The organism is uncultured Thiothrix sp. (assembly GCF_937876535.1).
GTDB lineage: Bacteria > Pseudomonadota > Gammaproteobacteria > Thiotrichales > Thiotrichaceae > Thiolinea.
The window spans coordinates 229,369-284,805 of record NZ_CALFHZ010000019.1 but is presented as its reverse complement, the minus strand read 5'-3'; the positions used below and the strand labels follow the sequence as shown (position 1 = coordinate 284,805).

The following is a 55,437-nucleotide window of genomic DNA, read 5'->3' as shown; positions in this document are numbered from 1 at the left end:
ATTTGCCAGAAACGGGCGCGAAGATTGAAGACATTAGTTTAGCGATTCAAGCCAGCCAAGCTGATCAGATGAATATCACAGGCTCTTTGCGTGCAGGGCAGGGGGTACTGAAAGCGAATGGGGTTCTGCGTTTGGTAAATCTTCCTAATTGGAGTGCTGATTTACGCTTGCAGGGTAATAATTTGCTGCTCATGAATACGTATGAAGTTCAAGGGCAAGTTTCTCCTGATCTGAATATTCAAGCCACGCCTAAGTCGGTAATTATTACTGGCGCTTTACGAGTACCCGAGGCTTCTATCAATATCCAAGCCTTACCAACGGGAGCCAGTGTGCGCTCGGATGATATTGTTTTTGTAGGCCGTAATCAGCCAACGACTTTACGTAAAAAGTTAAGAACCCCTCAAGATGGATCCGCGATTGATATTCAGCCCAATATTTTGGTTGAGGTCGGGGATCGGGTGCGTATGAATGCCTTTGGGCTGGAGGCACGCTTAAATGGCAAAATGCGCATTTTGCGTAATAAGCAGGATATTATCGCTGAAGGTGCCTTGGGAGTTGTGGAGGGTTTTTATAAAGCCTATGGCCAAGATTTGAAAATTGAACGTGGTCGCTTGATTTTTAATGGGCCAATGACTAATCCAGGTTTAGATGTACGAGCTACGCGCCAAGTAGAAAATGACATTACAGTAGGAATTAGCTTAGGTGGCACAGTTAAACAACCTGAATCAACCTTGTTCTCTTCACCACAGCAAACGCAAAGTGACACTTTAAGCTATTTATTAACAGGTCGTGCCTTGGCGGGCGTATCAGGAGGGGATACTGCGGTCTTGACACGTGCTATTACTAGTTTGGGCTTAGCTGGTGGGGAAAGTTTGGCTCAAAGTATCGGTGGAAATTTAGGCTTGGATGATGTTGGGATCAATTCCAATGGTGGTGATTATAAACAAAGTGAACTAGCCCTAGGGAAAAAGCTTGGTTCTAAATTGTATGTGAAGTATATTGTTGGCCTGTTTGATTCGCTGCAAAAAGTCGCAGTGACTTATCAGGTAAATAAGCGTTTACAAGTAGAAGCTACGAGTGGCGCTAACCAGAGTATTGGTTTAATTTATAAGCTTGAAACCGATACAGGGCCATTTGGTAAGTGAAAGTTAGGGCGAATAGATTTTAAACGTTTTCTGTGAAATTTCTGAAAAAAAGCTCAAGTCTTGAGTTGACAAAAGAAAGCGGTTAAATCACACTATGCGCCTTTCCAGTCGGAGGGGTTCCCGAGCGGTCAAAGGGGACAGACTGTAAATTTGTTGGCTCTGCCTTCGAAGGTTCGAATCCTTCCCCCTCCACCATATTTTTTGATTTGGTGCGCACGTTTAACGTTTCGTGCTAATGCGAAATAAATTAAGCGGGTGTAGTTCAATGGTAGAACCTCAGCCTTCCAAGCTGATGGCGTGGGTTCGATTCCCATCACCCGCTCCAACTAGTGTGGCTGAGTCGTTTAAAAATTTACGCTCTTGTAGCTCAGATGGTAGAGCGCATCCTTGGTAAGGATGAGGTCGGCAGTTCGATTCTGCCCAAGAGCACCAAGTTATTGATCCTTCTTAGGGGTTTTCGAGATGGCAAAGAGTAAATTTGAGCGCACAAAGCCGCACGTGAACGTCGGAACGATAGGACACGTAGACCACGGCAAGACGACCTTGACCGCGGCTTTGACAGTGGTTCAATCCCGTAAATTTGGTGGCGAAGCGAAAGCGTATGACCAAATTGACGCGGCTCCAGAAGAGAAAGCACGGGGTATTACCATTTCTACGGCACACGTAGAATATGAATCAGAAAACCGCCACTATGCCCACGTCGACTGCCCCGGCCATGCGGACTATGTTAAAAACATGATCACGGGTGCTGCACAAATGGACGGCGCGATTCTGGTGTGTTCCGCAGCAGACGGCCCCATGCCACAAACACGTGAGCACATCCTATTATCTCGCCAAGTCGGTGTTCCTTACATCGTGGTCTACATGAACAAATGTGACCTAGTGGACGATGAAGAGCTGTTAGAACTGGTTGAGATGGAACTGCGTGAGCTGTTATCCAGCTATGAATTCCCAGGCGATGACACCCCGATTATCAAAGGTTCAGCGCGTGCCGCCTTAGAAGGTGACACCTCACCGATTGGCGAACCGTCTATCGCTGAACTGATCAATGCCTTAGATACTTATATCCCAGAACCTGAGCGTGCGATTGACGGTGCTTTCTTGATGCCGGTTGAAGACGTCTTCTCCATCTCAGGTCGTGGTACGGTTGTGACCGGTCGTATCGAGCGCGGCGTGATCAAAGTGGGTGAAACCGTAGAAATCGTGGGTATTCGTGCTACCACCTCTACAACTGTTACGGGCGTTGAAATGTTCCGTAAACTGCTAGACCAAGGTCAAGCGGGCGATAACGTTGGTCTGTTATTACGTGGTACTAAGCGTGATGACGTTGAACGTGGTCAAGTTCTGTGCAAACCAGGCACTATTAAGCCCCACAACAAATTCGAAGCTGAAGTGTACGTCTTGTCTAAGGAAGAAGGTGGACGTCATACTCCCTTCTTCAATGGCTATCGTCCACAATTCTATTTCCGTACCACGGATGTGACTGGTGCTTGCGAATTACCTGAAGGCGTTGAGATGGTCATGCCTGGTGATAACGTGAAGATGGTAATCACACTGATTAATCCGATTGCGATGGAAGATGGTTTACGTTTTGCGATCCGTGAAGGCGGTCGTACTGTAGGCGCTGGTGTCGTCGCTAAAATTGTTGAGTAAGCTAACAATACTCAATTAATTAGTTGCAGAATATGGCGGGAGTATGTAAACTCCCGTCCTCTCGTTTGTTAGGCCAATAGCTCAATTGGCAGAGCGGCGGTCTCCAAAACCGCAGGTTGGGGGTTCGATTCCCTCTTGGCCTGCCATCTTTTAGCAAGATGGCTTTCTACAAATTCTAGCTTATCTTTGTGCAAGTCTTTGTATAAAGTCATTTAGGCTGTTTAGGTTGTATCAAAAAATTATGTCTTTAAAAGCTGAACAACAAACGTCCTCACTCGATACAGTAAAACTTATTTTAGCTTTTGTTTTACTGTTAGTGGGCATCGGTGGCTTCTACTATTTCGCAACTTGGAAAGGTGAGGCAGTTTCAGTTTTAGTTCGTGTTTTAGGTTTATTGGCGTTTGTTGCAGTAGCAGTCGGTATTGCAGCAACGACTGAAAAAGGGCGTGGCTTAATTACCTTCTTGAAAGATAGCCGGATGGAAGTCCGCAAGATGGTATGGCCAACTCGCGCTGAAACCATGCAGACAACCTTGATGGTGATGGTAATTGTCCTATTGCTTTCTCTCTTCCTCTGGCTGGTAGATATGCTTCTAGGCTGGGGTGTGAAAACCTTGCTAGGAGGTGGTTGATGGCTAAGCGTTGGTATGTGGTTCAGGCCTTTTCTGGATTTGAAGGGCAAGTACAACGTTCTTTGAAAGAGCGTGTAGTGCGTTTCGGCATGGAAGAGCAGTTCGGTGAGATTTTAGTCCCTACCGAAGAAGTTGTTGAAATGCGTGAAGGCCAAAAGCGTCGCAGTGAGCGTAAATTCTTTCCAGGCTATGTATTAGTCCAAATGGAAATGAATGATGAAACTTGGCATATGGTCAAAAATACCGCGCGTGTTTTAGGTTTTATTGGTGGTTCTGGGGATAAACCCGCACCGATTACTCAAAAAGAAGTCGACAATATTCTGCGTCGGGTAGAAGAAGGTGTCGATAAACCTAAACCTAAAGTTTTATTTGATGCAGGCGAAGTTGTTCGTGTCAATGATGGTCCATTTAAGGATTTTAATGGCGTAGTTGAAGAAGTTAACTACGAAAAAAGCCGCCTGTTAGTCGCAGTACAAATTTTTGGTCGCTCAACGCCTGTTGAGCTGGAGTTCTATCAGGTCGAGAAAACCTGATTGCACAACGGGGAGCCGTGAGGCGTTTGTACCCATTCATAGGTAAATCAAAATGGCAAAAAAAGTAACCGGCTATATTAAGCTGCAAGTTGCTGCTGGTAAAGCTAATCCGAGTCCACCGGTTGGTCCTGCATTGGGTCAAAAAGGTGTGAATATTATGGAATTCTGTAAAGCCTTCAATGCTGCTACTCAAGGCATGGAAGTCGGTATGCCAATTCCAGTCGTTATCACTGTCTATAGCGATAAAAGCTTTACCTTTATTACTAAAACTCCACCCGCTTCAGTATTGTTGAAAAAAGCGATGGGCTTGAAATCAGGTAGCGCTCGTCCAAACAGCGATAAGGTTGGTAAGATCAGCCGTGCACAATTAGAAGAAATTGCTAAGACTAAAGAGCCAGACTTAACAGCTGCTGATTTAGATGCTGCCGTCCGTACCATTGCGGGTACTGCACGTAGTATGGGCTTAGAAGTAGAGGGCGTATAAATGGCAAAGCTAACTAAGCGTCAAAAAGCAATTAACGAAAAAGTAGACAGCACTAAAGTTTACGCAGTAACTGAGGCCTTAGATTTATTAAAGTCTTTGCCACCTGCTAAGTTCACTGAAAGCGTTGATGTTGCTATCAATTTAGGTGTTGATCCGCGTAAATCTGATCAAGTGGTACGTGGTTCTACTGTATTACCAAATGGCAATGGCAAGACCGTGCGTGTCGCAGTCTTTACTCAAGGCCCTAATGCAGAAGCAGCGAAAGCAGCTGGTGCAGATATCGTCGGTTTCGATGATTTAGCGGCTGAAGTTAAAGCAGGCAAAATGGATTTCGATGTGGTTATCGCTAGTCCAGATGCAATGCGTGTTGTTGGTCAATTAGGCCAGATTTTAGGTCCACGTGGCTTAATGCCTAACCCTAAAGTAGGGACAGTAACTCCAAACGTCGCTGAAGCAGTGAAAAATGCTAAGTCAGGTCAGGTTCGTTATCGTACTGATAAAGCAGGTATCATCCATTGTGGTATCGGCAATACTAGTTTCGGTACTGAAGCCTTAGCACAAAACTTAGCAGCTTTAGTCACTGACTTAGTCAAAATGAAGCCATCTACCTCTAAAGGTATTTATCTGAAAGGTATCGCTTTGTCCACGACTATGGGGCCGGGCTTAAAAGTAGATCAAGCGAGCGTTACCGCTCAATAAAGATTTTGAGTTCGAGAACTCAAACCATACTTACAAGGAAGTAAGTAGCTGAAAAGCATTGAGATATACAAGGCTGTATGTCGTCAAAGACCGCAGGCGTTTCAATAACTTAATAGTTCTGCATTTTATGTAGAGAACCTGCGCAGATGGCGTTTCCCGAGTCAGTAACTGGTTTGGGGCGCTGTTTCCTTCTTAACTTAAGCTTTTAAGTTGAGATTGATAACTGGTGGATTAACCACCAAACCAGGAGTAGATAACGTGGCATTAACACTGGAAGAGAAAAAAGAGATTGTCTCTGAAGTGGCCGCAGTTGCTGCAAGTGCTCATTCTGCGGTTGCTGCTGAGTACCGTGGATTGACCGTGTCACAACTCACCACACTGCGCAAAAACGCACGTAAAGGTGGAGTTTATCTAAGTGTAGTGAAGAATAATCTGGCGCGTATTGCTGTTAAAGGTACTGCTTTTGAGTGTATCCAAGACGGTTTGAAAGGCCCACTGATTCTGGCATTTTCTCAAGAAGATCCAGGTTCTGCGGCGCGTCTGGTTAAAGACTTCCTGAAAGACAAAGCCAACGACAAGTTAGCAGTTCAATTCGTCGCTATCGACGGAAAAATGCTGCCAGCTGCTGAGTTGGAGCGTCTGGCGAAATTGCCGACTCGCTCACAAGCAATCGCTACTTTGGCGGCTGCGATTCGTGCGCCTCTCGACAAGTTTGCTCGCACACTTGCTGCAGTGCGTGACCAAAAAGCTGAAGCCACTGGCGTTAGCGTAGAGTAATTACTGACAAAGGTTTTGGAGATTTACATGGCCTGTACAAAAGACGATATGTTGGAAGCAATTGCCAACATGACTGTAACTGAAATCGTTGATTTGATTTCAGCTATCGAAGAAAAATTCGGTGTAACTGCTGCAGTTGCAGTAGCTGCTGGCCCTGCTGGTGGTGGCGAAGCGGCTGCTCCAGTAGAAGAGCAAACTGAATTTAACGTTATCATGAAGAGCTTTGGCGCTAACAAGATCAACGTTATTAAAGCTATCCGTGGTATTACCGGTCTAGGCTTAAAAGAAGCGAAAGACATGGTTGAAGGTGTTCCTTCTACTGTTAAAGAAGGCGCTTCTAAAGAAGATGCTGCCAAGATTAAGAAAGAGCTGGAAGAAGCAGGTGCTGAGGTCGAACTCAAGTAATCTTGAGGTTAGGATGATTTTAAGCAACTTCTAATAGTTCAAAAAATCCCAAGGCTGGCAGTGTTTTGCACTGTCGGCCTTTTGTCGCTTGTCAGACATTAAATGACAGATAAGATTTTGATTCCAGTTGAGGAAGCACAATGGGACTAAGTTACACTGAGAAAAAACGGATCCGCAAAGACTTTGGTAAACGTGAGCAGATTCTGGAAGTACCCGACCTGTTAACTATTCAGTTGGAGTCCTATCGGCAGTTTTTGCAACTGGATCGGCCTGTACAAGAGCGTTCTGCTACAGGCCTGCACGCTGCCTTTTCTTCAGTCTTTCCGATTGTAAGTTACAATAACTATATCACACTTGAATATGTGGATTATCGGTTAGCTGAACCTGTTTTCGACGTTTATGAATGTCAGTTACGTGGCTTAACTTATGCTGCTTCTTTGCGCGTCAAATTGCGCTTGGTGATTCATGATAAAGAAGCACCAGTTGAAGCTAAAGTCGTTAAGTCGATTAAAGAACAAGATGTTTATTTAGGCGAATTGCCACTGATGACTGATAAAGGTACCTTTATTATTAATGGTACTGAGCGGGTTATCGTATCGCAATTACACCGTTCACCCGGTGTGTTCTTTGAGCACGATAAAGGTAAATCGAACACGGCAGGCAAGTTATTGCACAGTGCTCGTGTTATTCCTTACCGTGGTTCCTGGTTAGATTTCGAATTTGATCCTAAAGACAGTATTTATGTGCGGATTGACCGTCGACGCAAATTAGCTTCGACTATTCTGTTGCGCGCTTTAGGGATGGAAAATGAACAAGTTCTTGATTACTTCTTCGAGAATGTAAAAGTTCATTTGCTGGATAAAGGTGTAGAAATTGATCTAGTACCTGAGCGTTTGCGTGGTGAATTAGCTGCTTTTGATATTCTATTAGATGGGAATGTGATTGTTGAAACAGGTCGTCGTATTACGGCCAAACACATTCGTCAATTAGAAAAAAGTGGTATCAGCAAATTAGCGGTACCTGAAGAATATATGTACGGCAAAGTGCTGGCACATAATATTATTGATACAGCAACGGGTGAGCTAGTGGCAGAGGCTAACTCTGAGCTAACCGAAGAGTTGGTCAATAAGCTCCGTGATAATGGTGTTGCTGAGTTTGATATTCTCTATACCAATGACTTGGATCGTGGTCCTTTCATTTCTAATACCTTGAATATTGATCCGACTCGTACCAAATTAGAGGCGCAGATTGAAATCTATCGGATGATGCGTCCTGGTGAACCACCTACGAAAGAATCGGCTGAGAGCCTATTCAATAATCTGTTCTTTACCGATGAGCGTTATGACTTATCTGCGGTAGGCCGGATGAAATTCAATCGTCGCTTAGGTCGTGAGGAATCGACCGGCAGCGGCGTATTGGATCAAGCAGATATTTTAGCAGTTCTGAAAAAGCTGATTGATATTCGCGACGGTCGCGATGATGTGGACGATATTGATCATTTAGGCAATCGTCGTATTCGTAGCGTGGGCGAGATGGCTGAGAATGCCTTCCGTGTAGGTTTAGTGCGGGTTGAGCGTGCGGTTAAAGAACGTTTAACCATGGCAGAAAGCGAAGGTTTAATGCCGCAAGAATTGGTGAATTCAAAGCCAGTGTCTGCTGCGATTAAAGAATTCTTCGGCTCAAGCCAGTTATCGCAGTTCATGGATCAAAACAATCCATTATCTGAAGTGACTCACAAGCGCCGTATTTCAGCCTTAGGCCCTGGCGGTTTGACCCGTGAGCGTGCAGGTTTCGAGGTGCGCGACGTTCATCCAACGCACTATGGTCGTGTCTGCCCGATTGAAACGCCTGAAGGTCCAAACATTGGTTTGATCAATTCATTGTCAGTCTATGCACGTACGAATGAGTATGGCTTCTTAGAAACGCCGTATCGTCGTGTCGTTGATGGCAAAGTAACGCGTGAAATCGATTATTTGTCAGCGATTGAAGAGTCTCAGTATGTAATCGCACAGGCGAATGCGGACTTAGATGAAAAGGGTGCTTTCCTGGAAGAATTCATTAATTGCCGTTATCGGAATGAATTCACCACCATGACATCTGATCGTATGCAGTACATGGACGTTTCACCGAAGCAGATCGTATCAGTAGCGGCGTCCTTGATTCCGTTCTTGGAACATGACGACGCGAACCGCGCCCTGATGGGTTCAAACATGCAACGTCAGGCTGTGCCTTGCTTACGCGCTGAAACAGCTATCGTCGGTACGGGTATGGAGCGTGCGGTTGCGGTTGACTCTGGTTCAACAGTCGCAGCCCGCCGCGGTGGGGTAATTGATTCGGTTGACGCTGGTCGTGTAGTGGTACGCGTCCATGATGATGAAGCGGATGAGCGTGGTGGGGTTGATATTTACAACCTGATTAAATATACCCGTTCGAACCAGAACACTTGTATTAATCAGCGTCCAATTGTGAAAGTAGGCGACGTAGTTGCCCGTGGTGATGTCTTAGCGGATGGTTCTTCGACCGATCTAGGCGAGTTGGCTTTAGGTCAGAATATGTTCATCGCTTTCATGCCGTGGAATGGTTACAACTTCGAAGACTCGATTTTGTTATCTGAGCGCGTGGTCGATGAAGATCGTTATACGACGATCCATATTGAAGAAATGTCTTGTCTAGCGCGTGACACTAAATTAGGGCCTGAAGAAATTACTGCGGATATTCCAAATGTCAGCGAAAGCTTATTAGCCAAGTTAGATGAATGCGGGATTATTCATGTCGGTGCTGAAGTAAAGCCTAACGATATTTTGGTAGGTAAGGTGACACCTAAAGGTGAAAGCCAATTAACTCCAGAAGAAAAGTTATTACGCGCTATCTTCGGCGAAAAAGCGTCTGATGTTAAGGATAGCTCCCTGCGCGTACCTACGGGTATGACAGGTACAGTGATTGATGTGCGTGTCTTTACTCGTGATGGAGTAGAACGGGACGCACGGGCTTTAGCTATCCAAGAAGAGGACTTGAAAAAGGTTCGTAAAGACTTATTGGATGAATTGCGGATCTATGAAGGCGACGTATTTGCGCGGGTTTCTAAAATGGTGGTCGGTCAAGTCGCTGATGGCGGTTTGAAGGGCTTGAAAGCAGGCACTCTCGTTACGCAAGAGCAGTTAGCTGCTGTACCACGTCATGAGTGGTTCTCTTTGCGTATGCAAGATGACAACTTAAATATTCAGCTTGAGACTCTAGCTACTCAGATGTCTGAGAAGAAGAAAGAGTATGAAATTCGCTTACAGAAACAACGTGATAAGTTGACTGCAGGTGATGATTTAGCACCAGGTGTCTTGAAAATGGTGAAAGTGTATGTCGCTGTGAAGCGCCGTATGCAACCGGGTGACAAGATGGCGGGTCGTCATGGTAATAAGGGTGTGGTGTCACGCATTGTTCCCGTCGAAGATATGCCTTATTTAGAAAACGGCCAGACTGTCGATATCGTTCTCAATCCGTTGGGTGTTCCTTCGCGGATGAACGTAGGTCAGGTCTTGGAAACCCATTTAGGTTGGGCTGCGAAAGGCTTGGGGCATAAAATTGGCCGGATGATAGATGCGAAAGCCAAAGTCGATGAAGTGCGCAAGTTCCTCACCGAAATCTACGAAACGGGTGGTAATCCACGTCAAGGTGATTTGTCTGAAATGACAGATACCGAAGTTCTAGAAATGGCAGGTAATCTGCGTAAAGGCGTGCCGATGGCTACACAAGTCTTTGATGGTGCAGATGAAGCTGAAATCAAAGCGATGTTGAAGTTGGCTGATTTACCAGAAAGTGGTCAAGCGCGTTTATATGATGGTCGTACCGGCGATGCCTTCGAACGTACTGTGACTGTGGGTTACATGCATATGCTGAAATTGAATCACTTGGTTGATGATAAAATGCATGCGCGCTCTACTGGTCCTTACAGCTTGGTGACTCAGCAACCTCTGGGTGGTAAAGCACAGTTCGGTGGTCAGCGCTTTGGTGAGATGGAAGTGTGGGCACTGGAAGCTTATGGTGCCGCTTATACCTTGCAAGAAATGCTTACCGTGAAATCAGACGACGTGAATGGCCGGAATAAGATGTATAAGAACATCGTGGATGGCGACCACTATATGGAAGCCAGCATGCCGGAGTCCTTTAATGTCTTGATGAAAGAAATCCGTTCTCTCGGTTTAAATATCGAGCTGGAAAGAGAGTAATTTGACCGAATACAGCAGGCGGAAAAATAGCGATGAAAGATTTATTAAACCTTTATAAGCAACAGCAGGAAATTCAAGAGTTCGATGCGATTCGTATCGGCCTCGCTTCCCCTGAAGTGATTCGTTCATGGTCTTATGGCGAAGTTAAAAAGCCAGAAACCATTAACTACCGTACGTTTAAACCAGAGCGGGATGGTCTGTTCTGCGCAAAAATCTTTGGCCCGGTGAAAGATTTTGAATGCTTGTGCGGTAAGTACAAGCGTTTGAAACATCGGGGTGTGGTTTGCGAAAAGTGCGGTGTTGAAGTTACTCAAACTAAAGTCCGTCGTGACCGCATGGGGCATATCGATTTAGCCAGCCCCGTTGCACATATTTGGTTCTTAAAGTCCTTACCGTCTCGTATCGGTTTGATGCTGGATATGACTTTACGTGACATTGAACGCATTCTCTATTTTGAGATCTTCGTGGTCACTGAACCAGGCATGACGACTTTAGAGCGCGGCTCCTTGCTCACAGACGAGGCTTATTTAGAGGCGGTTGAAGAGTTTGGCGACGAATTTGAGGCGAAAATGGGTGCTGAAGCGATCCAAGGCTTGTTGTCAAGCATTGATCTTAAGCATGAAATCGCCAAGATGCGTGAAGAGATCAATGAAACTGGCTCTGAAACTAAGCTGAAGCGTTTAGGCAAACGCTTAAAAGTCATGGAGTCCTTCGTGTCTTCTGGTAATCGTCCTGAGTGGATGATTATGAATGTGCTGCCTGTATTACCACCGGATTTACGCCCATTAGTACCTTTGGATGGCGGTCGTTTTGCAACTTCAGATTTGAATGATCTGTACCGCCGCGTGATCAATCGTAACAACCGTTTGAAGCGTCTGTTAGAGCTGAACGCACCTGATATTATCGTGCGTAACGAAAAGCGGATGTTACAAGAGTCTGTGGATGCGCTCTTAGATAATGGTCGTCGTGGTCGCGCAATTACCGGCTCTAACAAACGTCCATTGAAATCCTTATCTGACATGATTAAGGGTAAGCAAGGCCGTTTCCGTCAGAACTTGTTAGGTAAGCGGGTTGATTATTCGGGGCGTTCGGTCATCGTGGTTGGCCCAACTTTGCGTCTGCATCAATGCGGTCTGCCAAAGAAAATGGCTTTGGAATTATTCAAGCCGTTCATTTTCGGTAAATTACAGCGCCGTGGTTTAGCCACTACGATTAAAGCCGCAAAGAAGTTAGTTGAGCGTGAAACGGCAGAGGTTTGGGATATCCTCGCTGAAGTCATTCGTGAGCACCCAGTCTTACTGAACCGTGCACCTACGCTCCACCGCTTGGGTATTCAAGCTTTTGAACCCGTCTTGATTGAAGGTAAAGCGATTCAGTTGCACCCTTTAGTCTGTTCAGCATTCAATGCAGACTTTGACGGTGACCAAATGGCGGTACACGTACCTTTGTCATTGGAAGCCCAGCTCGAAGCGCGCAGTTTGATGATGTCGACCAATAACGTGTTGTCACCTGCGAATGGTGCGCCAATTATTGTGCCATCTCAGGATATCGTTCTTGGCTTGTACTATATGTCACGCGAAGCGATTGGGGCGAAAGGCGAAGGTATGGTCTTTGCTGATCCACAAGAAGCGCAACGTGCATATGAAACCGGTAACGCCTCTTTACATGCGAAAGTGAAAGTCCGGATTACCGATTACGTTAAAGAAGAAAATGGTGAGTTCACTAAGCGTACACGTTTAATTGATACTACAGTCGGTCGCTCAATTCTGACTACGATCATGCCGAAAGGCTTGCCGTTCGAAATCTTCAATACGGTATTGAAGAAGAAGGCAATTTCACGCCTATTGGATGAGTCCTATCGCCATGTGGGGATGAAAGAGGCAGTTATTTTCGCTGACCAATTGATGTATACCGGTTATCGTTATGCAACCCGCTCAGGCGTTTCTTTCTGCTCTGATGATATGATCATTCCTGAGAAGAAAGTGCATCTGCTAGCGGAGGCCGATGATGCAGTCAAGGAAATTGAATTGCAATTCGCAGGCGGTCTGGTTACTCAAGGTGAGCGCTATAACAAGGTTGTTGACATCTGGGCGAGTACCAATGAAAAAGTCGCCAAAGCGATGATGGAGAAAATTGGTAACGAGTCCGTGGTTGATGCAGAAGGGAAGACAGTGACTCAACCTTCCTTTAACTCGATCTTTATGATGGCTGATTCTGGTGCGCGGGGTTCTGCAGCGCAGATTCGCCAGTTAGCTGGGATGCGTGGGCTGATGGCCAAGCCAGACGGCTCGATCATTGAAACACCGATTACTTCTAACTTCCGCGAAGGTTTGACGGTATTACAATACTTCATCTCAACGCATGGTGCGCGGAAAGGTTTGGCGGATACTGCTCTTAAAACAGCAAACTCTGGTTACTTAACACGTCGCTTGGTAGATGTTGCTCAGGACATGGCAGTCATCATGGATGACTGTGGCACTACCAAAGGTATGTTAATGCGCCCCATCATTGAAGGTGGCGATGTGGTTGAGGGTTTGGCAGAGCGCGTCTTAGGCCGTGTAGTGGCTCAAGATGTTGTGCGTAACGATGAGGCTGTCTTACCAGCAGGTACGTTAATCGATGAAGAGTGGGTCGAGAAAATTGACCAGCTCGGTATCGACGAAATTATAGTGCGCTCTGGTATCACTTGCGAATCGCGTTATGGGGTTTGCCGTCAATGCTATGGTCGTGATCTTGCCCGCGGTATTCTGGTTGGTAAAGGTGAGTCTGTTGGGGTTATTGCAGCACAGTCCATCGGTGAGCCAGGTACACAGTTGACCATGCGTACCTTCCACATTGGTGGTGCTGCCAGTAGAGCCGCTGCTGAAAGTGGTATTGCAGTGAAGTCAGCCGGTAAAGTCCATCTGATCAACGTTAAAACAGTACGGAATGAACAAGGTAACTTAGTTGCGGTATCGCGTTCAGGTGAACTGGGTATTGTTGACGATAACGGTCGTGACAAAGAGCGTTATAAACTGCCTTATGGTGCTACTTTGAAGGTACGCGAAGGCGATACCGTTACTGCAGGTCAAACAGTCGCGCAGTGGGATCCACATACGCATCCGATTATCTCTGAGGTTTCAGGGCGTATCGACTTTATCGAATTCTTGGACAATATCACGGTACAAACCAAGGTTGACGAAATCACTGGTTTGTCTTCGATTGAGATCATGGATCCAAAAAGCCGTCCAAGTAGTGGTCGTGACTTACGTCCTACGGTACGTCTATTGGATGAGCATGGTGATAGTATTTTCTTCGAAGGTACTAAGATTCCAGTGCAGTATCCATTACCAGCAGGCACGATTGTTACTACCACGAATGGTGCTAACGTAAAGGTCGGTGAGGTGGTAGCGCGTTTGCCACAAGCCTCTTCGAAAACTCGCGATATTACAGGCGGTTTGCCACGGGTTGCGGACTTATTTGAAGCGCGTCGTCCAAAAGATGGTGCGATTCTGGCGGAAAAGACTGGGACTATTTCCTTCGGTAAAGAAACCAAAGGTAAACAGCGGATTATCATCACCGATGAGGATGGTGAGCAATACGAAGAGTTGATTCCAAAATGGCGTAACCTTGACGTGTTCGAGGGTGAAAAAGTCAAGCGTGGGGAAATTATCGCTGATGGTGAGCCGAACCCGCATGACATTTTACGCTTATTAGGCGCAACCTCTCTGGCTGAATACCTCGTGAAAGAGATCCAAGACGTTTATCGCCTGCAAGGTGTAAAAATCAATGATAAACACATTGAAGTCATCATTCGGCAAATGATGCGCAAGGTCGATGTAATTGATCCAGGTGATAGCGACTTCTTACGTGGTGAGCAGACTGACTACTGGCGTGTCGTAGAGGCGAATAAAAAGTTACTGGAAGAAGCCAAATTACCTATCAAGTTCGATCGCGTCTTGATGGGTATTACTAAGGCTTCCTTGGTTACTGACTCTTTCGTCTCTGCAGCGTCATTCCAAGAAACTACGCGCGTTCTGACAGATGCGGCTGTTCGTGGCGCACGTGATGAATTACGTGGCTTGAAAGAAAACGTCATTGTTGGTCGCTTGATTCCAGCCGGTACTGGTTTAGCCTATCATGAAGCTCGTCGTCGCCAACGTGATCCGTTCGCTTTGGAAGATGCCTTTGCAGTGCGTCATGAAAGTTTTAGTCCGTCTGCGGACGAGTCTTATGAAGCTGAATAACTCAGTTTCGCTGTAAAACTACTGACTCCTATTCGGAAGTAAGGCCGAGTAGGAGGTTTAATTACAGGGTTTGGTAATCTTGCCTTGACAGATGCTTGAGCCATCCCTAAAATCTTGCGACCTTAGACAGACCGGATATTCGGTCTGTTGTTTTTATGGGGTATCGCAAGCAAAGCATATCCTCATGTGGGTTAGGAGAAATTTTTTTAATGGCAACGATTAACCAGTTGGTGCGCAAACCGCGCAAAAGCATAGTTGATAAAAGCAACGTGCCTGCTCTTGAAGCATGCCCGCAGCGTCGTGGTGTTTGCACTCGCGTGTATACCACTACCCCGAAAAAGCCGAATTCGGCATTACGTAAAGTAGCGCGTGTACGCTTAACCAATGGTTTTGAAGTCACTAGCTATATCGGTGGTGAAGGCCACAATCTGCAAGAGCACTCTGTGGTATTGATTCGCGGCGGACGTGTTAAAGATTTACCCGGTGTGCGTTATCACACTGTCCGTGGCAGTCTTGATACCCAAGGTGTTAAAGACCGCAAGCAAGGCCGCTCTAAATACGGCACTAAGCGTCCTAAGAAGTAATTGAATAGAGATCCTAGAAATGCCTAGAAGAAGAGAAGTCCCCAAACGCGAAGTGTTGCCAGATCCAAAATTCGGCAGTGAAATGCTCAGCAAATTTATGAATGCTGTGATGAAAGACGGCAAGAAAGCAGTAGCTGAAAAAATCATTTATGGTGCTTTAGACGAAATCGCTCAGAAAAAGGGCGGTGACGGTATGAATGTCCTAAGTGATGCTTTAGACAATGCACGTCCTGCTGTGGAAGTAAAAGCTCGCCGCGTCGGTGGTGCTACTTATCAAGTGCCTGTTGAGGTGCGTCCTTCTCGTCAAAATGCATTAGCGATGCGTTGGTTAATTGAAGCTGCGCGCAAGCGTGGTGAAAAATCAATGGCGCGCAAATTAGCAGGCGAGTTGATGGATGCTGCTGAAAAGCGTGGCTCTGCAGTGAAAAAGCGTGAAGATACTCACCGTATGGCTGAAGCCAATAAAGCTTTCGCTCACTTCCGCTGGAACTAACTTGGAACTTAGCCTGTGTCTCGTAAAACACCCATAGAACGCTATCGTAATATCGGCATCATGGCTCACATTGATGCGGGTAAAACGACGACGACTGAACGTGTTTTGTTCTACACAGGCGTCTCGCATAAGATTGGCGAAGTTCATGATGGCGCAGCTACCATGGACTGGATGGAGCAAGAACAAGAGCGTGGAATTACCATTACTTCTGCGGCGACTACTTGCTTCTGGTCGGGTATGGATCAACAGTTTGATCAGCATCGTATCAATATCATCGATACACCCGGCCACGTTGATTTTACGATTGAAGTAGAGCGCTCACTGCGCGTTCTAGATGGTGCAGTTGCAGTGTTTTGCGCGGTTGGTGGTGTCGAACCCCAGTCAGAGACAGTTTGGCGTCAAGCGAATAAATACCATGTGCCCCGTGTTGCGTTCGTCAATAAGATGGACCGTGCTGGTGCTAATTTCTTACGTGTTGTCGAGCAAATCAAAACTCGCCTAGGTTCTACGGCAGTGCCTGTTCAGTTGCCGATCGGGGCTGAAGAGAATTTCACAGGTGTAGTTGATTTAGCACGTATGGAGGCGATCTACTGGAATGAAGCGGATATGGGTATGAGCTATACCGCTAAAGCTATTCCAGATGAGATGAAAGCTGCTTGCCAGGAATGGCGTGAGCACATGGTTGAAGCGGCGGCTGAAGCTGATGAAGCGCTAATGGATCAGTATTTAGAGTCGGGTGAATTATCGCTTGAAGATATTCATCGTGGCTTACGCCTACGTACGTTATCGGGTGAGATTGTGCCAGTTTTATGCGGCTCTGCCTTTAAAAATAAAGGGGTGCAAGCCGTTTTAGATGCAGTGGTGCGCTATCTGCCAGCTCCAGTCGACGTGCCTGCTATTAAAGGCATTACTGACGATGCTAAGGAAACTCCAGCTGAGCGTCATGCATCAGATACTGAGCCTTTTGCTGCTTTAGCTTTCAAAATTGCGACTGACCCCTTTGTAGGTTCGTTGACCTTTTTCCGTGTTTACTCAGGTGTATTAAAAACGGGCGACGTCATTTTCAATCCTACTAAAAGTAAACGCGAGCGTATTGGTCGTATTATGCAAATGCATGCCAATTCGCGTGAAGAAATTAAAGAAGTTTACGCGGGTGATATTGCTGCTGCGGTGGGCTTAAAAGATGTCACGACCGGTGAAACTTTAAGTGATCTGACGCATGTGATCACTCTAGAAAAAATGGATTTTCCTGAACCGGTGATTTCGGTCGCGGTTGAGCCAAAATCTCAAGCGGATCAAGAAAAAATGGGCTTAGCCCTAAGCCGTTTGGCACAAGAAGACCCTTCCTTCCGTGTGCATACAGATCAAGATTCAGGACAGACAATTATTTCCGGTATGGGTGAATTACACCTCGACATTATTGTTGATCGTATGAAACGCGAATTCAAAGTCGAGTGTAATGTGGGTGCTCCCCAGGTTGCTTACCGTGAGACTATTCGGAAAGTGGTAGAAGCCGAAGGTAAGTTCGTGCGTCAATCGGGTGGCCGTGGGCAATATGGACATATTTGGTTGCGCTTAGAGCCTTTGGCTGAAGGTGAAGGTTATAAGTTCGAGAATGCTATTGTGGGTGGTGTAGTTCCTAAAGAATTCGTACCTGCGGTCGATAAAGGTGTTCGTGAACAGATGGGTAATGGCGTAATGGTCGGTTACCCCTTAGTAGACATGAAAGTGACTGCTTTTGATGGCTCTTATCACGATGTTGATTCAAGTGAGTTGGCTTTCAAAATTGCAGGCTCTATGGCTTTGCGTAGCGGTGTCCTCGACGCTGATCCAGCCTTGTTAGAGCCAATTATGAAAGTCGAAGTAGTGACTCCAGAAGATTATATGGGCGATGTCATGGGCGATTTAAATCGCCGTCGTGGTGTCGTTCAAGGGATGGATGATTCTCCATCTGGCAAGATTATACGTGCGGAAGTGCCGTTGAGTGAAATGTTTGGTTATGCCACTGATGTGCGTTCAGCAACACAGGGACGTGCCAGTTACTCAATGGAGTTCGCGAAATACGCAGAAGCGCCTGCCCATGTTGTTCAGGCAGTGTTGAAAAAAAGGTGAAATAAATGGCAAAGAGTAAATTTGAGCGCACAAAGCCGCACGTGAACGTCGGAACGATAGGACACGTAGACCACGGCAAGACGACCTTGACCGCGGCTTTGACAGTGGTTCAATCCCGTAAATTTGGTGGCGAAGCGAAAGCGTATGACCAAATTGACGCGGCTCCAGAAGAGAAAGCACGGGGTATTACCATTTCTACGGCACACGTAGAATATGAATCAGAAAACCGCCACTATGCCCACGTCGACTGCCCCGGCCATGCGGACTATGTTAAAAACATGATCACGGGTGCTGCACAAATGGACGGCGCGATTCTGGTGTGTTCCGCAGCAGACGGCCCCATGCCACAAACACGTGAGCACATCCTATTATCTCGCCAAGTCGGTGTTCCTTACATCGTGGTCTACATGAACAAATGTGACCTAGTGGACGATGAAGAGCTGTTAGAACTGGTTGAGATGGAACTGCGTGAGCTGTTATCCAGCTATGAATTCCCAGGCGATGACACCCCGATTATCAAAGGTTCAGCGCGTGCCGCCTTAGAAGGTGACACCTCACCGATTGGCGAACCGTCTATCGCTGAACTGATCAATGCCTTAGATACTTATATCCCAGAACCTGAGCGTGCGATTGACGGTGCTTTCTTGATGCCGGTTGAAGACGTCTTCTCCATCTCAGGTCGTGGTACGGTTGTGACCGGTCGTATCGAGCGCGGCGTGATCAAAGTGGGTGAAACCGTAGAAATCGTGGGTATTCGTGCTACCACCTCTACAACTGTTACGGGCGTTGAAATGTTCCGTAAACTGCTAGACCAAGGTCAAGCGGGCGATAACGTTGGTCTGTTATTACGTGGTACTAAGCGTGATGACGTTGAACGTGGTCAAGTTCTGTGCAAACCAGGCACTATTAAGCCCCACAACAAATTCGAAGCTGAAGTGTACGTCTTGTCTAAGGAAGAAGGTGGACGTCATACTCCCTTCTTCAATGGCTATCGTCCACAATTCTATTTCCGTACCACGGATGTGACTGGTGCTTGCGAATTACCTGAAGGCGTTGAGATGGTCATGCCTGGTGATAACGTGAAGATGGTAATCACACTGATTAATCCGATTGCGATGGAAGATGGTTTACGTTTTGCGATCCGTGAAGGCGGTCGTACTGTAGGCGCTGGTGTCGTCGCTAAAATTGTTGAGTAAAACATATGTCTGACCAAAGAATTCGTATTCGTCTGAAAGCATTTGATCATCGTTTGATTGATCGTTCAGCAATGGAAATTGTTGAAACTGCAAAGCGTACTGGTGCACGTGTAAAGGGACCAATCCCATTACCAACTCGTATTGAGCGTCACACTATCCTGATTTCTCCACACGTGAATAAGGATGCTCGTGATCAATATGAGATCCGTACTCACAAGCGTTTGATGGATATTATTGATCCAACCGACAAAACCGTTGATGCACTGATGAAGCTGGATTTAGCGGCAGGCGTTGATGTTCAGATTAAATTGAATTGATTTGAAATAAATACTTAACGTGCGTTAATTTTCCGTATATAATGCGCGGCTTTCTTCGGCTCGACATCTTGTCGAGCCGAGTTTTTCTAAAGACAAGAATTAGCAGAAGTGCTCGTCAGAGTAGTGAAGAGGTAAGCAAATGGCTATCAGTCTATTGGGTCGCAAAATCGGTATGACCCGTATTTTCGGTGAATCTGGGGATGCGGTTCCTGTCACCGTCTTAGAGATTGCGCCAAACCGTGTGTCTCAAGTCAAAACTAAAGAAAGCGATGGCTATGAAGCTATTCAGTTATCTGTAGGTGAGAAAAAAGCTTCACGTGTTAATAAAGCTCTGATTGGGCATTTTGCCAAGTCTGGTGTTCCAGTTGGAACGCAAGTGCAAGAGTCTCGAGTTGATGCAGCTGCTGAATACCAAGCAGGCGCTGAGTTAACCGTTAGCATGTTTGAGCAAGGCCAGTATGTGGATGTCGCTGGTGTTAGTAAAGGTAAAGGCTATGCCGGTACCATTAAACGCCACAACTTCCGTGGTCAAGATGCCACTCACGGTAACTCTCGTTCTCACCGTGTACCAGGTTCTACTGGTCAAAACCAAACTCCAGGTCGTGTTTTCCCCGGTAAGAAAATGGCTGGTCGTTTAGGTGGTGTAAACACTAGCGTGCAGAGCTTAGAAGTTATCCGTGTTGACGCTGAGCGCAACCTGTTATTAGTGAAGGGTGCAGTTCCTGGTGCTACTGGTGGTAGTGTCTCCGTGAAGCACTCAGTAAAGGCATAAGGATCTAGGTATGGAATTGCAAGTAGCAAACGGCGGCACCCTTACCGTAAATGAAGTGGTGTTTAACCGCGAATTTAATGAAGGTTTAGTGCATCAAGCAGTAGTTGCTTATATGGCAGCAGGTCGCTCTGGCACTAAAGCTCAAAAGAATCGTTCTGATGTGAGCGGTGGTGGTCTAAAGCCTTTCCGCCAAAAAGGTACAGGTCGTGCACGTGCAGGTACTACCCGTGGTCCTTTATGGCGTACTGGTGGTGTGACTTTTGCTGCTCGCCCACGTAGCTTTGAACAAAAACTCAATAAAAAAATGTACCGTGCAGCTATGCGTGCCATTTTATCTGAGTTAGTACGCCAAGAACGCTTTGTGATCGTTGATTCAATTAGCTTAGAAGAATCTAAGACTAAGTTGATGATCGCAAAACTAAAAGATTATGGTACTAACGACGTGTTGTTAGTATCTGAAGTGGCCGATGTTAATGTATTGCTGGCAGCTCGCAATATTCCTTATTGCGAAGTTACTTCGGTAACTGAATTGAACCCAGTGAGCTTAGTTGGCCATGAGAAAGTTGTGATGACTCGCTCAGCGGTAGAAAAGATTCAGGAGTGGTTGGCATGAGCCAAGAACGTTTGTACAAAGTATTGTTGGCTCCACGCATGACCGAAAAGAGCGTCGCTGCAACTGAGTCAGCAAATCAATATGTGTTCAAAGTTGCTAAAAATGCAACTAAAGAAGACATTAAAGAGGCAGTTCAATTGTTGTTTGAGGTCGCGGTTGACCAAGTGCGGACTGTCAATGTTAAAGGTAAGCAGAAGAACTTCGGTCGCCGTGCCGGTCAACGTAGTGACTGGAAAAAAGCGTATGTACGCTTGGCTGAAGGTCAATCTCTCGATGCTTCCGCTGAATAAGGTTAAGGATTAGTCATGGCAGTCGTTAAGGCAAAACCAACATCTCCAGGGCGTCGCTTCCAGGTCCATGTTGTTAATAAGGAGTTGCACAAAGGTGCACCTTGCAAAAGCCTACTGGAGCGGAAAACCAAAAGCGGTGGGCGGAATAATCGCGGTCGGATGACTGTGCGCCACATCGGTGGTGGCCATCGTCAACATTATCGCTTGGTAGATTTCAAGCGTCGTAAAGATGAAATTCCAGGTCACGTTGAGCATTTAGAGTATGATCCTAATCGTAGTGCAAATATTGCATTAGTGCTTTACGCGGATGGTGAGCGTCGTTATATTATTGCCCCGAAAAACCTATCTGCGGGTGATTCAGTTATCTCTGGTCAACACGCTCCGATTGCAGTGGGTAATTCTCTGCCCTTGCGTAATATCCCAGTTGGTTCGGTAGTTCACTGTGTAGAAATGCGTCCAGGCAAAGGTGCTCAGTTAGCACGTAGCGCTGGTGCTTCTGTGCAGTTAGTGGCTAAAGAAGGTAACTACGCAACCTTGCGTTTACGTTCTGGTGAAATGCGTAAAGTATTATCTGAGTGCCGTGCCACCATCGGTGAAGTCGGTAACTCTGAGCATGGTTTGACCAAATTGGGTAAAGCAGGTGCGAAACGTTGGCGTGGTGTACGTCCAACCGTGCGCGGTGTTGCGATGAACCCGGTTGACCATCCACATGGTGGTGGTGAAGGTCGTACCTCTGGTGGTCGTCATCCAGTAACGCCTTGGGGTGTTCCAACCAAGGGTTATAAGACTCGTAGTAATAAGCGTACTGATAAGATGATCGTACGTCGCCGGAACAAAAAGTAAGGGGATTAAGTCGTGCCACGTTCACTAAAGAAAGGTCCATTCGTTGACCATCATTTGATGAGTAAGGTTGAAGCTGCGGTTGCCAAAAATGATCGCAAGCCGATTAAGACTTGGTCTCGCCGCTCAATGATCCTACCAGATATGGTTGGTTTGACGATTGCTGTACATAACGGCAAACAACACGTACCTGTGTTGGTTAATGAAAATATGGTTGGCCACAAGTTGGGTGAGTTTGCAGCCACTCGTTCTTATCGTGGCCATGCTGCTGACAAAAAATCGAAGAAGTAAGGGGTATAAATATGGAAGTTGCAGCTCGCTTGCGCTTTGCGCGTATTTCGCCTCAGAAAGGTCGATTAGTTGCTGATCAAATTCGTGGTCTGCCAGTTGGCAAAGCTTTAGAAATCTTAGCATTCAGCCCGAAAAAAGGCGCTGAGATCATTAAGAAAGTTCTCGAGTCGGCGATTGCTAATGCTGAGCATAACAATGGCGCGGATGTGGATGAGCTTTCTGTAAAAACGATTTTTGTCGATCAGGGGCCGATCATGAAACGGATGATGCCTCGTGCCAAAGGTCGTGGAAATCGCATTTTGAAACGTACCAGTCACATCACTGTCGCTGTTGGCGATTGAGGTCAGAGGTTAAATATGGGTCAAAAAGTACATCCAACTGGCATCCGTCTTGGCATCGCATCTGATTGGCGTTCAAAATGGTATGCAGAAGGTAAAGACTATGCAGAATTTCTACATAAAGATTTAGAAGTTCGTGCATTCTTAAAGAAAAAACTGAAAGAAGCTTCAGTCAGTCGCATTCAAATTGAGCGTCCTGCTAAGTCTGCTTTTATCACTATCCACACAGCTCGCCCTGGTATGGTTATCGGCAAGAAAGGTGAGGATATTGAGAAATTACGTGCTGATGTTGCTGGTATCATGGGTTTACATGTCAACAATGTAAAATTGAACATTGAAGAAATTCGTAAGCCTGAATTAGATGCTCAATTGGTTGCAGAAAGCATTACTAGCCAGCTCGAGCGTCGGATTATGTTCCGTCGTGCCATGAAGCGGGCAGTAAGTAATGCCATGCGTTTAGGTGCACTGGGCATTAAAGTTAGCGTTGCAGGCCGTTTGAATGGTGCAGAGATCGCACGTACTGAATGGTATCGTGAAGGTCGTGTTCCATTACATACACTACGTGCCGACATCGACTATGCAACTGCTGAAGCCTTAACGACTTATGGCATCATCGGTGTGAAAGTTTGGATTTTCAAGGGTGAGGTCTTTGACCTTGAACAGAAACAATCTAACTCTGGGAATGCAAATAACCAGCAGGCTAGAAAGAAGAAGTGATAGAGGTTTGAGATGTTACAGCCCAAAAGAACCAAATTCCGTAAAATGCACAAAGGCCGTAATCGCGGCTTAGCTCAAGCAGGTAATGCTGTTAGCTTCGGCGAATACGGATTGAAAGCATTAGAGCGTGGTCGTATGACTGCTCGTCAAATTGAATCAGCACGTCGTGCCATTAATCGTCACGTGCGTCGTGGTGGTAAGTTGTGGATTCGCGTGTTCCCTGACAAACCAATTAGTAAAAAGCCTTTAGAAGTCCGTATGGGTAAAGGTAAAGGTAATGTTGAATACTGGGTAGCCCTAGTACAACCTGGCCTAGTCCTGTATGAGATGCAAGGTGTGAGTGAAGAAATGGCGCGTGAAGCTTTCCGCTTAGCATCAGCCAAATTACCGTTTAAAACAGCATTCGTTTCCCGTCAGGTGATGTGATGAAAGCAGTAGAATTACGTCAAAAGTCCGTTGATGAGCTCAAGTCTGAACTGACTGAAAACCTGAAAGAGCAATTTAAATTGCGTATGCAACAGGCAGCTGGCCAGTTGTCACGTCCTTCAGAAATGAAACGTGTGCGTCTCGAAATTGCACGTATTAAAACGATTCTGTCAGAAAAGAAAGTTGCAGGTAAATGATGATGAGCGAAGAAGTTAAAGTCGAACGCAGTTTGATGGGGCGCGTCATCAGCGACAAAATGGATAAATCCATCGTGGTATTGATGGAGCGTCAAGTAAAGCATCCTATCTATGGAAAGTTTATTAAACGTTCTAAAAAATATCATGTTCATGATGAGAATAATGAGTGCAAGGTTGGCGACACTGTAAGTTTCAAAGAGTGCCGCCCTCTGTCAAAGACCAAGCACTGGACTTTGGTTAAGGTCGTCGAGCGCGCAGCTGGCGAAGCCTAAGACGGAGAGTAGACATGATCCAGATGCAATCAATGCTGCAAATTGCAGATAACAGTGGTGCACGTCGCGTAATGTGTATCAAGGTTTTAGGTGGTTCACATCGTCGTTATGCCAATATTGGCGATGTAATCAAAGTAAGTATTAAAGACGCTATCCCACGCGGTAAAGTAAAGAAAGGTGATGTGTATAATGCCGTTATCGTTCGTACTGCTAAGGGTGTACGTCGTAACGATGGTTCTGTAATTCGTTTTGATGGTAATGCAGCTGTATTACTGAATAACAAATTAGAACCTATTGGAACTCGTATCTTTGGCCCGGTTACGCGTGAATTGCGTGGTGACCGTTTTATGAAGATTATCTCGCTGGCACCAGAAGTGCTTTAAGACGGCTGAGCTGACATAGCGTAGGTGAAGTGATGCAAAAGATTCGTAAAAACGACCAAGTCGTTGTCATTACAGGCAAAGACAAAGGGCGCCGTGGCTCAGTGATGCAAGTTCTGGCGACCGGTAAAGTTTTGGTTAAAGGTGTTAATGTTGTAAAGAAACACCAAAAACCAAACCCAACATTAGGTGTGCAAGGTGGTGTGGTTGAAAAAGAAATGCCCATTCAAGCCTCTAATGTTATGTTAGTCAACCCGGCCACTGGCAAGGGTGATCGGATTGGATTCAAGCTCCTGGAAGATGGCAAGAAAATCCGTGTCTTCAAATCCAACGGTGAGCGCGTAGACGCTTAATAGGTAAAATATTTCATGGCAAGGTTACAGCAATATTACCGTGAAGCTGTCATTAAAGAACTGACAGAAAAACTCGGTACACAAAATGTAATGGAGATTCCTCGCATCACCAAAATTACCCTGAATATGGGTTTAGGTGAGGCGGTTGGGGATAAAAAAGTCATTGAACACGCTGTCAATGATATGACAAAAATCGCTGGTCAAAAACCAGTTGTTACCTTAAGCCGTAAGTCAATTGCAGGCTTTAAAATTCGTGACAACTGGCCAATTGGTTGTAAAGTAACCTTGCGTCGTGAACGCATGTATGAGTTTTTAGATCGTTTAATCAACGTATCTATTCCTCGTATCCGTGACTTCCGTGGTCTGAACCCAAGAGGTTTTGATGGCCGTGGTAACTACAACATGGGCGTTAAAGAGCAAATCATTTTCCCTGAAATTGATTACGATAAGATCGACGCTCTACGCGGTATGAATATTACCATTACCACTACTGCTAAAACTGATGAAGAGGGAAAGGCTTTACTTGAAGCCTTCAAATTCCCTTTCAGACAGTAAGAGGATACGAGTTACATGGCAAAGAAATCCATGATTGCACGTGAAGTTAAGCGTGCTGAGACAGCAGCTAAGTTTGTTGACAAACGTGCTCAATTGAAAAAAGTAATTGCAAGCCCAGCCAGTTCTCTTGAAGAAGTATTGGCAGCTAGTACTGCTCTGCAAAAGTTACCACGTGACAGTAGTACAGTGCGTAAGCAACGTCGTTGTAATGTCACAGGTCGTCCACATGGTGTTTATCGTAAGTTTGGCTTATGCCGTAACAAATTACGTGAAGCAGCAATGCGTGGCGATGTACCTGGTTTAACTAAGGCTAGCTGGTAAGAGGAGAGAAATATCATGAGTATGAGTGATCCTATTGCCGATATGCTGACTCGCATCCGTAACGGTCAAGCAGCTAGCAAGGCAACTGTCTCTTTCCCAGCTTCTAAGCAAAAGAAAGCGATTTTAGAAGTATTATTGAACGAAGGTTATATCCTAGGTTTTGATGTAGATGAAAATGGTGGTAAACCTGTCACTACAGTAAAATTAAAGTACTTCCAAGGTAAACCTGTTATTAGCCGTATTGCTCGCACTAGTCGTCCTGGTCTGCGTGTATTCCGCGGCAAAGATGAACTGCCTAAAGTTATGGGTGGTTATGGTGTGGCTATCGTTTCGACCTCCGCAGGTGTCATGAGTGATCGTGCAGCGCGTGCAATGGGTCAAGGTGGCGAAGTCATCTGTGTGGTTGAGTAAGGTAGGCAGATTCTCATGTCACGTATAGCGAAAAGAGGCCTAACAGTACCGAAAGGTGTTGAGGTCAAAATTGACGGGCAGCGTCTGAATGTCAAGGGCTCTAAAGGTTCGTTAGAACTAGATGTCCATGCAGATGTAGAAGTTACCCAAGAAAACAATGTATTGAGTTTCCGCCCACGTGCTGAAGGTGCCTGGGCTTTAGCTGGTACAACTTCTGCTTTAACCACTAGCATGGTTAAAGGTGTCAGTGAAGGTTTTGAAAAGAAACTGCAACTGGTGGGTGTTGGTTATCGTGCACAAGCTCAAGGTAGTAAGCTAAATCTGTCTTTAGGTTTCTCTCATCCAGTGGTCTACGAAGTACCAGCAGGGATTACAGTAGAAACTCCGAGCCAGACTGACATTATTATCCGTGGCGTTGACAAACAAAAAGTGGGTCAAGTGGCTGCTGAAGTGCGTGCTTATCGTCCACCAGAGCCTTACAAAGGCAAGGGTGTGAAATACGTTGATGAAAAAATCATCCGTAAAGAAGCCAAGAAGAAGTAAGGTAGCCTAGCATGGAAAAGAAATTAAGTCGTATTCGTCGTAGCAAAACCGCACGCAGCAAGATGCGTGAGTTACGTGCTACACGTTTGTGCGTACATCGCACACCACGTCATATCTATGCACAAATCATTGCACCTGAAGGGGATAAAGTGATTGCTAGTGCTTCTACAGTAGAAAAAGATTTACGTGGTTCATTAGATTATACCGGTAATGTGGATGCTGCTGCAGCTGTTGGTAAGTTAGTAGCTGAGCGTGCTAAAGCCCAAGGGGTTGAGGCGGTAGCCTTTGACCGTTCCGGTTTTAAATATCATGGCCGTATCAAAGCTTTAGCAGATGCTGCTCGTGAAGCTGGCTTGAAATTCTAAGGGTTAAGTCTTATGGCAAAGGTAGAAAATACAACAGCGTCAACAGACGGCCTGCAAGAAAAGTTGGTTCATGTTAACCGCGTTTCTAAAGTAGTTAAGGGTGGTCGTATCTTCAGTTTTACTGCTTTAACCGTAGTAGGTGATGGTAATGGCCGCGTTGGTTTTGGTTATGGCAAAGCACGTGAAGTGCCAGCTGCGATTCAAAAAGCGATGGAACAAGCTCGTAAGAGCATGGTTAATGTGGCTTTGGTAGATGGCACTTTACAGTACCCAATTAAGTACTCTTCTGGTGCTGCGACTGTGTTTATGCAACCTGCTTCTGAAGGTACTGGTGTTATCGCCGGTGGCGCGATGCGTGCAGTACTTGAGGTTGCTGGGGTTAAAAACGTTCTGTCTAAGTGTATTGGTACACGGAATGCAGGCAACGTAATCCGCGCTACGATTGGCGGTTTAGCTTCTATGCATGCTCCAGAGATGATTGCAGCTAAGCGTGGCAAAACCGTTGAAGAGATCAAAGGATAAGCCATGTCAGAAGTTAAAAAAATTAAATTGACCCTAGTGCGTAGCATTAGTGGTCGTTTGAAAAGCCATCAGCAATGCGCAAGCGGCTTAGGCATTCGTCGTATGAATCGCACGGTAGAAGTTATTGATACGCCAGAAAATCGTGGCATGATCAATAAGATTTCTTACCTGCTTAAGGTTGAGGAAGCTTAAGATGAAACTGAATACCTTACAACCAGCAGCTGGTAGCCGTCCTGCGCGTACGCGTGTAGGCCGTGGTATTGGTTCAGGCTTAGGTAAAACTGCAGGTCGTGGTCATAAAGGTCAAAAATCACGTGCTGGCGGTTTCCATAAAGTCGGTTTCGAAGGCGGTCAAATGCCTTTGCAACGTCGTTTGCCAAAAATGGGCTTTATTTCCCGGATTGGTGCACGTACTGCTGAAGTTCGTTTAGACGAATTAGCAAAAGTTGACGGCGATGTGATTAGCTTGGCTTCTCTAAAAGCAGCTAATGTAATCCCTGCACGTACTTTGCAAGCTAAAGTTATTTTATCTGGTAAAGTCGAAAAAGCTTTCACCTTGCAAGGTGTAGGCGCTACTAAAGGTGCTAAATCAGCGATTGAGGCCGTAGGCGGCAAAATCGAGGAATAATTACTAAAAATGGCAAAGTCACCTGCTTCAACCGGATCCTTCGCAGGATTTGGCAACATAGCTGAAGTGCGTCAGCGGCTCGTCTTCGTGCTGCTGGCTTTAATCGTTTATCGAATTGGTACTTTTATTCCTGTTCCAGGGGTAAATCCACTGGCCATGTCTCAATTTTTTGAGCAAAACAGTGGCACCATTCTTGGCGTCTTCAATATGTTTTCTGGTGGTGCCTTACAACGTTTAAGTGTGTTTGCTTTAGGGGTAATGCCTTATATTTCTGCATCAATCATTATTCAGTTAATGACTACAGTTATTCCTTCACTTGAGCAGCTCAAGAAAGAAGGGGAGACTGGTAGACGTAAAATAACACAGTACACGCGTTATGGCACGGTAGCTTTAGCTCTGTTCCAAAGCTTAGGTGTTGCTATCGCCTTAGGTGGGCAAGACATTGGTGGTGGTCAAACTATCGCTATTAATCCAGGCTACGGTTTTATTCTGACTACAGTTGTTACCTTAGTCACTGGAACTCTGTTTCTGATGTGGTTAGGTGAGCAAATTACTGAACGTGGTATTGGCAATGGTATTTCACTGATTATCTTCTCAGGGATTGTAGCTGGCCTGCCAGCAGCTGTTGCGGGTACTCTAGAGCTAGTGAATACCGGTGAGTTGTCTCCATTCTTCGTTATCTTGTTGATGGTCTTAGTTATTATTGTAACTGCCTTCGTTATTTTCGTTGAGCGTGGGCAGCGGCGTATTACGGTTAACTATGCTAATCGCCAACAAGGGCGGAAAATGTATGCGGGGCAATCTAGCCATTTGCCATTAAAGCTAAATATGGCTGGTGTTATTCCACCTATCTTTGCTTCTAGTATTATTTTGTTCCCAGCTACTTTAGGTCACTGGTTTAGTGGTGCTGATGGTACAGGAATCATTCAAAATTTCGTTAATATGCTACAGCCTGGACAGCCACTTTATGTGTTGTTCTATGCTATGGCTATTGTATTTTTCTCTTTTTTCTATACAGCCTTAGTCTTCAACTCACGGGAAACTGCAGACAATTTAAAGAAAGCGGGTGCTTTCATTCCTGGAATTCGTCCAGGTGAGCAAACTGCTAAATATATAGATGGTGTAATGACTCGTTTAACAGGTGTTGGCGCGATCTACATTACTTTAGTTTGTTTATTGCCCGAGTTTTTAATCTTAGGTTGGAATGTGCCGTTCTACTTTGGTGGTACATCATTATTAATCATCGTCGTTGTAGTTATGGATTTCTTGTCCCAATTACAAGCACACATGATGTCGCATCAGTACGAAGGTCTGATGAAGAAAGCCAATTTCAAAACGCAGACTCGTCCTGGCACAGTGCGTTAGTTGATTTAGTGAAGAGGTTGTCATGAAGGTTAGAGCTTCTGTAAAAAAATTATGCCGTAACTGCCGTATTATTCGTCGCAGTGGTGTAGTACGTGTAATCTGCTCGTCTGATCCGCGTCATAAACAACGTCAGGGTTAAAAACAGATTGTTCTTACTCTTGTTAGGGTAAGGACCTTAAATGACCTCTGCCTTGGCAGGGGTTATTTGTTGATAAATAGTAAAAGTTTCGGCATAATCGCCGGCTTTTCCGAGAATCTGGAGAATATCTTTAATGGCTCGTATTGCGGGTATTAATCTTCCTGTAAATAAGCATACTGTCATTGGCCTGACAGCTATTTACGGAATTGGGCGTCCGCGCGCTCAAGACATTTGTAAAGCGGCGGGTATTGAACCGCAAACTAAAATTCGTGACTTGAACGAAGAACAATTAGAAAGAGTTCGCGCTGAAGTCGCTAAGTTCCTGGTCGAAGGTGATCTGCGTCGTGAAGTTTCCATGAGCATTAAACGCTTAATGGATATGGGCTGCTATCGTGGCGTCCGTCATAGACGTGGTCTTCCCGTACGTGGACAACGTAGCAAAACTAATGCTCGCACCCGTAAAGGGCCGCGCCGTCCAATCCGTAAGTGATCAGGTTACAGGATAGTTAAGTTATGGCAAAACAGCCAACCAAAAAGAGCGTTGCCAATGCGCGCGCTAAGAAAATCAAAAAGACCGTTACTGATGGTGTTGCACACATCTTCGCGTCTTTTAACAATACTATTGTTACCATTACTGACCGTCAAGGTAATGCCTTAGCATGGGCGACTGCAGGTGGTTCAGGTTTCCGCGGCTCACGTAAAAGCACTCCATTCGCAGCACAAGTTGCAGCAGAGCGTGCCGGTACTGCAGCTAAAGAATATGGCCTGAAAAACTTAGATGTGGAAGTTAAGGGCCCTGGCCCTGGCCGTGAATCTGCAGTACGTGCCTTAAATAATGTAGGCTACAAAATTACCAACATTACGGATGTTACACCCATTCCTCATAATGGTTGCCGTCCGCCTAAGAAGCGTCGTGTGTAACGGGAGCAGTTAACAATGGCAAGATATATTGGACCTACCTGTAAGCTAAGCAGACGCGAAGGTACAGATCTCTATCTTAAGAGCCGCGGTGTGTCTCTTGAGAAAAAATGTAAACTAGATAAAAAACCAGGTCAGCACGGTGAAGGCCGTGGTCGTTTATCAGACTATGGTGTTCAGTTACGTGAAAAGCAAAAAGTGCGTCGTATTTACGGTGTTCTTGAGCGTCAATTCAGTAATTACTTCAAAAAAGCTGCTCAACAAAAAGGCTCTACCGGTGAAAATCTGTTGCGCTTATTAGAAGGGCGTTTGGATAACGTAGTGTATCGTATGGGTTTTGGTGCAACTCGCTCTGAATCTCGTCAACTTGTTAGCCATAAAGCAATTCTAGTTAATGGCAAGATCGTCAATATTGCTTCTTACCAAGTAAAATCAGGCGATTTAATCTCTGTGCGTGAAAAAGCGAAAAAGCAAGTTCGTGTACAAGATTCGATTAAAGTAGCTGAGCAGTTAGGCTTCCCGTCATGGGTAGATGTCAACGTGAAAGAGTTACAAGGGACTTACAAGTCTGCTCCTGATCGTTCTGATCTACCAGCTGAAATTAATGAGTCATTGATTGTTGAATTGTACTCTAAGTAATTTTCAACCGACTCGTCAACGATTACAGGGACTAGCATGACCTCAAAAACGATTGATTTACTGAAACCACGTAATGTCCAGGTTCAGGAGTTGGGGCTAAACACATCCCGTATCACTCTAGAGCCACTGGAGCGCGGTTTTGGGCACACGCTGGGCAATGCCCTGCGGCGTATTCTGCTGTCCTCCATTCCGGGCAGTGCAATTACGGAAGTACAAATTGCCGGTGTTGTTCATGAGTACACAACAATTGAAGGTGTGCAGGAAGACGTAGTTGAAATCCTGCTCAATCTGAAAAAGTTAGCAGTACGCCTGAATTCACGTGATGAGGCAACTTTAACCCTGAAGAAAAAGGGTAAAGGTCCAGTAACAGCTGCAGATATCGAATTAGATCATGATGTTGAAATCATTAATCCTAATTACGTGATTGCACATATTACTAAGGACGATGTCGAGTTGGAAATGAACTTAACGATCACTAGTGGTCGTGGTTATCAACCTGCTTCAGTCCGCCGTGGCCCAGACTCTCCAGAGTTACCTTTAGGTACCTTGGTGTTAGATGCCAGCTATAGCCCGATCTTACGTGTTGCCTACAATGTAGACAGCGCGCGGGTTGAGCAACGTACTGATATGGATAAGCTCATTGTTGAGATTGAAACTGATGGCTCGATCGATGCAGAAAATGCATTGAGTATGGCTGCACAAATTCTGCAGCAGCAATTAGCCGTCTTCTTTGATCTACATATCGAAGAGCCAATCCGTCACATCGACAATCAACCTGAAGTTGATCCGGTCTTACTGCGTCCAGTGGATGACCTTGAGTTAACCGTTCGTTCTGCTAACTGCTTGAAAGCCGAAAATTTATTCTATATCGGTGATCTAGTACAACGTACAGAAACTGAACTGTTAAAGACGCCGAACTTAGGTAAAAAATCTTTAACTGAAATTAAAGATGTGTTGGCTTCACACGGTTTGACTCTGGGAACTAAGCTGGATAATTGGCCGCCTGCTGGTCTCGATCACAAAGATAGTAAAGTAGGTTAACTGTAAGGTTAACCTAGCGCCTGAAGGATTTTAAGATGCGTCATCGTAAAACTGGTCGTCAATTAAGCCGTAACAGCAGCCATCGCAAAGCATTGTTACAGAGCCTGACCAACTCATTACTGCGTTACGAAGCGATTAAAACTACTCTGCCAAAAGCGAAAGAATTACGTCGCGTGGCTGAGCCTTTAATTACTCGCTCTAAAGAAGACTCTGTGCATAACCGCCGGATTGCTTTCGCACGTTTACGTGATGAAACAGTCGTTGCCAAGTTATTCACTGAATTAGGCCCACGCTACAAGCAACGCCCAGGTGGCTATTTACGTATCATTAAGTGCGGTTTCCGTGCGGGTGATAATGCGCCAATGGCTTATGTTTCTTTAGTAGACGGTGCTGGCGAAGCTCAAGCTGTTGAATAAGTCTTAAGCTCAGTCGATAAAAATAAAAGCCGGTGTAATAACCGGCTTTTTTCTTGCATAGTGTTTGTGTTGTATCATTGACAGTCAAGTAAAGCCTACTAGACTTAGGCACTTTCTAATCAAGGATGCTCCCCTATGAGTACTGAAACACAAAGTATAAGTGCTGAGAGTTCACGCAAGACAGCCCGACTCTTCTATTATGGTAATATGCTGGCAGGTTTGCTGCCTGTGCCATTTTTTGCCTTATGGTTTGGTGGTTCAATCTTGGTTTATGCGATGTTACGCCACCACCCCAATCCGCGGGTTGGTTACTACACCCAGTTAGGTGCGTATAACTATTATGCTCTAGCAGGAGCCTATGTAGTCATACTCACTTTTGCTCCTGGGGATTTCTTTGTAAATTGGTGGTGGGCAGTTTGGATTTTCTCAGCACTGGCATTGGTTCCATTTGCTGTCAAGCAGATATTAAAAATTAATCGTGAGACTTGGCATGATATTAAAATTGAGAAGTGAGGGTTGAGTGTGACTGAATTACGCCATAACTGGAAGCTCGAAGAGATCCAAGCTTTATTTGCCTTGCCTTTCAATGATTTGATGTTCAAAGCCCATCAGATTCATCGGCAAAATTTCACGGTTAATCAAGTGCAAATTAGCACACTTTTGAGTATTAAAACGGGTGCTTGCCCTGAAGATTGTAGTTATTGCTCACAAAGTGCGCGCTACGATACTGATTTACAAACCGAGCGTTTGATGCCCTTGAATGAGGTGATTGCCGCAGCTAAAACGGCTCAAGCCAATGGGGCAACTCGTTTTTGCATGGGGGCTGCTTGGCGTAATCCGACGGATAAGAATTTAGAGCGAGTGATCGAAATGGTCAGCTCAGTGAAAGATTTAGGAATGGAAACTTGCGTGACCTTAGGCATGCTTACGGATCGTCAAGCACAGCGTTTAAAGCATGCGGGTTTAGATTACTACAATCATAACCTAGATACTTCACCCGAATTTTACGGGCAAGTCATCACCACTCGCACTTATCAAGATCGTTTAGATACTTTAGAGTATGTGCGCAATGCCGGTATTAATGTATGTAGCGGTGGTATTTTGGGCATGGGTGAGTCGGAGCGTGATCGTGCGCGCCTCTTGCAACAATTAGCAAACATGAAGCAACATCCTGAGTCGGTACCGATTAATGATTTAGTCCGGATTGAAGGCACACCGTTAGCTGCGAATGATAAATTAGATTCCTTAGACTTTATTCGGACGATTGCTGTGGCACGCATTCTGATGCCGAAATCCTATGTACGTTTATCCGCAGGCCGCACCGAAATGAGTGATGAAACCCAAGCTTGGTGCTTCTTTGCAGGGGCAAACTCGATGTTCTATGGTGATCGCTTGTTGACAACCGATAATCCTGATGAAAACCATGATATGCAACTGTTTGCGCGTTTAGGTATCCAACCAGAACGCTCTGCTCCAGTGGAAGCAGCAGTTTGCCAAACTTGTCAGGCCTAAGCGCTGAGTAGGGAGTGAGTGATGCGTTATCCCCAAACCTTTGATGTCATTGTAATCGGTGGTGGTCATGCGGGTACCGAAGCGGCCTTAGCAACAGCACGCATGGGGCAACGCACGCTATTACTTACTCACAATATCGAAACGATTGGTCAAATGAGCTGTAATCCTGCCATTGGTGGGATTGGGAAAGGGCATTTAGTTAAGGAAGTCGACGCACTGGGCGGTGCGATGGCGCATGCTGCGGATCGAGGTGGTATTCAATTTCGTATTCTAAATTCTAGCAAAGGCCCTGCAGTCCGTGCTACTCGCGCTCAAGCGGATCGCGTGCGCTACAAAGCAGCGATTCGCACGATTGTCGAAAATCAACCTAATCTGCAAATCTTCCAACAAGCCGCTGATGATTTAATTGTGGAAGGTGAGCAGGTTGTGGGCGTAGTTACCCAAATGGGGGTGAGCTTCAGTGCCCGAGCCGTTGTGTTGACGACCGGCACGTTTTTAGGTGGCAAGATTCATATTGGTTTAGAAAATCATTCCGGCGGGCGGGCAGGTGATCCGCCCTCCATCGCTTTAGCTCAAAGGCTACGAGAATTGCCCTTCCGAGTGGATCGCTTAAAAACGGGTACACCACCACGGATTGATGCGCGCACGATTGATTTTTCTAAGCTGCAAGCCCAGCCGGGGGATACACCCACTCCAGTCTTTTCTTTCTTAGGGAAAGCGGAAGAACATCCTGCGCAGATTCCCTGTCATATCACCTACACGAATACACGTACTCACGAAATTATTCGTGGCGGTTTAGATCGCTCACCGATGTATACCGGCGTGATCGAGGGTATTGGTCCGCGCTATTGCCCTTCCATTGAGGATAAAGTGGTGCGCTTTGCGGACAAAGATCGCCACCAAATTTTCCTTGAGCCAGAAGGTTTAGATACGCACGAAATTTACCCGAATGGGATTTCTACGAGTCTGCCGTTTGATGTGCAATATGCCTTAGTGCGTTCAATGGAGGGTATGGAGAATGCTCATATCGTGCGCCCGGGCTATGCGATTGAATACGATTTCTTTGACCCGCGTGATTTAAAACCCAGCTTAGAAACTAAAGCGATTCAAGGTTTATTCTTTGCAGGGCAAATTAATGGTACGACTGGTTATGAAGAGGCCGCTGCACAAGGCTTATTAGCGGGTTTGAATGCTGGTTTGTATGTGCAAGAACGGGAGGCTTGGTATCCACTACGTGATCAGGCTTATTTGGGTGTATTAGTCGATGACCTGATTACACTTGGGACTAAAGAGCCTTATCGGATGTTTACCAGTCGTGCTGAGCATCGCTTGCTGCTGCGGGAAGATAATGCGGATTTACGCCTGACTGAACAAGGGCGGGAACTTGGCTTAGTCGATGATGAGCGTTGGGCTGCCTTCTGCACTAAGCGCGAAGCGATTGAACGAGAGCAACAACGCTTACGCACCACGGTGTTACACCCAAGCAGTTTGAGTGCTCAGGATACCGAACGTGTCTTTGGTGATGCCTTAGCACGTGACTATAAACTGTATGATTTGCTACGCCGCCCTAACGTGACTTATGCGAATCTGACTAGTTTAGAGGCGGTAGGTTCTGAGGTGACTGATCCTGCTGTGGCTGAACAAGTAGAAATTCAGTGTAAATACGCAGGTTATATTGAGCGCCAGCAGGATGAAATTGATAAGCAACGTCGGCACGAAGAAACACGCTTGCCCCCCGATTTTGATTACAACAAAGTCAGTGGCTTATCAAATGAAGTGCGCCAAAAGCTGCTAGCGCAACGTCCAGCTAGTATTGGTCAAGCTTCGCGCATTCCCGGAGTCACACCGGCTGCTATTTCACTCTTATTAGTGCATTTAAAAAAGCAATCTTTAGCCTCTATGCGTGAGAGCGCCTAATGAGCGTACTTTGGCTGGGTGTACCTGCTGAGTTAGGTTTGGACTTGAGCGCGCAACAGGAGCAGCAGCTCCGGACTTATTTAGACTTATTGCAGCGTTGGAATAAGGTTTATAACCTCACTGCGGTGCGTGATCCGGCGCAGATGTTGCCACTGCATCTATGGGATAGCCTAGCCGTTGTACCTTTTATTCAGGCGGAGCATTGTTTAGATGTGGGAAGTGGTGCGGGGTTGCCGGGGATTCCTTTAGCGATTTTGCGTCCCACTCAAACATTTACTTTGTTAGACACCAATGGTAAAAAAACCCGTTTTATTCAGCAGGCTGCTTTAGAGTTGGGTTTAACTAATCTTAAAGTAGTCCAAGCGCGGGTGGAGCAGTGGCAACCAACCCAGCCGTTTGCTGCTATTATCAGTCGAGCCTTTGCCTCTTTAGCCGATTTTGTTACTGTCAGCGGCATGCATTTAGCAGCTCAGGGCACGCTGTATGCGATGAAAGGTCGCTATCCGGATAGTGAACTTGCAGAGTTGCCCGCAGGCTGGATGTTGGCTCGTAGTCATCCTTTAAGCGTCCCCGGCTTAGAGGCTGAACGTCATTTATTAGAACTTACCCGTACTGCCTAGGCAGTGCTTGATTGAGATAAGCATGAGCAAGGTAATCGCAGTTGCCAACCAAAAAGGTGGGGTTGGTAAAACCACGACGAGTGTTAACTTAGCCGCATCGTTAGCTGCTATGCAGCGCAAAGTCCTGTTGATTGATATGGATCCACAAGGCAATGCCACCACAGGCATGGGCTTAGAAAAGCATAATCAGCTTGTGTCCATTAATGATGTGTTGCTCGGCAAAGCCCAAGTCCATGAAATCCTCAAATTCATTCCTGAATTAAAGCTCTCTATGCTCCCCGGTACGCCCGATCTGACTGTAGCTGAAGTGGAATTGATGCAACAGGATCGGCGTGAATATCGCTTACGGGATGTGATTAAGCCCTTACGTGAGCAATTTGATTTCATTTTTATCGACTGCCCACCTTCACTCAATATGCTGACAGTGAATGCTTTAGTAGCTGCAGATAGTGTATTAATCCCCATGCAGTGCGAGTATTTTGCTTTGGAGGGTTTGAGTGCCTTAGTCAATACGATTGATGAGATTAAAAGTACCGCTAACCCTGAACTACAAATGATGGGTTTAGTTCGTACCATGTTTGATCCACGTAGCAATTTAGCGCGTGATGTGTCAGATCAATTGCAAAGCCACTTTAAAGATAAAGTCTATAACACGTCTATTCCACGCAATGTGCGTTTGGCTGAAGCTCCTAGCCACGGTTTGCCAGTATTGGAGTACGATAAAAACTCGCGTGGAGCTTTAGCTTACTTAGCACTAGCAGCTGAAATGTTGCGGCGTAATAGCTCGGTGCTGCCGCAAGAGACTGCATCATGGTAAAAAAGCCAGGTTTAGGGCGGGGTTTAGACGTACTTTTGAGTTCAGCACGTAAGTCTAGCCCACCAGAAGATGAGGTGGTCTTACAAAAGTTACCGGTCGAGCAAATCCAACCTGGTACTTACCAGCCGCGTAGCCAAATGGATGCACAAGCCTTACAAGAGCTAGCTGATTCGATTAAAGCACAAGGCTTAGTACAGCCAGTTGTGGTAAGACGTTTAAGCCTTGGTGGTTATGAACTGATTGCAGGTGAGCGGCGTTGGCGTGCTGCCCAGTTGGCTGGATTAACGACTATTCCAGCAGTGATTCGGGAAATTCCTGATCAAGCAGCGGCGGCGATGTCCTTGATTGAGAATATTCAGCGCGAAGACCTCAATTCATTAGAAGAGGCTTTAGCTTTACGCCGTTTAATTGATGAATTCGGCTTGACCCATCAACAGACTGCTGAAGCAGTCGGGCGCTCGCGTGCAGCGGTGACTAACTTGCTGCGTTTAATAGAGTTGAGTCCAGAAGTAAAGCAGCTTTTAGAGCAGCGCTTACTGGAAATGGGGCATGCCCGTGCTTTATTGAGCTTAAGTCAAGAAGAGTTACAAGTAAAAATTGCACAGAAAGTTGTACAGCGCCAGTTGTCAGTGCGCGAGACTGAGCGTTTAGTGAAAAATCTTTTGGAAGGGACTCCACCCCGTAAGGAGGTGCTCATTTCCGCTGATGTGCAACGTCTAGAGCGCCAACTGACGGATCAACTGGGTGCACGAGTTGAGATTCGTTATAACAAACGTGGGCGCGGTAAGATGGTGATTGAGTACAATAATTTGGATGAATTAGACGGAATTTTAAGCCATCTTCAGCGTAAGGAAGAGGAATAGTCTTTAGTAGCTGACTATTTAGTTATTTTTTCGTAAGCAGCTAGATTAATTCTTGAAGCGGGCTTGGATTATCTGCATAATACGCGGCTTAGTTTTAGATCGGTTTTGCGGAGAAGACCCTTGCCTAATATAAAGTCAGCGAAAAAGCGCGTTCGCCAGGATGAAAAGCGCCGTATGCATAATAAACACCTGCGTTCACGCATGCGCACTTCTGTTAAGGGCGTTCTGAATGCAATTGCTGCAGGTGATCGTGAGGCTGCTTTGGCAGCTTATCAAGCTGCAGTACCAGTGATTGATTCAACAGCAGACAAAGGCATTATTCATAAGAATAAAGCTGCTCGTTTTAAAAGTCGCTTGAATGCCCACATTCGCGCGCTGCAAGCACCGGCTGCAGCCTAATAACTCGCGTGTGTAAGAATAGTTCTCAAGGCCGGTTTGGAAACAAACCGGCCTTTTTGTATTGAGGTTGGTATGCTTAAAGTCGGCCTAACCGGCGGTATAGGTTGTGGCAAAAGTAGTGCAGTTGCTATTTTTAGGTCTTTAGGTGTATCTATTATCGATGCGGATCGAATTGCCCGCGAGGTCGTGCAAAAAGGCGAACTTGCTTTAGCACAAGTTGCAGCTGTTTTTGGAGCTGAGGCCATCACTGCAGAAGGTGAGCTGGATAGGGCTTGGATGCGGGCACAGATCTTTAAAGATCCTGCAGCACGCACGCAATTGGAAAGTATTTTGCATCCTATTATTCATGCGCGAATTGGACAAGCGATGCAGTCCGCGTTTGAATTGGGTGCTGCTTATGTGATTGTCGATGTACCCTTACTAGTTGAGCAGGGCTACCAAAGTTTGTTTGATCGTATTGTCGTCGTTGATTGTCTACCAAGTCAGCAATTGGAACGTGTACGAACGCGTGATCAGACTGCAGATAGCCAAACTGAGCAGATTATGCAAGTACAGGCTTCACGTGATTTAAGGCTGCAAGCTGCAAGTGATATATTAGATAATACTTCAAGTAAAGAAGTGCTGGAACTCCAAGTCAACCAACTTCATAAGAAATTTCTCGGTCCCTCCAGTGGTTAATTTGCCGTTTAGGCAGGTTTATTTTAGTATTTAACGTTAATCTTATTGAGTTGTGCTTATGACCATTTACGAACAACCGCTAAATGAAAAGATCAGGCTTTTCCTGCGGCTAGAGTTTTTGGTTAAACGTTTTCGTTACCATTTGGCACAGGCTAATCAAGCAGACACTCTAGCTGCTTTAGATATTTTGCTTGATCTCTATAATTTGGTTGCGCGTGTTGACCTGAAAAGCGATGTGATTAAAGAATTGGATCGTGTGGCGCAATCAGTGCGCCGCGATTTTAATGTACAAGATCAGCAAGAGGCGACTTTAGCGACCCTCAATCAGCACGCGAATGAGCTATACCATCTACGTGGTGCTTTAGGCCAGCACTTACGCTCACATATTTTCTTCAGCAGTTTAAGGCAACGGACTTCTTTACCTGGTGGGATTAATGGAGTGGATATTCCGCTCTTAAATCAATGGCAGGAGCAAGAAGCTGAAGTAAGGGTAGCCGACTTAATTAATTGGGGTCAGCCCTTTGTCACAACAGCAGATGCCATTTCCTATATGTTGAATCTAATGCGCAATTACTGCGATGGTGAAGAATACACAGCGCGTGACGGATTTTTTCAAATGTCTTTGGGTTTAACCAAGGCCTATCAGTTATTACAATTAGAATTACCCGCTAATAAAAATATTTACCCTGAAATTAGTTCAGGGAAACAAAGGTTCTCTCTACGTTTTGTAGAGGTTGATATGTTATCGGAACGCGGAAAACAATTACCGGATGATGTTACCTTCCGCTTAAAACTATGTGCGTTTTAGAGAGAGGCACAAACTTATGGACGAACAAACACGCTTAGAAGTGGAAGCAGCCGCATGGCGTAAATTAGTTGAACATTTTCAAAAGCGCACGGATGTGCAAAATATTGATTTAATGAACCTAGCAGGTTTCTGCCGCAACTGTATGTCAAAATGGTATGCAGGGGCAGCGACGGAACGTGGATTTGAGCTAGCTTATGAGCAAGTGCGTGAACTGGTCTATGGCATGCCTTATGCCGAATTTAAGGATCGCTACCAACGTGAGGCCAGTGCTGAACAACTAGCAGCCTATAATGCGATTCGCCCCGAACAAAAAACTGAATAAGGCAATGCAGTGTGATTTATGGCAAAAAAAGAAACGACTAAGCCAGATTTTGAGAAATCCCTCCAAGAATTAGAATCACTGGTCCAAAAAATGGAAAGTGGCGAATTATCCTTAGAAGAATCCCTCCAAGAATTTGAGCGCGGTGTGCAATTAACTCGGCAATGCCAAGAAGCGTTAACCGCAGCCGAGCAACGAGTAAAGCTTTTAGCTGCGGATGGTAGTCAAACTGATTTTAAAGAGGATAAAACTAAGTGAGGGCTGTGAGTCCCGCTTTACAGAATTACCAAGCACGGATTGAATTTGTGTTGCAAGGTGTATTGCCTTCAGCTGAAATTCTACCCATGCGTCTACACGAAGCGATGCGCTATTCAGTGCTGAATGGCGGTAAGCGTATGCGGCCTTTGTTAGTATATGCAACGGGCGAAGCTTTAGGTGTAGCGCCAGAGGCCTTAGATATTCCTGCTGCGGCTATCGAGCTGATTCATGTGTATTCGCTGATTCATGATGATCTACCCGCGATGGATGATGATGTCTTACGACGTGGGAAGCCCACTTGTCATTGTGCATATGATGAAGCAACTGCAATTTTGGCAGGTGACGCCTTACAAGCTTTGGCTTTCCAGTTGATTGCACAAGCGCATGAACATCTAAGTACTGAGCAGCGTCTACGTATGCTACAACAGTTGAGTTTCGCAGCAGGCTCGCGTGGCATGATAGGTGGGCAGGCGATTGATTTAGCCGCCGTAGGTAAGCAGCTCACTGAGCTTGAATTAGAGCAAATGCATATCCATAAAACAGGTGCTTTAATTCGTAGTAGTGTCCTGTTAGCTGCCTATACTGCGGATGATTTACCTGAAAAACAGTTAAATCAACTCGATCATTATGCGAAGTGTTTGGGTTTAGCCTTTCAAGTTCAAGATGATATTCTGGATATAGAAAGTGATACTCAAACTTTAGGTAAAACACGTGGTGCTGATGCAGCAGCGGGTAAGCCCACTTATCCTTCGATCATTGGGATGAGTGCTGCAAAGCGCAAATTAGATGAATTATATTTAGAAGCAGTAGCTGCTTTAGAAGGGTTAAATGCGCCCTTATTATTGGAAATAGCTGAGTTTACCGTAAAGCGTGTTCGGTAAGCCTTGAGCCTAGTCCTACTGCCAGTAGAATTATTAGTATTGAGTGAGGTCGCGCATGCTTGAATCTATCCAGTCTCCGGCTGACTTACGCCGTTTAGACCCTGATGCTTTGCCCGATCTGTGTAAAGAAATCCGTAATTTCTTATTGACCAGCGTCTCTACTGGTGGCGGACATTTCTCTTCTAATCTAGGCACGGTGGAACTCACAGTTGCCTTACATTATGTATTTAATACACCTGCAGACCGCTTAGTTTGGGATGTCGGTCATCAAGCTTATGCACATAAGATTCTCACCGGGCGGCGTGATCTTATGCATAGCATTCGCCAAGAGCATGGCTTAGCGGGTTTTCCTAAACGAAGTGAAAGTTCTTACGATACCTTTGGAGTAGGGCATTCTAGCACCTCGATTGCGGCTGCTTTAGGTATGGCTTTAGCCGCCAAACAAAAAGGTGAGGATTGGCAAGCCATTGCAGTGATTGGTGATGGAGCTATGACCGCAGGTATGGCTTATGAAGCTTTAAATCATGCCGGAGATTTAGACGCTGATTTGCTAGTTGTCTTAAATGACAATGAAATGTCGATTTCACCTAATGTTGGCGCGCTGCGTAAATATCTCACACGACTACTGTCAGGCCCCATGTACTCCAGCATGCGAGAGAATGGCAAAAAGGTCTTATCCAGCAGCAAATCTCTCTCGAAGCTCGCTAAGCTCACTGAAGAGCATATGAAAGGCATGGTCTTGCCCAGTACTTTATTTGAGGAAATGGGTTTTCAATACTATGGACCCATTGACGGCCATGATGTCAGTGAAATGGTCAATGTGATGCACAATTTGCGGCAGATAAAAGGCCCACGCTTATTGCATGTGATTACCCAAAAAGGTAAGGGCTATGAGCTCGCTGAAGATGATCCTTGTACCTATCATGGAGTGACGCCTTTCAATTTAAAAACAGGCCTAGTCTCTGGGAAGAAGGCGGCTACACCGACTTATACTGAAGTATTTAGTAATTGGCTGTGCGATATGGCAGCACTAGATAAGCGTTTAGTCGGGATTACACCGGCAATGCGCGAAGGTTCGGGGCTAGTCAAATTCGCCGAGCAGTATCCAGAGCGTTATTTTGATGTAGGTATTGCAGAGCAACATGCGGTGACTTTGGCTGCAGGCTTAGCCTGTGAAGGCTTAAAGCCAGTCGTAGCAATTTACTCGACCTTTTTACAGCGCGCGTATGATCAGTTGATCCATGATGTAGCGATTCAGAATCTGCCAGTCGTGTTTGCGATTGATCGTGCAGGTTTAGTGGGTGCGGATGGCCCCACACATTCAGGAAATTACGATTTATCTTACCTACGTTGTATTCCGAATATGATTGTGATGGCACCTGCGCATGAAAATGAATGTCGGCAGATGTTATTTACGGCTTTCCAACAACAAGCACCTTGTGCCGTTCGTTATCCGCGTGGTAAAGGCATTGGCATAGTTCCCCAAGCAGAAATGCACGCCTTGGAAATCGGTAAAGGCGAAATCCTGCGCGAAGGTAAATCGGGAATCGCGATTTTATTATTTGGTTCTCTTCTCCATGAAGCCCAACAAGCTGCTGAGAGTTTAGATGCAAGTCTAGTTAATATGCGTTTCGTCAAACCTTTAGATAGTCAGCTGATTCATACTATGGCTAAGACGCATGCTCTACTAGTCACCCTAGAAGATAATGCGGTGCAAGGTGGGGCAGGTAGTGGTGTGAATGAGTGCTTAGCAGCCGCTGGACTGTCAATGCGTGTGCTCAATCTGGGTTTGCCCGATGTTTATGTTGAACACGCTTTGCGTGAGCAGCAATTAGCTGCTTGCGAATTAGATGCGGAAAGCTTAGTTCGACGGATTCGAGCTGTTTATCCCCCTAAAGCTGAAGTCCTACCGAAGCTCGTTGCTGTGCCCCGTCAAGCAGTGCATTGATCGGCCGGTTCAGCGGAATCTTAATCAGAAAATCTGCATCGCTGCATATATACTCCAATGAGAGTTAATGATATGCATGGGCAAATGCTTTTCTTTTTTTAGGAGTTATTATGAAATTTCTTCTGGGTTTCTTTAGCCTTCATTGGCTGCGGGTGTTTGATTTTCTAGCGCCTTTAGCCATTCGTTTACTCTTAGCTCCGATTTTCTGGGTCGATGGTATTAAACGTTTAGGCTTATTCACGGCAGCTGATTTCTTGTGGTACAACCCCTTAACTTGGTGGAATCAAGAAGCGTTTATTGCCGGTGCTGGCGCTATGAATGACACAATTCTAAGTATTTTTGGGGCAACCGGTTCAGCAGTCATTGGTGGTTTAGAAGTAGCCGGTGCTATCTTATTAATTCTAGGCTTTGCTGTGCGCTGGATCGTTTTAGGTTTGTTTGCAGTAGTTGTAGTGTTGGGTTTGCAAGCAGTCGGTGGTTTAACTGGTATTGGGTCTGCGGCTAAGCAATTCTTCTTTGAGCATGGCTATACTACGATTGGTTCTAATCCCTTTGAGCTTTACATCACCTATTTTATCCTGCTGTTGACACTGTTTTTCATGGGCGCAGGGCGGTGGTTTAGTTTGGATTGGTATATCTATCGTAACTTCGCGCGTAAGGTTGAAAATGCTGAAGCGGCGCGCCACGATCCATTTGAAGTGGATGCAACGGACGAGCCAGGTTTACGTACTAGTCGCGTTTAAGTCTTTTCATTAGTTTTTCAGAAAGGCTGCTTTATGCAGCCTTTTTCATTACAAATGACCCTTTATTACCTCTGTGTAGCCTGAGTTCAAACCAGTTGTCTTAAGAACTGAAACGGCAAAGAAACTGCGTATTGTTGTCCTAATTGCTTATTTCTCATGATGAGTATAACCGACTGATCACCGATATATTTCAGTCTAAATCAAGGACAGATAACTATGCGTAACCAAGTTAATAATAGACCAACTCATCTAAATAATACTAACTTCAATAGTTCTTTGAGTTTCAACACTAACTTCACCAATAGCTTTGCAGTGCAAGGTATGGCCGGTACCACTAGCTTTGCGAGTGGTTTTCGTGGGGGTAGTAGTAATCCGATTTTTAATATTCTGCTCAACTTTTTAATTGAAATCCTAAAGCAGTTAGTTGAGCAAATTAATCAGGTACAGAAACCTGAATATCGTAGCGTGGATGGCAGCGGGAATAATGTGCAGAATCCAGATTGGGGTAAACAAGGCAGCACTTTACAACGCTTAACCCCCAAAGATAGTACCCGTGAACCGGGGGGGTCTACTGAGGTCAATCTGCCTAGCACTCGTGAAGTCAGTAATGCAGTATCAGCCCAAACAGACACCACTGCTAATCGTAAAGGCTTAAGTGATATTTTTTGGATATGGGGGCAATTCCTCGATCATGATTTATCCTTTGAGCAGGTCAATAGTAAGCAGAGTATTGATATTGCTGTGCCCACAGGTGATCCCCTCTTTGACCCACAAAGTACGGGTACCGCGACGATTCCCTTAACGCGCAGTAATTCTGTATTAGACGCGAAGGGCGTTACTCAGCAAGCCAATAATTTAACCGCCTATATTGATGGCTCTATGGTCTATGGTTCAGATCAAGCAACGGCAGATTCTTTACGTTCATTTGAAGGTGGTAAGCTCCGTCATAGTGATGGCAATCTATTACCGAAAAATGCCAAAGGTGCTTTCGTTGCGGGGGATGATCGCTTGAATGAAAACCCTGCGTTGACTTCTATGCATACGATTTGGATGCGTGAGCACAACCGGATTGCCGAAGATTTATTGGCTCAACATCCAACTTGGTCAGATGAAAAGATTTATCAAGAAGCGCGCCGTACAGTAGTCGCAGAGATTCAAGCCATCACTTATAACGAATATCTACCAGGGTTATTAGGGGAGGATGGGCTTTCCACGTACCAAGGCTATGACTCTACGCAAAATGCTGGTATCACGAATGAGTTTGCGACCGCGGCTTTCCGTTTTGGTCATACCATGTTGTCTCCAACCTTATTACGTTTAGATGATAATGGTCAGGAAATTGCCCAAGGTAATGTTGCCTTACGTGATGCGTTTAGTAAGCCGGGCTTAGTTGCTGAGGCTGGTATTGAGCCTTTTTTACGTGGTGGTATGTCGCAAACGGCGCAAGCTTTTGATCCTATGGTGATTGATGACGTGCGTAATTTCTTATTCGGCCAGCCGGGAGCGGGTGGTTTGGATCTGGCTGCGATTAATATGCAGCGTGGGCGCGATCATGGGATTGCAGGTTATAACGATGTGCGTGAGTCGTTAGGTTTGTCACGCATTGAAAGCTTTGATGATCCTATCTGGCAAGGTGATTTTGGGCAGAAATTAGCTCAAGTTTATGCTAGCCCGGATGAGGTAGATTTGTGGATAGCAGGTTTATCTGAAAGTCCCACGGGTGATTCTTTAGCAGGTGAGACTTTTACTGCGATCCTAAGCAATCAGTTTGAAGCGTTACGGGATGGCGACCGTTTCTGGTACGAGAATCAATTCTCAGGGCAGCAGCTTAAAGATTTAAATAATCTCACCCTGTCAGAGGTGATTCAGCGCAATACTACTATTAAAGATGTACAAGAGAATGCTTTCTTAGCCTCGAATGTACATTTGCAGAATTAGTTAGTAGTTGCTTAAAAGCAGGGCAGAAACTCTGCCCTGTTTGGATGAGGATTTTATTTTAAGGCATTCAAACCAGCAGTAATCCCCATCAGCGATAAAGGTAAAGTTACTGGGCGTTGATTAGGTGTCGATAAATACGAAAGTGTGGCTGCTTGACCTGTTTGAAATTGCTGCAGGATTTGCGGGCTTAGCTGAAAACTGGCAGTACACCGCTGAACACTACATTTACCTTTGAAACGAGTGACGGGACGCTCATCCAGACTTAAAGTGAAGCCCGCTGGTAAATGAATATTCGGTGGCAATTCAAAAGCCATGCTAGGCACTTTTTGGTTAGGCAGATAGCCAATTACACTAACCATGACTTTTTGCTCACCATCGTGCAGCACTTGCTCTAAATAACAATGTTGAACTTGCTCAGTCACTTGGCAATTACCCCCCCAATCTTGAAAGCGTTTGCCCTGAATATTACCCGCCGCTTGCGTGCTAAAGCTCAAAGCTAAGAGGGAAAACAAGCTAACCTGAATTAGCTTGAGATAAGAGAAGCCCATGTTTTATCTCCTGTTTTTTTATAATGGCTGGGCTAGTCTAACATGCTTTTAAGGTAAAAATGTGATGCTATCAAACGCGTCCATTTCACCCATTTCATTACCAGCTCCATCATATTGCTTGGCACGCCCAACACTGACCTGCACTTTTTTCTTCAAGAAGCTCTTAGGCATAGCAGCCACTTCATTCCAACTATTGCATTGAGGAGCCGTGCATAAAGCCACATGTTCAGTGCCTTGCTCATCTTTTACCGTCAGATAGCAATTATCGCCACATTCATAACCAATAATTGTACCAGTCAGGGTTTTACCTGCTGGTTTAGGGCTTGGGGTAGGTACAGACGGGGTATTTGCAGTTTGTTGAGTAGATGTTGCTGATTTGGCTGGTGGATTAGAGCTAGTTGTAGCTACTGATTGCTGATTCTTGGCGACTAGATTAATCAATTCACTAAGCCGTGAGGTGTAGGCTTTAGTAATGCATGCGCCATTACTCGCACAGGCTTCGCGCGTTTTTAACCAAGTTTGCTGTGCGGTTTTTAAGGCTTTCGCATCAGCACTGCCCGCGACGGCTTTATTAAAGCTTAGTACGAGAATTTCATCTAAGTCTGAGAGGCTAGTGGTGTTGCAAATGGTTTTTTCTGTAGGACTTTTGGCTTTGCTGCAATCGAAACCAGCCGCGTAACTGGTACTGGTAGAGAATAAAGTGGCTAGGATTAGGATAGGGAAGACTTTCATGATGAGTGCTCGCAAGTAGTGATTTTTAAAGTTGCTAGCTTAGAGCCTAATTTGGATTTAGCTCAAGTACGTTTACTATCTAAATACAAATATAGACTTAAGACATGCACTAAAATCACGGAGCCTGCAAACAGATACAAACCATAATGCACGGTAATATTCGCAAGTGCACCCAATTTAACGGCTACAAATAACAGCGCTACAACGAACACATCCAACATCGACCATTTGCCCCAAACGGCTAATATCTGCAGAAATAATTTATGGCGCTGCTGATAGCCTGCGCTACTATTTACTACTAAGGCGAGGCCAAAGATTTTGACCAGGGGGGTAAGGATGCTAAACAAAAATAAAAAGATAAACAGAAAATGTTCGCCTTGCTGCCATAAGTCTTGCAGGCCGGAGTAGAGCGAAAATTGGTTTTTAAAGACCCAAAATTTTTCTAACTCCATTAAAGGGGCGAACACGCCAGTAGCGAATAAACAAAGCGCTGCCAGTAAGCCTAAATTGATGAGCCAGCGCATTAGCCAATTCACGTTTTATCCTTGTTGTGAGCCAAAGATGCTTATGGTAGGGCTTGCCCACAAGCTGAGAAAGCATTTTTTCCACCCTAGTCGATTTGCGCTACCATAGTTTTTTAAACTTAATGCGAGAGCCAGAATGCGAATTTTACACACAATGCTGCGCGTGGGTGACTTAGATCGTGCAGTACAGTTTTATACCCAAGTGTTAGGCATGCGTGAGCTGAGCCGCCAAGATTATCCCGCGGGTGAGTTTACTTTGGTCTTTTTGGGGTATGGCGAGAAATCGAATAGTACTGTCCTAGAGCTAACCTACAATTGGGGTGTAGCTGAATACGAATTGGGTACGGCTTTTGGGCATATCGCGATTGAAGTGCCGGATGTGTACGCCGCTTGTGAAAAGATGCGTGCGGCCGGTGGCAAGATTATTCGCGAAGCAGGCCCAATGAATGCAGGCACGACGATTATTGCTTTCCTAGAAGACCCGGATGGCTATCAAATCGAGTTGATCGGAGCTAAGTCCTAAGGCATGCAAGCCCCTTTTTCCATTACCGTATTTGCAACCACTGGCGACCCGCAAGGGATTCGCCATGTGGATAAATCCAATTGGTCAGGCTATGGGGTGGTCTTCCCTAAAGAGCTGTTTGCTAACCTTAAATACGAACCTGGTTTTAATCAGGCGGGTGTTTATGTTTTGGTGGGCAATGCCGCCGAGGAAACCATTTATATTGGTGAAGCCGACCCTTTGGGTGAGCGTTTACGTAAGCATGTGGCGAATAAAGAAGGCTGGGACTGGGGGATTTATTTCTTCGATCAGAACCACAAAATTGGCAAAACCGAAGTTCAGTTTTTAGAACATGCTTTGGTTAATTTGGCACAGCAATATAATCGTGCAGTGCTCCTAAATAAAAATACGCCGATGTCGCCTACCATGTCGCCGGTGGCACGGGCGACGGCTCAAGCTTTCTTAGCAGATATGCTCTTGATCTTACCGATGCTCGGGATTAATGCATTTACGCCGCCTAAACCTGAAGACAAGCTCACTGAATGGCAAAAACGCTTATTGGCGACTAAGCAAATTGAGGTAGAGACTTTCGATACCTTAGTTGTGCCCGTGAAAGAAGAGGGCATGGAGAAAACTTTCTTAGCAGATCAACAATGGTTTGCAGTGCGTATTCAACAGAAACATCTGCATAAGATTAAGCATTTAGCCGCTTATCAAGTAGCCCCTGTGAGTGCGATTACGCATATTGCGGATATTGAGAAAATCGAGCCTTACGAAAATACTGGCAAATACCTGATTAGTTTCCGCCAGCAAGCTAGTATGATTAAACCTGTATTGCGGCGGGAAGGCTGTCATCTGTCCATGCAAACTCCCCGCTATGCTTTACGCGATACGATTCTAGCCGCGAAATACTTGGATCAAATTTGGTCTTGAGGTTTGCCTTCGCGCAGCACCATCGCATGCATTAGTTCTTTGTTATTTAAGAGTGGCAGGACTTTTTCGGGCGTATCAATGAGTGGGTTACGAATACCTAAACGACCATGTACCCAGTTGTTGTAGGCTAACTCCCAAGCACTCGGCATATCGATTTTTGCCCAATGGACAAGAGTATCGATATGTCGCTCATACAGTTCATCAATCCCATATACCAGCAACATATACAGTAGCGCGCGCGCCACATCGCCGCGATTGCGCGAAGGAATTACCCATTCATTATCTTTGTCAAAGCCGGTGCGTTCAAAGGCTTCGGGCTGAAGATCAAGATTAAATGGGCGCACAATTTTGTCGCCATCAAAATCAAAGGCGAAGTTGGAGCGCTTAGCATTTAAGCCCCTTTCTGAAGGCGCAAAATTGAATGGATTGACGGTGGCACCATTGCGTACATGGCGGGGCTGGTGTTTATAGGCTAAATAGCGGTCAAGAAAATCGAGTGGAATCACATGTTCAATACTATGACGTTGTTTCTGATACAGCTCATCCACTGGCACTGAGCCATAAATCGAGGGAACCCAACCGTAAGCACTATCAAAAAAGAAAGACCAGAAATGATCCCATTTGTCCGCACTGCTCCATTGACGGAAATGCTTGCTGGATTGATAGATACCACCCGCTAAATCAATAAAATCTTGACGGGTTGCTAAGTGGGTCGGGTCGCGATAAATAACCGGACTACCCACTTGTGGCTCATTGGCTTGGTCATGGGTTGGAATGAGGGTAATGCATACTTGCCCATGATCCGACTGCACACGATTTGGAATACCATCATCATCTAAATGCTTGTTGAGGACTTGATAATCCAGTACTTCGGCGACTGCACGGCCGTTCTGTGGGTTCAACGAATTGGAAACGAGAATATGATCTAAGCAACTGCCCGCACCGTGATGAATATGCGTAAACGGGCGCGCTGATTGGCGCATAGTAGGAGCTACACGGAAACTATCACTTAAACGAAAATCATGTAGTTTAGGAATTAAATCTTCAGGCCACTGTTCTTGCTCAACTCCACCAATCGCATAGATTTTATCTTGCATAGTGATGGCTTCGAAGGGCGTTGAACGTTGATCATCATTCAAGTCACCCATTACCACAATTTGGCGCTGGCGATTGCTTTTTAAATCGGCACTCACACTGTGATAAATCAACGTGGCTTCCGCACCACGTTGTAAGAGAGAGGCTACATTGGCTCTGGATAACCGCAATAAAGTATCACGACCCCGTTCTTCCCAAGAAATATCCTCCATATAGCTAATATCGAGACTAGCGGCACGCTTAGATTTGAGATGCATTACATACACAGTCACTTCGCCAAGTTCGGGGGATTCGACTTCGGCGCACACTGGCAGGCGACTAAATTGAAAACCATTGGGGAGGAAGAGCTCGGTTTGCACTTCCGCTTGCATAGGTACGCTACGAAGATTTTTCAGTGGGAAACGTGAAGCTAAAGCCACAATTGAGCGCATAAACACATGATCATCATCGGGGAGCGTACCTGGAACATCCACCGTCGCAAAATAAGGATAACCTGCGCTTGCACACAAAGCCTGTAATTCAGCGAAGCTAAACACCTCTTGAAAGCCAACCACATCCGCGGCCATTGTTGCTAGACTTTGGCTAATCCAAGCCTGTTTTTGTGCCCATTCTGCCTCAGTATAAGTGTTCCGTGGTTCACGCTGATACCAGTAAAAATGGGGGGCAACATATTGAAACAGATTGAACGTAGCGAATTTCATAGAGGCTTCCTACAGCAATGCGCAATGCAAACTATGGTAGCATTTTTAAATCCAAGACTATGCACAGATTATTCGGTGATATTCGGCACTATTCCCTGATTGAATATGACGAATTCATCAGCGCTTGAGGTTTTTACGTTACACTAACTAAGCGACTGATATTAACGATAAAGGAGCAGCGCAATGAGTCAATATTCGACTTTAAGTTCGATGGGCGTACAGAATCCACTGCAGATCATTGGTTATACCTTAACTCAGCCACGTCCTGACATGGATATTTTGCGGATTCGCTATGAGCGTCCGAAGGGTTCATTTTTGCCAGTAGTGCGCAGTTATACTTTTGGTCGCTCGCAACGTACTCAGGTGAGTAATGGTGCACTCAGTCAGGCTGAGTTGGTTTATGAGGTTTCGCCCGTACTCTCTAAAGCGATTCTTGAGCTAGATTCTATCGTGCAATCTAAACAAGATCGCAGTGAATTGAAATCACAGATTTTGGGTGAAATCGAGCGCTTACAAGAAGAGTTTAATGCTGAGTTGAATAGCTTAAAGCAATTAGTAGAGCGTTTAGAAAACTAAATTGTTTTGAAGTGTAAGGTTCTTAAGTGGTTGATTTAATTTATTTTTATTAAGTATCAGCTCCAGTTTTTCCCATCTTTATAGCAATGGGAAAAACGGTGCTAAGCCACAGCTCTTTGTTTATAAGCTTTTAAAAAAGCGCTCAGAGCGCGGCAGATAATAATGTTCATAATCGAGAGACATCACTACATTACGCGCTCGGCCAATAATTTCAGCCCGTGGCACTAAGCCAATCACACGTGAATCTGCACTATTATCCCGATTATCCCCTAAAGCTAAATAGAAGCCTGCTGGAATTTGTACAGGGCTAAAGCTAGACAGATCAGAGCCTTGAGGTTTAGTACGAATCGCGTGTTTAAGACCTAATAAATTCTCTTCCCGATCATTACTAAGCGGCGAGTGTGCTAGATTTTCATAGCCGAGCTTTTTGCCATTAAGCCACAACACATTATTGCGCATAGCAATGCTGTCACCCGGCAAACCAATCACGCGTTTAACCAAACGCTTTTCCGATACTGCTGAATCAAACACAATAATATCGCCCCGCGCTGGGTCAGCGTATTTCAATAAAGTAAGATGGGTAAAAGGTAGGCGCAGATCATAGGCCGCTTTATTTACTAAAATTCGATCACCTTCCACAATGGTTGGATTCATCGAACCTGTTGGTACGGTATTCCAATCAGCAATTGAGCTACGAAAAGCGAACATGAGGAAGAGGAAGAAAATGAAGCCTTTGTTGGTTTTTAGAGCTTTAACTAACCACTGCATAGAGCCACTTCTATAATAAATAAAAACATGTTTATCACTATCACAGCCAAAGGTGGCTGCCAAATAAGCTCAATAATTTATTGGGTTAGTCGATAAGTTGCCTAAGCTTTAGTGGATTTGGATAGTAAGCCAAAAAGCTAAATACTCATCGATGACGTATTTAGCCTGAATATATGCCTAAAAGAGTTTATTAATTATTGCTGGTGCCTAAAGATCCACCATTAATCTTGCCTAGATCATCAACAGTCAATTTATGCTCTTGTAGATCACCATGGATATTATCACCCACTAATAAACGATCTCCCACCGAAATAGAGCCAGAATTATCATCGTCACTGATCACATAAGGTCTTGTAAAGTCTTTAGTGCGCTCAATAATCTCTGGGGTGATTAAGTCCTTAAAAAGAAAGCGAATGTTGACATCTTGTTGATTATTTATATTATTTAGCGGACTCGGATTGCCAGAGTCGATAGCACCAGGTGAGTTGATTAGTGATATATCATCTGCAGATAAAACTCGTTTTTGAAAGTTGCCTTCAGCTTGGCTGCCTACTAATAGGAAATCTCCAGCTGAAATACTACCAGAGCCATCTTCATCGCTAATAACATAGGGGCGTGTCAAATCATTTTTCTCAGCATAATCAATAATTTCTGGTGTAATAATATCTTTGTGAAGTATTAAGATTTTTGCATTCTGATTATCGCTGATATTGTTTAAAGGACTAGGATTTCCCGAGTCAGTTGCGCCAGGTGTTTCATTATCTGGCTGTTCGGGTTTATCTGTATTTGCTTGCTGCATGAGTTGGCTAAGAAGTTGCTGTAAAATGCTTATAATCAAGCTAAATAGCAATTGCATGATAGGAAGTTGAGATAAGTTTGCAGTAGGGTTAAAAACCGAACTTGATATTTGCTGCTTAGTACCTAAGCTATCAGTCTGCAAATTATTGGCTGTTGATGGAAAATTATTTGTGCTGTTAATCATGTTTCACTCCTTGTTACTCGCTTTAGCTTAGTTTTATAGATTGGTAATAGGCAAATAGGTTTTTGATAAAAGGCAGTTTTGCTTTTACTATCTGCAGTTTTTTTAAAAAGAGTGATTTAAAAATAGCTTTGATTAAAAAGCTATACTGATATGGTTTGTTATTAAAGTTTTTTATTAAATAAATTTATTTTGAAATTAAGGTTATTAGTGAGTTTTAATTGTTAAATACATTTTTTTCTAAGTTAAAATTAGTTGCTAAGTTAAGTTTACTAACTGGTTTGATGTTTATTTCAGTCTCAAGTAAGGCAGAATCTTTAGTTGAACTAAGCAAGCCGCTCAATATTGACCCCGAACAAACCTCAGTGTCAGGTGTGTCTTCTGGAGCGTTTATGGCGGTGCAATTACAAATCATTTATTCCCAAAATATTATGGGGGCGGGGGTGATTGCGGGTGGTCCTTATCGCTGTGCTGCCGGTAAATACTTAGCACGTTGGCTGGATTTCACTGGTATGTATACCATGCTAAGTGTCTGTACTCATACGACGCCTGCACTTTGGAAGCGAAGTGCAAACCCTGATGTAGATTTTTCCGTCCGTGAAACTAAACGTTTGGCTCAGGCTGGTTTAATTGATGATCCTACTTATTTAGCCAGGCAAAAAGTTTGGATGTTTTCCGGTGCAAAAGACCCACTAGTACCAACACAGGTGATGGATAGTCTAAATGCTTACTATCAGTCTTTTATGCCTGCTGAAAACATTGCCTATATTAAAAATCCCAATGCTAGCCACGGGATGATTACTGATAGTTATGGCGGTGCCTGCAAATTAGCTTTGCCACCGTTTATCAATGATTGTGATTTAGATGCCGCGGGTGCTTTACTTCAGCAGATTTATGGCTCACTCCACACCAAAACTGAGGCTAAATCCACTAACCTCCATACCTTTGATCAACAAGCGTTCTTTGACCCCAAAGATCCGAGCATTAGCATGCATCGCAATGCACATATTTATATTCCCACTGCCTGTAAAAATGGTGCACGTTGTAAATTACATATTGCTTTGCATGGCTGCTCACAAACCGAAGATTTAATTGGTGATATGTTCTATACCCAAGCTGGTTATAATGCTTGGGCAGAAAGTAATAATCTGATCGTGCTTTATCCACAAACCAAAGTTTGGTTAGGTGCTAGCTTCACTGCAGACGCGCAGCGTAATTTTCAAGCCTGTTGGGATTGGTGGGGCTATAGCGGAGAGCATTATGCGGATAAGCAAGGAAAACAAATCCGTGCTTTAGGTCAGATGATGAATGCTCTAGTCAACTAGAACTTTGCCTTTCACTTCTATACATCACTACAATGCAAAATTCCCACAGTTCAGAGCTCTGTTTATGTTTAAAGGCTTTTCCTTAGCCCATTTAATTGCTGGGTTTGTCGCTGTTTTAGTCGGTTATACCAGTTCAGCCGCCATCATTTTCCAAGCCGCCCATACGGTGGGGGCGACTGAGGCACAAATTGCCTCATGGATGTGGGCTTTAGGCATTGGCATGGCG

General features: G+C 45.2%; 68 protein-coding genes and 4 tRNA genes (2 of these 72 cut by a window edge). 66 read left to right on the top strand and 6 right to left on the bottom strand.

The window, feature by feature from the left end; translation table 11 throughout:
- From Q0230_RS11995 to Q0230_RS11695, 61 genes are all read left to right on the top strand, one after another.
- Positions 1–1,145: the 3' end of a translocation/assembly module TamB domain-containing protein gene (locus tag Q0230_RS11995; protein ID WP_298610313.1), read on the top strand. 4,618 nt of this gene lie to the left of the window's left edge; 1,145 of the gene's 5,763 nt are visible here — the last part of the coding sequence; the start codon falls outside the window, past its left edge; its stop codon occupies positions 1,143–1,145.
- Between the two features lie 110 nt (positions 1,146–1,255).
- Positions 1,256–1,340 (top strand) — tRNA-Tyr (locus Q0230_RS11990).
- Between the two features lie 56 nt (positions 1,341–1,396).
- Positions 1,397–1,470, top strand: a tRNA-Gly gene (locus tag Q0230_RS11985).
- A gap of 31 nt (positions 1,471–1,501) precedes the next feature.
- Positions 1,502–1,577 (top strand) — tRNA-Thr (locus tag Q0230_RS11980).
- Between the two features lie 30 nt (positions 1,578–1,607).
- Positions 1,608–2,798 carry an elongation factor Tu gene (gene tuf, locus Q0230_RS11975; protein ID WP_298610301.1) on the top strand — a complete coding sequence of 397 codons (1,191 nt, stop codon included), beginning with the start codon at positions 1,608–1,610 and terminating at the stop codon, positions 2,796–2,798.
- 70 nt (positions 2,799–2,868) lie between these two features.
- A tRNA-Trp gene (locus Q0230_RS11970) sits at positions 2,869–2,944 on the top strand.
- Between the two features lie 80 nt (positions 2,945–3,024).
- Complete coding sequence (secE, locus tag Q0230_RS11965) at positions 3,025–3,429, top strand: preprotein translocase subunit SecE (protein WP_298610312.1); 405 nt, start codon at positions 3,025–3,027, stop codon at positions 3,427–3,429.
- Entirely contained in the window at positions 3,429–3,962 is a 534-nt protein-coding gene (nusG, locus tag Q0230_RS11960; RefSeq protein ID WP_298610311.1) for a transcription termination/antitermination protein NusG, read from the top strand. The genes secE and nusG overlap by 1 nt, the downstream gene beginning before the upstream one ends.
- A 52-nt stretch (positions 3,963–4,014) precedes the next feature.
- Complete coding sequence (rplK, locus tag Q0230_RS11955) at positions 4,015–4,446, top strand: 50S ribosomal protein L11 (protein ID WP_298610310.1); 432 nt, start codon at positions 4,015–4,017, stop codon at positions 4,444–4,446.
- Complete coding sequence (gene rplA / locus Q0230_RS11950; RefSeq protein ID WP_298610309.1) at positions 4,447–5,145, top strand: 50S ribosomal protein L1; 699 nt, start codon at positions 4,447–4,449, stop codon at positions 5,143–5,145. It abuts the gene before it with no gap.
- 258 nt (positions 5,146–5,403) lie between these two features.
- On the top strand, positions 5,404–5,922 hold the full coding sequence (rplJ, locus tag Q0230_RS11945) for a 50S ribosomal protein L10 (RefSeq protein ID WP_298610308.1): 519 nt from the start codon (positions 5,404–5,406) through the stop codon (positions 5,920–5,922).
- 27 nt (positions 5,923–5,949) lie between these two features.
- Positions 5,950–6,327 (top strand): 50S ribosomal protein L7/L12, encoded by a 378-nt coding sequence (gene rplL, locus Q0230_RS11940; RefSeq protein ID WP_298610307.1) that lies wholly within the window; start codon positions 5,950–5,952, stop codon positions 6,325–6,327.
- Positions 6,328–6,467: 140 nt separating this feature from the next.
- Positions 6,468–10,547 (top strand): DNA-directed RNA polymerase subunit beta, encoded by a 4,080-nt coding sequence (gene rpoB, locus Q0230_RS11935; RefSeq protein ID WP_298610306.1) that lies wholly within the window; start codon positions 6,468–6,470, stop codon positions 10,545–10,547.
- Positions 10,548–10,579: 32 nt separating this feature from the next.
- Positions 10,580–14,773, top strand: coding sequence for a DNA-directed RNA polymerase subunit beta' (gene rpoC, locus Q0230_RS11930; protein WP_298610305.1), 4,194 nt, complete (start codon positions 10,580–10,582; stop codon positions 14,771–14,773).
- A 209-nt stretch (positions 14,774–14,982) separates the two neighbouring features.
- Positions 14,983–15,357 (top strand): 30S ribosomal protein S12, encoded by a 375-nt coding sequence (gene rpsL / locus Q0230_RS11925; protein ID WP_298610304.1) that lies wholly within the window; start codon positions 14,983–14,985, stop codon positions 15,355–15,357.
- Between the two features lie 19 nt (positions 15,358–15,376).
- Entirely contained in the window at positions 15,377–15,850 is a 474-nt protein-coding gene (rpsG, locus tag Q0230_RS11920) for a 30S ribosomal protein S7 (protein ID WP_298610303.1), read from the top strand.
- A 15-nt stretch (positions 15,851–15,865) separates the two neighbouring features.
- Positions 15,866–17,962 carry an elongation factor G gene (gene fusA, locus Q0230_RS11915; RefSeq protein ID WP_298610302.1) on the top strand — a complete coding sequence of 699 codons (2,097 nt, stop codon included), beginning with the start codon at positions 15,866–15,868 and terminating at the stop codon, positions 17,960–17,962.
- Between the two features lie 5 nt (positions 17,963–17,967).
- Positions 17,968–19,158 (top strand): elongation factor Tu, encoded by a 1,191-nt coding sequence (gene tuf, locus Q0230_RS11910; protein WP_298610301.1) that lies wholly within the window; start codon positions 17,968–17,970, stop codon positions 19,156–19,158.
- A gap of 5 nt (positions 19,159–19,163) precedes the next feature.
- A complete protein-coding gene (gene rpsJ / locus Q0230_RS11905) occupies positions 19,164–19,475 on the top strand; it encodes a 30S ribosomal protein S10 (RefSeq protein WP_078923938.1) in 312 nt (103 codons plus the stop codon).
- 139 nt (positions 19,476–19,614) lie between these two features.
- Positions 19,615–20,247 (top strand): 50S ribosomal protein L3, encoded by a 633-nt coding sequence (gene rplC / locus Q0230_RS11900; protein ID WP_298610300.1) that lies wholly within the window; start codon positions 19,615–19,617, stop codon positions 20,245–20,247.
- 10 nt (positions 20,248–20,257) lie between these two features.
- Entirely contained in the window at positions 20,258–20,860 is a 603-nt protein-coding gene (gene rplD, locus Q0230_RS11895) for a 50S ribosomal protein L4 (RefSeq protein ID WP_298610299.1), read from the top strand.
- Positions 20,857–21,150, top strand: coding sequence for a 50S ribosomal protein L23 (gene rplW / locus Q0230_RS11890; RefSeq protein ID WP_298610298.1), 294 nt, complete (start codon positions 20,857–20,859; stop codon positions 21,148–21,150). Before rplD ends, rplW begins: the two co-directional genes overlap by 4 nt.
- Positions 21,151–21,165: 15 nt before the next feature.
- Positions 21,166–21,993 carry a 50S ribosomal protein L2 gene (rplB, locus tag Q0230_RS11885; protein ID WP_298610297.1) on the top strand — a complete coding sequence of 276 codons (828 nt, stop codon included), beginning with the start codon at positions 21,166–21,168 and terminating at the stop codon, positions 21,991–21,993.
- Between the two features lie 12 nt (positions 21,994–22,005).
- Complete coding sequence (gene rpsS / locus Q0230_RS11880; protein WP_078923933.1) at positions 22,006–22,281, top strand: 30S ribosomal protein S19; 276 nt, start codon at positions 22,006–22,008, stop codon at positions 22,279–22,281.
- Between the two features lie 11 nt (positions 22,282–22,292).
- Positions 22,293–22,622: a 50S ribosomal protein L22 gene (rplV, locus tag Q0230_RS11875; protein ID WP_298610296.1), complete on the top strand. Its 330-nt coding sequence runs from the start codon at positions 22,293–22,295 to the stop codon at positions 22,620–22,622.
- Between the two features lie 15 nt (positions 22,623–22,637).
- Positions 22,638–23,336 carry a 30S ribosomal protein S3 gene (rpsC, locus tag Q0230_RS11870; RefSeq protein WP_298610295.1) on the top strand — a complete coding sequence of 233 codons (699 nt, stop codon included), beginning with the start codon at positions 22,638–22,640 and terminating at the stop codon, positions 23,334–23,336.
- Between the two features lie 12 nt (positions 23,337–23,348).
- A complete protein-coding gene (rplP, locus tag Q0230_RS11865) occupies positions 23,349–23,762 on the top strand; it encodes a 50S ribosomal protein L16 (protein ID WP_298610294.1) in 414 nt (137 codons plus the stop codon).
- On the top strand, positions 23,762–23,959 hold the full coding sequence (rpmC, locus tag Q0230_RS11860) for a 50S ribosomal protein L29 (RefSeq protein ID WP_078923929.1): 198 nt from the start codon (positions 23,762–23,764) through the stop codon (positions 23,957–23,959). Before rplP ends, rpmC begins: the two co-directional genes overlap by 1 nt.
- A 2-nt stretch (positions 23,960–23,961) precedes the next feature.
- Complete coding sequence (gene rpsQ, locus Q0230_RS11855; RefSeq protein WP_298610335.1) at positions 23,962–24,231, top strand: 30S ribosomal protein S17; 270 nt, start codon at positions 23,962–23,964, stop codon at positions 24,229–24,231.
- Positions 24,232–24,245: 14 nt separating this feature from the next.
- A complete protein-coding gene (gene rplN / locus Q0230_RS11850) occupies positions 24,246–24,614 on the top strand; it encodes a 50S ribosomal protein L14 (protein ID WP_298610293.1) in 369 nt (122 codons plus the stop codon).
- Between the two features lie 29 nt (positions 24,615–24,643).
- Complete coding sequence (gene rplX / locus Q0230_RS11845) at positions 24,644–24,964, top strand: 50S ribosomal protein L24 (protein WP_298610292.1); 321 nt, start codon at positions 24,644–24,646, stop codon at positions 24,962–24,964.
- 15 nt (positions 24,965–24,979) lie between these two features.
- Positions 24,980–25,519: a 50S ribosomal protein L5 gene (rplE, locus tag Q0230_RS11840; protein ID WP_298610291.1), complete on the top strand. Its 540-nt coding sequence runs from the start codon at positions 24,980–24,982 to the stop codon at positions 25,517–25,519.
- Positions 25,520–25,534: 15 nt separating this feature from the next.
- Positions 25,535–25,840 carry a 30S ribosomal protein S14 gene (rpsN, locus tag Q0230_RS11835; RefSeq protein ID WP_298610290.1) on the top strand — a complete coding sequence of 102 codons (306 nt, stop codon included), beginning with the start codon at positions 25,535–25,537 and terminating at the stop codon, positions 25,838–25,840.
- Between the two features lie 15 nt (positions 25,841–25,855).
- Positions 25,856–26,251, top strand: a complete 396-nt coding sequence (rpsH, locus tag Q0230_RS11830; RefSeq protein ID WP_298610289.1) for a 30S ribosomal protein S8 — start codon at positions 25,856–25,858, stop codon at positions 26,249–26,251.
- Between the two features lie 15 nt (positions 26,252–26,266).
- Positions 26,267–26,794 (top strand): 50S ribosomal protein L6, encoded by a 528-nt coding sequence (rplF, locus tag Q0230_RS11825; protein WP_298610288.1) that lies wholly within the window; start codon positions 26,267–26,269, stop codon positions 26,792–26,794.
- Positions 26,795–26,805: 11 nt separating this feature from the next.
- Positions 26,806–27,159 carry a 50S ribosomal protein L18 gene (rplR, locus tag Q0230_RS11820; protein WP_298610286.1) on the top strand — a complete coding sequence of 118 codons (354 nt, stop codon included), beginning with the start codon at positions 26,806–26,808 and terminating at the stop codon, positions 27,157–27,159.
- Positions 27,160–27,171: 12 nt separating this feature from the next.
- A complete protein-coding gene (gene rpsE / locus Q0230_RS11815) occupies positions 27,172–27,681 on the top strand; it encodes a 30S ribosomal protein S5 (RefSeq protein ID WP_078923920.1) in 510 nt (169 codons plus the stop codon).
- A gap of 3 nt (positions 27,682–27,684) precedes the next feature.
- Entirely contained in the window at positions 27,685–27,873 is a 189-nt protein-coding gene (gene rpmD, locus Q0230_RS11810) for a 50S ribosomal protein L30 (RefSeq protein ID WP_298610282.1), read from the top strand.
- 1 nt (position 27,874) lies between these two features.
- On the top strand, positions 27,875–28,309 hold the full coding sequence (rplO, locus tag Q0230_RS11805) for a 50S ribosomal protein L15 (protein WP_298610280.1): 435 nt from the start codon (positions 27,875–27,877) through the stop codon (positions 28,307–28,309).
- A 9-nt stretch (positions 28,310–28,318) separates the two neighbouring features.
- Complete coding sequence (secY, locus tag Q0230_RS11800) at positions 28,319–29,674, top strand: preprotein translocase subunit SecY (protein ID WP_298610278.1); 1,356 nt, start codon at positions 28,319–28,321, stop codon at positions 29,672–29,674.
- A 22-nt stretch (positions 29,675–29,696) separates the two neighbouring features.
- Entirely contained in the window at positions 29,697–29,813 is a 117-nt protein-coding gene (gene rpmJ, locus Q0230_RS11795; RefSeq protein WP_078923916.1) for a 50S ribosomal protein L36, read from the top strand.
- 133 nt (positions 29,814–29,946) lie between these two features.
- Positions 29,947–30,303 (top strand): 30S ribosomal protein S13, encoded by a 357-nt coding sequence (gene rpsM, locus Q0230_RS11790; protein ID WP_298610273.1) that lies wholly within the window; start codon positions 29,947–29,949, stop codon positions 30,301–30,303.
- Between the two features lie 23 nt (positions 30,304–30,326).
- Positions 30,327–30,734 carry a 30S ribosomal protein S11 gene (gene rpsK, locus Q0230_RS11785; protein ID WP_298610272.1) on the top strand — a complete coding sequence of 136 codons (408 nt, stop codon included), beginning with the start codon at positions 30,327–30,329 and terminating at the stop codon, positions 30,732–30,734.
- Between the two features lie 15 nt (positions 30,735–30,749).
- On the top strand, positions 30,750–31,370 hold the full coding sequence (rpsD, locus tag Q0230_RS11780) for a 30S ribosomal protein S4 (protein WP_298610271.1): 621 nt from the start codon (positions 30,750–30,752) through the stop codon (positions 31,368–31,370).
- 36 nt (positions 31,371–31,406) lie between these two features.
- Positions 31,407–32,411, top strand: a complete 1,005-nt coding sequence (gene rpoA, locus Q0230_RS11775) for a DNA-directed RNA polymerase subunit alpha (protein ID WP_298610270.1) — start codon at positions 31,407–31,409, stop codon at positions 32,409–32,411.
- 35 nt (positions 32,412–32,446) lie between these two features.
- Positions 32,447–32,827: a 50S ribosomal protein L17 gene (rplQ, locus tag Q0230_RS11770; protein ID WP_298610268.1), complete on the top strand. Its 381-nt coding sequence runs from the start codon at positions 32,447–32,449 to the stop codon at positions 32,825–32,827.
- Positions 32,828–32,962: 135 nt separating this feature from the next.
- Positions 32,963–33,340, top strand: coding sequence for a hypothetical protein (locus Q0230_RS11765; protein WP_298610266.1), 378 nt, complete (start codon positions 32,963–32,965; stop codon positions 33,338–33,340).
- Positions 33,341–33,349: 9 nt separating this feature from the next.
- Entirely contained in the window at positions 33,350–34,339 is a 990-nt protein-coding gene (gene bioB, locus Q0230_RS11760) for a biotin synthase BioB (RefSeq protein WP_298610264.1), read from the top strand.
- Between the two features lie 21 nt (positions 34,340–34,360).
- A complete protein-coding gene (gene mnmG / locus Q0230_RS11755) occupies positions 34,361–36,256 on the top strand; it encodes a tRNA uridine-5-carboxymethylaminomethyl(34) synthesis enzyme MnmG (protein WP_298610262.1) in 1,896 nt (631 codons plus the stop codon).
- Complete coding sequence (gene rsmG, locus Q0230_RS11750; protein WP_298610261.1) at positions 36,256–36,876, top strand: 16S rRNA (guanine(527)-N(7))-methyltransferase RsmG; 621 nt, start codon at positions 36,256–36,258, stop codon at positions 36,874–36,876. The genes mnmG and rsmG overlap by 1 nt, the downstream gene beginning before the upstream one ends.
- A gap of 22 nt (positions 36,877–36,898) precedes the next feature.
- Positions 36,899–37,693 (top strand): ParA family protein, encoded by a 795-nt coding sequence (locus Q0230_RS11745; RefSeq protein WP_298610259.1) that lies wholly within the window; start codon positions 36,899–36,901, stop codon positions 37,691–37,693.
- On the top strand, positions 37,684–38,556 hold the full coding sequence (locus Q0230_RS11740; protein WP_298610334.1) for a ParB/RepB/Spo0J family partition protein: 873 nt from the start codon (positions 37,684–37,686) through the stop codon (positions 38,554–38,556). Before Q0230_RS11745 ends, Q0230_RS11740 begins: the two co-directional genes overlap by 10 nt.
- A 120-nt stretch (positions 38,557–38,676) precedes the next feature.
- Positions 38,677–38,955: a 30S ribosomal protein S20 gene (gene rpsT / locus Q0230_RS11735; protein ID WP_298610258.1), complete on the top strand. Its 279-nt coding sequence runs from the start codon at positions 38,677–38,679 to the stop codon at positions 38,953–38,955.
- 72 nt (positions 38,956–39,027) lie between these two features.
- The gene (gene coaE, locus Q0230_RS11730) at positions 39,028–39,633 is read left to right on the top strand and encodes a dephospho-CoA kinase (protein WP_298610257.1); all 606 of its coding nucleotides are present in this window, start codon (positions 39,028–39,030) and stop codon (positions 39,631–39,633) included.
- Between the two features lie 58 nt (positions 39,634–39,691).
- Positions 39,692–40,441, top strand: a complete 750-nt coding sequence (gene zapD / locus Q0230_RS11725) for a cell division protein ZapD (RefSeq protein WP_298610256.1) — start codon at positions 39,692–39,694, stop codon at positions 40,439–40,441.
- Positions 40,442–40,457: 16 nt separating this feature from the next.
- Complete coding sequence (locus Q0230_RS11720; protein WP_298610255.1) at positions 40,458–40,763, top strand: DUF1244 domain-containing protein; 306 nt, start codon at positions 40,458–40,460, stop codon at positions 40,761–40,763.
- An 18-nt stretch (positions 40,764–40,781) separates the two neighbouring features.
- Positions 40,782–41,018, top strand: coding sequence for an exodeoxyribonuclease VII small subunit (locus Q0230_RS11715; protein ID WP_298610254.1), 237 nt, complete (start codon positions 40,782–40,784; stop codon positions 41,016–41,018).
- 5 nt (positions 41,019–41,023) lie between these two features.
- Positions 41,024–41,899: a polyprenyl synthetase family protein gene (locus tag Q0230_RS11710; protein ID WP_298610333.1), complete on the top strand. Its 876-nt coding sequence runs from the start codon at positions 41,024–41,026 to the stop codon at positions 41,897–41,899.
- A gap of 55 nt (positions 41,900–41,954) precedes the next feature.
- Positions 41,955–43,847, top strand: a complete 1,893-nt coding sequence (dxs, locus tag Q0230_RS11705) for a 1-deoxy-D-xylulose-5-phosphate synthase (RefSeq protein WP_298610252.1) — start codon at positions 41,955–41,957, stop codon at positions 43,845–43,847.
- Positions 43,848–43,957: 110 nt separating this feature from the next.
- Positions 43,958–44,590 carry a DoxX family protein gene (locus Q0230_RS11700; RefSeq protein ID WP_298610251.1) on the top strand — a complete coding sequence of 211 codons (633 nt, stop codon included), beginning with the start codon at positions 43,958–43,960 and terminating at the stop codon, positions 44,588–44,590.
- Between the two features lie 216 nt (positions 44,591–44,806).
- The gene (locus Q0230_RS11695; protein WP_298610250.1) at positions 44,807–46,528 is read left to right on the top strand and encodes a peroxidase family protein; all 1,722 of its coding nucleotides are present in this window, start codon (positions 44,807–44,809) and stop codon (positions 46,526–46,528) included.
- A gap of 53 nt (positions 46,529–46,581) precedes the next feature.
- Here the strand turns inward: Q0230_RS11695 and Q0230_RS11690 are convergent, their stop codons facing one another.
- The 3 genes from Q0230_RS11690 to Q0230_RS11680 all read right to left on the bottom strand — a co-directional run bounded on the left by Q0230_RS11690 (position 46,582) and on the right by Q0230_RS11680 (position 48,344).
- Positions 46,582–47,076, bottom strand: coding sequence for an invasion associated locus B family protein (locus tag Q0230_RS11690; protein ID WP_298610248.1), 495 nt, complete (start codon positions 47,074–47,076; stop codon positions 46,582–46,584).
- Between the two features lie 48 nt (positions 47,077–47,124).
- Positions 47,125–47,808, bottom strand: coding sequence for a lysozyme inhibitor LprI family protein (locus Q0230_RS11685; protein WP_298610247.1), 684 nt, complete (start codon positions 47,806–47,808; stop codon positions 47,125–47,127).
- Between the two features lie 62 nt (positions 47,809–47,870).
- Complete coding sequence (locus Q0230_RS11680) at positions 47,871–48,344, bottom strand: paraquat-inducible protein A (RefSeq protein WP_298610246.1); 474 nt, start codon at positions 48,342–48,344, stop codon at positions 47,871–47,873.
- A gap of 124 nt (positions 48,345–48,468) precedes the next feature.
- Here Q0230_RS11680 and gloA point away from each other — a divergent pair, with 124 nt between their 5' ends.
- Positions 48,469–48,855, top strand: a complete 387-nt coding sequence (gene gloA / locus Q0230_RS11675; protein WP_298610245.1) for a lactoylglutathione lyase — start codon at positions 48,469–48,471, stop codon at positions 48,853–48,855.
- A 3-nt stretch (positions 48,856–48,858) separates the two neighbouring features.
- Positions 48,859–49,767 carry a GIY-YIG nuclease family protein gene (locus Q0230_RS11670; protein WP_298610244.1) on the top strand — a complete coding sequence of 303 codons (909 nt, stop codon included), beginning with the start codon at positions 48,859–48,861 and terminating at the stop codon, positions 49,765–49,767.
- On the opposite strand, the gene Q0230_RS11665 is transcribed toward Q0230_RS11670, so the two are convergent.
- Entirely contained in the window at positions 49,752–51,563 is a 1,812-nt protein-coding gene (locus Q0230_RS11665; RefSeq protein ID WP_298610243.1) for an endonuclease/exonuclease/phosphatase family protein, read from the bottom strand. The two genes, Q0230_RS11670 and Q0230_RS11665, sit on opposite strands and share 16 nt — an antisense overlap.
- Before the next feature lie 183 nt (positions 51,564–51,746).
- Here Q0230_RS11665 and Q0230_RS11660 point away from each other — a divergent pair, with 183 nt between their 5' ends.
- The gene (locus tag Q0230_RS11660; RefSeq protein ID WP_298610242.1) at positions 51,747–52,139 is read left to right on the top strand and encodes a DUF3461 family protein; all 393 of its coding nucleotides are present in this window, start codon (positions 51,747–51,749) and stop codon (positions 52,137–52,139) included.
- 120 nt (positions 52,140–52,259) lie between these two features.
- On the opposite strand, the gene lepB is transcribed toward Q0230_RS11660, so the two are convergent.
- Both lepB and Q0230_RS11650 read right to left on the bottom strand, forming a co-directional pair.
- Positions 52,260–52,907, bottom strand: coding sequence for a signal peptidase I (gene lepB, locus Q0230_RS11655; RefSeq protein WP_298610241.1), 648 nt, complete (start codon positions 52,905–52,907; stop codon positions 52,260–52,262).
- 190 nt (positions 52,908–53,097) lie between these two features.
- Complete coding sequence (locus Q0230_RS11650) at positions 53,098–53,889, bottom strand: hypothetical protein (RefSeq protein WP_298610239.1); 792 nt, start codon at positions 53,887–53,889, stop codon at positions 53,098–53,100.
- Positions 53,890–54,170: 281 nt separating this feature from the next.
- Between Q0230_RS11650 and Q0230_RS11645 the strand changes: the two genes are divergently transcribed.
- Both Q0230_RS11645 and Q0230_RS11640 read left to right on the top strand, forming a co-directional pair.
- Positions 54,171–55,211, top strand: a complete 1,041-nt coding sequence (locus Q0230_RS11645) for a hypothetical protein (RefSeq protein WP_298610237.1) — start codon at positions 54,171–54,173, stop codon at positions 55,209–55,211.
- 64 nt (positions 55,212–55,275) lie between these two features.
- A protein-coding gene (locus Q0230_RS11640; protein WP_298610236.1) for a benzoate/H(+) symporter BenE family transporter crosses the window boundary here: on the top strand, positions 55,276–55,437 show its 5' end (the start). 1,002 nt of this gene lie beyond the right edge of the window; 162 of the gene's 1,164 nt are visible here — the first part of the coding sequence; it begins with the start codon at positions 55,276–55,278; its stop codon lies beyond the right edge, outside the window.

What these genes read in the sequence shown, in the direction of transcription:
- Q0230_RS11715 (WP_298610254.1), top strand. Translation starts at nt 40,782, where the DNA reads ATGGCAAAAAAAGAAACGACTAAGCCAGATTTTGAGAAATCCCTCCAA.
- rplP (WP_298610294.1), top strand. Translation starts at nt 23,349, where the DNA reads ATGTTACAGCCCAAAAGAACCAAATTCCGTAAAATGCACAAAGGCCGT.
- rplO (WP_298610280.1), top strand. Translation starts at nt 27,875, where the DNA reads ATGAAACTGAATACCTTACAACCAGCAGCTGGTAGCCGTCCTGCGCGT.
- rsmG (WP_298610261.1), top strand. Translation starts at nt 36,256, where the DNA reads ATGAGCGTACTTTGGCTGGGTGTACCTGCTGAGTTAGGTTTGGACTTG.
- Q0230_RS11645 (WP_298610237.1), top strand. Translation starts at nt 54,171, where the DNA reads ATGTTTATTTCAGTCTCAAGTAAGGCAGAATCTTTAGTTGAACTAAGC.
- rplL (WP_298610307.1), top strand. Translation starts at nt 5,950, where the DNA reads ATGGCCTGTACAAAAGACGATATGTTGGAAGCAATTGCCAACATGACT.
- zapD (WP_298610256.1), top strand. Translation starts at nt 39,692, where the DNA reads ATGACCATTTACGAACAACCGCTAAATGAAAAGATCAGGCTTTTCCTG.
- Q0230_RS11745 (WP_298610259.1), top strand. Translation starts at nt 36,899, where the DNA reads ATGAGCAAGGTAATCGCAGTTGCCAACCAAAAAGGTGGGGTTGGTAAA.
- rpoB (WP_298610306.1), top strand. Translation starts at nt 6,468, where the DNA reads ATGGGACTAAGTTACACTGAGAAAAAACGGATCCGCAAAGACTTTGGT.
- rpmJ (WP_078923916.1), top strand. Translation starts at nt 29,697, where the DNA reads ATGAAGGTTAGAGCTTCTGTAAAAAAATTATGCCGTAACTGCCGTATT.
- rplQ (WP_298610268.1), top strand. Translation starts at nt 32,447, where the DNA reads ATGCGTCATCGTAAAACTGGTCGTCAATTAAGCCGTAACAGCAGCCAT.
- Q0230_RS11695 (WP_298610250.1), top strand. Translation starts at nt 44,807, where the DNA reads ATGCGTAACCAAGTTAATAATAGACCAACTCATCTAAATAATACTAAC.
- rpsC (WP_298610295.1), top strand. Translation starts at nt 22,638, where the DNA reads ATGGGTCAAAAAGTACATCCAACTGGCATCCGTCTTGGCATCGCATCT.
- rplR (WP_298610286.1), top strand. Translation starts at nt 26,806, where the DNA reads ATGGAAAAGAAATTAAGTCGTATTCGTCGTAGCAAAACCGCACGCAGC.
- rplV (WP_298610296.1), top strand. Translation starts at nt 22,293, where the DNA reads ATGGAAGTTGCAGCTCGCTTGCGCTTTGCGCGTATTTCGCCTCAGAAA.
- tuf (WP_298610301.1), top strand. Translation starts at nt 1,608, where the DNA reads ATGGCAAAGAGTAAATTTGAGCGCACAAAGCCGCACGTGAACGTCGGA.
- Q0230_RS11670 (WP_298610244.1), top strand. Translation starts at nt 48,859, where the DNA reads ATGCAAGCCCCTTTTTCCATTACCGTATTTGCAACCACTGGCGACCCG.
- rpoA (WP_298610270.1), top strand. Translation starts at nt 31,407, where the DNA reads ATGACCTCAAAAACGATTGATTTACTGAAACCACGTAATGTCCAGGTT.
- rpsE (WP_078923920.1), top strand. Translation starts at nt 27,172, where the DNA reads ATGGCAAAGGTAGAAAATACAACAGCGTCAACAGACGGCCTGCAAGAA.
- rplC (WP_298610300.1), top strand. Translation starts at nt 19,615, where the DNA reads ATGGCTATCAGTCTATTGGGTCGCAAAATCGGTATGACCCGTATTTTC.
- rpsK (WP_298610272.1), top strand. Translation starts at nt 30,327, where the DNA reads ATGGCAAAACAGCCAACCAAAAAGAGCGTTGCCAATGCGCGCGCTAAG.
- Q0230_RS11660 (WP_298610242.1), top strand. Translation starts at nt 51,747, where the DNA reads ATGAGTCAATATTCGACTTTAAGTTCGATGGGCGTACAGAATCCACTG.
- rplW (WP_298610298.1), top strand. Translation starts at nt 20,857, where the DNA reads ATGAGCCAAGAACGTTTGTACAAAGTATTGTTGGCTCCACGCATGACC.
- rpsJ (WP_078923938.1), top strand. Translation starts at nt 19,164, where the DNA reads ATGTCTGACCAAAGAATTCGTATTCGTCTGAAAGCATTTGATCATCGT.
- Q0230_RS11690 (WP_298610248.1), bottom strand. Translation starts at nt 47,076, where the DNA reads ATGGGCTTCTCTTATCTCAAGCTAATTCAGGTTAGCTTGTTTTCCCTC.
- tuf (WP_298610301.1), top strand. Translation starts at nt 17,968, where the DNA reads ATGGCAAAGAGTAAATTTGAGCGCACAAAGCCGCACGTGAACGTCGGA.
- rpsH (WP_298610289.1), top strand. Translation starts at nt 25,856, where the DNA reads ATGAGTATGAGTGATCCTATTGCCGATATGCTGACTCGCATCCGTAAC.
- rpmC (WP_078923929.1), top strand. Translation starts at nt 23,762, where the DNA reads ATGAAAGCAGTAGAATTACGTCAAAAGTCCGTTGATGAGCTCAAGTCT.
- rpsD (WP_298610271.1), top strand. Translation starts at nt 30,750, where the DNA reads ATGGCAAGATATATTGGACCTACCTGTAAGCTAAGCAGACGCGAAGGT.
- Q0230_RS11650 (WP_298610239.1), bottom strand. Translation starts at nt 53,889, where the DNA reads ATGATTAACAGCACAAATAATTTTCCATCAACAGCCAATAATTTGCAG.
- rpoC (WP_298610305.1), top strand. Translation starts at nt 10,580, where the DNA reads ATGAAAGATTTATTAAACCTTTATAAGCAACAGCAGGAAATTCAAGAG.
- gloA (WP_298610245.1), top strand. Translation starts at nt 48,469, where the DNA reads ATGCGAATTTTACACACAATGCTGCGCGTGGGTGACTTAGATCGTGCA.
- lepB (WP_298610241.1), bottom strand. Translation starts at nt 52,907, where the DNA reads ATGCAGTGGTTAGTTAAAGCTCTAAAAACCAACAAAGGCTTCATTTTC.
- rplD (WP_298610299.1), top strand. Translation starts at nt 20,258, where the DNA reads ATGGAATTGCAAGTAGCAAACGGCGGCACCCTTACCGTAAATGAAGTG.
- dxs (WP_298610252.1), top strand. Translation starts at nt 41,955, where the DNA reads ATGCTTGAATCTATCCAGTCTCCGGCTGACTTACGCCGTTTAGACCCT.
- Q0230_RS11665 (WP_298610243.1), bottom strand. Translation starts at nt 51,563, where the DNA reads ATGAAATTCGCTACGTTCAATCTGTTTCAATATGTTGCCCCCCATTTT.
- Q0230_RS11685 (WP_298610247.1), bottom strand. Translation starts at nt 47,808, where the DNA reads ATGAAAGTCTTCCCTATCCTAATCCTAGCCACTTTATTCTCTACCAGT.
- rplA (WP_298610309.1), top strand. Translation starts at nt 4,447, where the DNA reads ATGGCAAAGCTAACTAAGCGTCAAAAAGCAATTAACGAAAAAGTAGAC.
- rpsQ (WP_298610335.1), top strand. Translation starts at nt 23,962, where the DNA reads ATGAGCGAAGAAGTTAAAGTCGAACGCAGTTTGATGGGGCGCGTCATC.
- nusG (WP_298610311.1), top strand. Translation starts at nt 3,429, where the DNA reads ATGGCTAAGCGTTGGTATGTGGTTCAGGCCTTTTCTGGATTTGAAGGG.
- rpsN (WP_298610290.1), top strand. Translation starts at nt 25,535, where the DNA reads ATGGCAAAGAAATCCATGATTGCACGTGAAGTTAAGCGTGCTGAGACA.
- rplK (WP_298610310.1), top strand. Translation starts at nt 4,015, where the DNA reads ATGGCAAAAAAAGTAACCGGCTATATTAAGCTGCAAGTTGCTGCTGGT.
- rplF (WP_298610288.1), top strand. Translation starts at nt 26,267, where the DNA reads ATGTCACGTATAGCGAAAAGAGGCCTAACAGTACCGAAAGGTGTTGAG.
- rplN (WP_298610293.1), top strand. Translation starts at nt 24,246, where the DNA reads ATGATCCAGATGCAATCAATGCTGCAAATTGCAGATAACAGTGGTGCA.
- rpsG (WP_298610303.1), top strand. Translation starts at nt 15,377, where the DNA reads ATGCCTAGAAGAAGAGAAGTCCCCAAACGCGAAGTGTTGCCAGATCCA.
- Q0230_RS11765 (WP_298610266.1), top strand. Translation starts at nt 32,963, where the DNA reads ATGAGTACTGAAACACAAAGTATAAGTGCTGAGAGTTCACGCAAGACA.
- rplB (WP_298610297.1), top strand. Translation starts at nt 21,166, where the DNA reads ATGGCAGTCGTTAAGGCAAAACCAACATCTCCAGGGCGTCGCTTCCAG.
- mnmG (WP_298610262.1), top strand. Translation starts at nt 34,361, where the DNA reads ATGCGTTATCCCCAAACCTTTGATGTCATTGTAATCGGTGGTGGTCAT.
- rplE (WP_298610291.1), top strand. Translation starts at nt 24,980, where the DNA reads ATGGCAAGGTTACAGCAATATTACCGTGAAGCTGTCATTAAAGAACTG.
- secY (WP_298610278.1), top strand. Translation starts at nt 28,319, where the DNA reads ATGGCAAAGTCACCTGCTTCAACCGGATCCTTCGCAGGATTTGGCAAC.
- Q0230_RS11720 (WP_298610255.1), top strand. Translation starts at nt 40,458, where the DNA reads ATGGACGAACAAACACGCTTAGAAGTGGAAGCAGCCGCATGGCGTAAA.
- Q0230_RS11700 (WP_298610251.1), top strand. Translation starts at nt 43,958, where the DNA reads ATGAAATTTCTTCTGGGTTTCTTTAGCCTTCATTGGCTGCGGGTGTTT.
- coaE (WP_298610257.1), top strand. Translation starts at nt 39,028, where the DNA reads ATGCTTAAAGTCGGCCTAACCGGCGGTATAGGTTGTGGCAAAAGTAGT.
- rpmD (WP_298610282.1), top strand. Translation starts at nt 27,685, where the DNA reads ATGTCAGAAGTTAAAAAAATTAAATTGACCCTAGTGCGTAGCATTAGT.
- rpsL (WP_298610304.1), top strand. Translation starts at nt 14,983, where the DNA reads ATGGCAACGATTAACCAGTTGGTGCGCAAACCGCGCAAAAGCATAGTT.
- rpsM (WP_298610273.1), top strand. Translation starts at nt 29,947, where the DNA reads ATGGCTCGTATTGCGGGTATTAATCTTCCTGTAAATAAGCATACTGTC.